Annotated in this window: 50 protein-coding genes (1 of these 50 running past the window's edge); 24 read left to right on the forward strand and 26 right to left on the reverse strand. The window is 40.5% G+C overall.

Going from position 1 to position 57,671, the window contains the following annotated elements; genetic code table 11:
- Positions 1-226 precede the first annotated feature (226 nt).
- A complete protein-coding gene (gene map / locus KUG63_RS09565; protein ID WP_015005819.1) occupies positions 227-1,030 on the forward strand; it encodes a type I methionyl aminopeptidase in 804 nt (267 codons plus the stop codon).
- Positions 1,027-3,663 carry a [protein-PII] uridylyltransferase gene (gene glnD / locus KUG63_RS09570; protein WP_287555007.1) on the forward strand — a complete coding sequence of 879 codons (2,637 nt, stop codon included), beginning with the start codon at positions 1,027-1,029 and terminating at the stop codon, positions 3,661-3,663. The genes map and glnD overlap by 4 nt, the downstream gene beginning before the upstream one ends.
- On the opposite strand, the gene KUG63_RS09575 is transcribed toward glnD, so the two are convergent.
- The 5 genes from KUG63_RS09575 to KUG63_RS09595 are packed head-to-tail and all read right to left on the reverse strand — an operon-like array spanning position 3,656 to position 13,541.
- Positions 3,656-4,348: a TIGR04283 family arsenosugar biosynthesis glycosyltransferase gene (locus KUG63_RS09575; protein ID WP_020932693.1), complete on the reverse strand. Its 693-nt coding sequence runs from the start codon at positions 4,346-4,348 to the stop codon at positions 3,656-3,658. The genes glnD and KUG63_RS09575 overlap by 8 nt on opposite strands.
- Positions 4,349-4,381: 33 nt before the next feature.
- Positions 4,382-5,335 (reverse strand): arsenosugar biosynthesis radical SAM (seleno)protein ArsS, encoded by a 954-nt coding sequence (gene arsS / locus KUG63_RS09580; RefSeq protein ID WP_020932694.1) that lies wholly within the window; start codon positions 5,333-5,335, stop codon positions 4,382-4,384.
- A 2-nt stretch (positions 5,336-5,337) separates the two neighbouring features.
- Positions 5,338-7,479: an FAD-dependent oxidoreductase gene (locus KUG63_RS09585; RefSeq protein WP_287555010.1), complete on the reverse strand. Its 2,142-nt coding sequence runs from the start codon at positions 7,477-7,479 to the stop codon at positions 5,338-5,340.
- Positions 7,472-10,852, reverse strand: a complete 3,381-nt coding sequence (locus KUG63_RS09590) for a UvrD-helicase domain-containing protein (RefSeq protein WP_287555012.1) — start codon at positions 10,850-10,852, stop codon at positions 7,472-7,474. The genes KUG63_RS09585 and KUG63_RS09590 overlap by 8 nt, the downstream gene beginning before the upstream one ends.
- Entirely contained in the window at positions 10,845-13,541 is a 2,697-nt protein-coding gene (locus KUG63_RS09595; RefSeq protein ID WP_015005813.1) for a PD-(D/E)XK nuclease family protein, read from the reverse strand. The genes KUG63_RS09590 and KUG63_RS09595 overlap by 8 nt, the downstream gene beginning before the upstream one ends.
- A gap of 456 nt (positions 13,542-13,997) precedes the next feature.
- On the opposite strand from KUG63_RS09595, the gene KUG63_RS09600 reads away from it, so the two are divergent.
- From KUG63_RS09600 to KUG63_RS09615, 4 genes are all read left to right on the forward strand, one after another.
- Complete coding sequence (locus tag KUG63_RS09600; protein WP_277642100.1) at positions 13,998-15,416, forward strand: diguanylate cyclase; 1,419 nt, start codon at positions 13,998-14,000, stop codon at positions 15,414-15,416.
- Positions 15,417-15,471: 55 nt separating this feature from the next.
- Complete coding sequence (locus KUG63_RS09605) at positions 15,472-15,825, forward strand: DUF4870 family protein (RefSeq protein ID WP_020162102.1); 354 nt, start codon at positions 15,472-15,474, stop codon at positions 15,823-15,825.
- Between the two features lie 168 nt (positions 15,826-15,993).
- On the forward strand, positions 15,994-16,239 hold the full coding sequence (locus KUG63_RS09610; RefSeq protein ID WP_015005810.1) for a GlsB/YeaQ/YmgE family stress response membrane protein: 246 nt from the start codon (positions 15,994-15,996) through the stop codon (positions 16,237-16,239).
- Between the two features lie 80 nt (positions 16,240-16,319).
- Entirely contained in the window at positions 16,320-16,934 is a 615-nt protein-coding gene (locus KUG63_RS09615) for a cation transporter (protein WP_015005809.1), read from the forward strand.
- Positions 16,935-17,109: 175 nt separating this feature from the next.
- On the opposite strand, the gene KUG63_RS09620 is transcribed toward KUG63_RS09615, so the two are convergent.
- Entirely contained in the window at positions 17,110-18,600 is a 1,491-nt protein-coding gene (locus KUG63_RS09620) for a flavin-containing monooxygenase (RefSeq protein WP_020162101.1), read from the reverse strand.
- Positions 18,601-18,784: 184 nt separating this feature from the next.
- Between KUG63_RS09620 and KUG63_RS09625 the strand changes: the two genes are divergently transcribed.
- Positions 18,785-19,681, forward strand: coding sequence for an alpha/beta hydrolase (locus tag KUG63_RS09625; RefSeq protein ID WP_287555014.1), 897 nt, complete (start codon positions 18,785-18,787; stop codon positions 19,679-19,681).
- Between the two features lie 284 nt (positions 19,682-19,965).
- On the forward strand, positions 19,966-21,294 hold the full coding sequence (locus KUG63_RS09630; protein WP_016390781.1) for an LLM class flavin-dependent oxidoreductase: 1,329 nt from the start codon (positions 19,966-19,968) through the stop codon (positions 21,292-21,294).
- Positions 21,295-21,588: 294 nt separating this feature from the next.
- Here the strand turns inward: KUG63_RS09630 and KUG63_RS09635 are convergent, their stop codons facing one another.
- From KUG63_RS09635 to KUG63_RS09660, 6 genes are read right to left on the reverse strand one after another with little or no spacing between them, the layout of a single operon-like run.
- Positions 21,589-23,322: a BatD family protein gene (locus tag KUG63_RS09635; protein ID WP_015005805.1), complete on the reverse strand. Its 1,734-nt coding sequence runs from the start codon at positions 23,320-23,322 to the stop codon at positions 21,589-21,591.
- Positions 23,297-25,042, reverse strand: coding sequence for a VWA domain-containing protein (locus tag KUG63_RS09640; RefSeq protein WP_015005804.1), 1,746 nt, complete (start codon positions 25,040-25,042; stop codon positions 23,297-23,299). The genes KUG63_RS09635 and KUG63_RS09640 overlap by 26 nt, the downstream gene beginning before the upstream one ends.
- Positions 25,039-26,025, reverse strand: a complete 987-nt coding sequence (locus tag KUG63_RS09645) for a vWA domain-containing protein (RefSeq protein WP_015005803.1) — start codon at positions 26,023-26,025, stop codon at positions 25,039-25,041. The genes KUG63_RS09640 and KUG63_RS09645 overlap by 4 nt, the downstream gene beginning before the upstream one ends.
- Positions 26,022-26,486: a DUF4381 domain-containing protein gene (locus KUG63_RS09650; RefSeq protein ID WP_020932701.1), complete on the reverse strand. Its 465-nt coding sequence runs from the start codon at positions 26,484-26,486 to the stop codon at positions 26,022-26,024. Before KUG63_RS09650 ends, KUG63_RS09645 begins: the two co-directional genes overlap by 4 nt.
- Positions 26,486-27,376, reverse strand: coding sequence for a DUF58 domain-containing protein (locus KUG63_RS09655; RefSeq protein ID WP_020932702.1), 891 nt, complete (start codon positions 27,374-27,376; stop codon positions 26,486-26,488). Before KUG63_RS09655 ends, KUG63_RS09650 begins: the two co-directional genes overlap by 1 nt.
- Positions 27,377-28,360, reverse strand: a complete 984-nt coding sequence (locus KUG63_RS09660) for an AAA family ATPase (RefSeq protein ID WP_287555016.1) — start codon at positions 28,358-28,360, stop codon at positions 27,377-27,379.
- A gap of 163 nt (positions 28,361-28,523) precedes the next feature.
- Between KUG63_RS09660 and KUG63_RS09665 the strand changes: the two genes are divergently transcribed.
- Both KUG63_RS09665 and KUG63_RS09670 read left to right on the forward strand, forming a co-directional pair.
- Positions 28,524-29,705 (forward strand): NAD(P)/FAD-dependent oxidoreductase, encoded by a 1,182-nt coding sequence (locus KUG63_RS09665; protein WP_287555018.1) that lies wholly within the window; start codon positions 28,524-28,526, stop codon positions 29,703-29,705.
- A 216-nt stretch (positions 29,706-29,921) separates the two neighbouring features.
- Positions 29,922-30,230, forward strand: a complete 309-nt coding sequence (locus KUG63_RS09670) for a hypothetical protein (RefSeq protein ID WP_015005798.1) — start codon at positions 29,922-29,924, stop codon at positions 30,228-30,230.
- A 266-nt stretch (positions 30,231-30,496) separates the two neighbouring features.
- Here the strand turns inward: KUG63_RS09670 and KUG63_RS09675 are convergent, their stop codons facing one another.
- A complete protein-coding gene (locus KUG63_RS09675; protein WP_015005797.1) occupies positions 30,497-31,588 on the reverse strand; it encodes a peptidoglycan-binding domain-containing protein in 1,092 nt (363 codons plus the stop codon).
- Between the two features lie 251 nt (positions 31,589-31,839).
- Here KUG63_RS09675 and KUG63_RS09680 point away from each other — a divergent pair, with 251 nt between their 5' ends.
- The 7 genes from KUG63_RS09680 (at position 31,840) to KUG63_RS09710 (ending at position 37,300) form a co-directional block, all read left to right on the forward strand.
- Entirely contained in the window at positions 31,840-32,526 is a 687-nt protein-coding gene (locus KUG63_RS09680; RefSeq protein WP_015005796.1) for a class I SAM-dependent methyltransferase, read from the forward strand.
- 25 nt (positions 32,527-32,551) lie between these two features.
- Complete coding sequence (locus KUG63_RS09685) at positions 32,552-33,172, forward strand: LysE family translocator (protein ID WP_015005795.1); 621 nt, start codon at positions 32,552-32,554, stop codon at positions 33,170-33,172.
- Positions 33,173-33,262: 90 nt separating this feature from the next.
- Positions 33,263-34,687, forward strand: coding sequence for a cardiolipin synthase (gene cls / locus KUG63_RS09690; protein ID WP_020932704.1), 1,425 nt, complete (start codon positions 33,263-33,265; stop codon positions 34,685-34,687).
- Between the two features lie 89 nt (positions 34,688-34,776).
- On the forward strand, positions 34,777-35,358 hold the full coding sequence (gene nudK, locus KUG63_RS09695) for a GDP-mannose pyrophosphatase NudK (protein ID WP_016389414.1): 582 nt from the start codon (positions 34,777-34,779) through the stop codon (positions 35,356-35,358).
- A gap of 98 nt (positions 35,359-35,456) precedes the next feature.
- Positions 35,457-36,356, forward strand: a complete 900-nt coding sequence (locus KUG63_RS09700; protein ID WP_287555023.1) for a YdiY family protein — start codon at positions 35,457-35,459, stop codon at positions 36,354-36,356.
- A 128-nt stretch (positions 36,357-36,484) separates the two neighbouring features.
- The gene (locus KUG63_RS09705; RefSeq protein WP_015005791.1) at positions 36,485-36,910 is read left to right on the forward strand and encodes a DUF3010 family protein; all 426 of its coding nucleotides are present in this window, start codon (positions 36,485-36,487) and stop codon (positions 36,908-36,910) included.
- A 48-nt stretch (positions 36,911-36,958) separates the two neighbouring features.
- On the forward strand, positions 36,959-37,300 hold the full coding sequence (locus KUG63_RS09710; protein WP_016389420.1) for a thioredoxin family protein: 342 nt from the start codon (positions 36,959-36,961) through the stop codon (positions 37,298-37,300).
- Positions 37,301-37,486: 186 nt separating this feature from the next.
- Here KUG63_RS09710 and KUG63_RS09715 read toward each other — a convergent pair whose 3' ends face one another.
- Positions 37,487-37,990: a DUF411 domain-containing protein gene (locus KUG63_RS09715; RefSeq protein WP_016389422.1), complete on the reverse strand. Its 504-nt coding sequence runs from the start codon at positions 37,988-37,990 to the stop codon at positions 37,487-37,489.
- A 169-nt stretch (positions 37,991-38,159) separates the two neighbouring features.
- Here KUG63_RS09715 and KUG63_RS09720 point away from each other — a divergent pair, with 169 nt between their 5' ends.
- Positions 38,160-38,879 carry a Crp/Fnr family transcriptional regulator gene (locus KUG63_RS09720; RefSeq protein WP_016389423.1) on the forward strand — a complete coding sequence of 240 codons (720 nt, stop codon included), beginning with the start codon at positions 38,160-38,162 and terminating at the stop codon, positions 38,877-38,879.
- A gap of 64 nt (positions 38,880-38,943) precedes the next feature.
- On the opposite strand, the gene KUG63_RS09725 is transcribed toward KUG63_RS09720, so the two are convergent.
- The 3 genes from KUG63_RS09725 to hcp form a co-directional block, all read right to left on the reverse strand.
- The gene (locus tag KUG63_RS09725) at positions 38,944-39,480 is read right to left on the reverse strand and encodes an aromatic-ring-hydroxylating dioxygenase subunit beta (RefSeq protein ID WP_015005787.1); all 537 of its coding nucleotides are present in this window, start codon (positions 39,478-39,480) and stop codon (positions 38,944-38,946) included.
- A gap of 1 nt (position 39,481) precedes the next feature.
- Positions 39,482-40,810, reverse strand: coding sequence for an aromatic ring-hydroxylating oxygenase subunit alpha (locus tag KUG63_RS09730; protein WP_016389425.1), 1,329 nt, complete (start codon positions 40,808-40,810; stop codon positions 39,482-39,484).
- 285 nt (positions 40,811-41,095) lie between these two features.
- Complete coding sequence (gene hcp, locus KUG63_RS09735) at positions 41,096-42,766, reverse strand: hydroxylamine reductase (protein WP_020162084.1); 1,671 nt, start codon at positions 42,764-42,766, stop codon at positions 41,096-41,098.
- Positions 42,767-42,855: 89 nt separating this feature from the next.
- Here hcp and KUG63_RS09740 point away from each other — a divergent pair, with 89 nt between their 5' ends.
- Entirely contained in the window at positions 42,856-43,524 is a 669-nt protein-coding gene (locus KUG63_RS09740) for a Crp/Fnr family transcriptional regulator (protein WP_287555029.1), read from the forward strand.
- 34 nt (positions 43,525-43,558) lie between these two features.
- Here the strand turns inward: KUG63_RS09740 and KUG63_RS09745 are convergent, their stop codons facing one another.
- The 5 genes from KUG63_RS09745 to KUG63_RS09765 all read right to left on the reverse strand — a co-directional run bounded on the left by KUG63_RS09745 (position 43,559) and on the right by KUG63_RS09765 (position 50,378).
- The gene (locus KUG63_RS09745; RefSeq protein WP_287555032.1) at positions 43,559-44,458 is read right to left on the reverse strand and encodes an NAD(P)-dependent oxidoreductase; all 900 of its coding nucleotides are present in this window, start codon (positions 44,456-44,458) and stop codon (positions 43,559-43,561) included.
- Positions 44,459-44,628: 170 nt separating this feature from the next.
- Positions 44,629-47,721, reverse strand: coding sequence for an efflux RND transporter permease subunit (locus KUG63_RS09750; protein ID WP_287555034.1), 3,093 nt, complete (start codon positions 47,719-47,721; stop codon positions 44,629-44,631).
- Positions 47,714-48,784 (reverse strand): efflux RND transporter periplasmic adaptor subunit, encoded by a 1,071-nt coding sequence (locus KUG63_RS09755; protein ID WP_287555037.1) that lies wholly within the window; start codon positions 48,782-48,784, stop codon positions 47,714-47,716. The genes KUG63_RS09750 and KUG63_RS09755 overlap by 8 nt, the downstream gene beginning before the upstream one ends.
- A gap of 131 nt (positions 48,785-48,915) precedes the next feature.
- Entirely contained in the window at positions 48,916-49,209 is a 294-nt protein-coding gene (locus KUG63_RS09760) for a putative quinol monooxygenase (protein ID WP_287555039.1), read from the reverse strand.
- 281 nt (positions 49,210-49,490) lie between these two features.
- A complete protein-coding gene (locus KUG63_RS09765; protein ID WP_287555042.1) occupies positions 49,491-50,378 on the reverse strand; it encodes a LysR family transcriptional regulator in 888 nt (295 codons plus the stop codon).
- Positions 50,379-50,596: 218 nt separating this feature from the next.
- Here KUG63_RS09765 and KUG63_RS09770 point away from each other — a divergent pair, with 218 nt between their 5' ends.
- The 5 genes from KUG63_RS09770 to KUG63_RS11890 all read left to right on the forward strand — a co-directional run bounded on the left by KUG63_RS09770 (position 50,597) and on the right by KUG63_RS11890 (position 54,376).
- Positions 50,597-51,796 (forward strand): OmpP1/FadL family transporter, encoded by a 1,200-nt coding sequence (locus tag KUG63_RS09770; protein ID WP_413464121.1) that lies wholly within the window; start codon positions 50,597-50,599, stop codon positions 51,794-51,796.
- A gap of 15 nt (positions 51,797-51,811) precedes the next feature.
- Positions 51,812-52,057, forward strand: a complete 246-nt coding sequence (locus KUG63_RS09775) for a hypothetical protein (RefSeq protein WP_287555046.1) — start codon at positions 51,812-51,814, stop codon at positions 52,055-52,057.
- 58 nt (positions 52,058-52,115) lie between these two features.
- Positions 52,116-53,456, forward strand: coding sequence for a porin (locus tag KUG63_RS09780; RefSeq protein WP_287555048.1), 1,341 nt, complete (start codon positions 52,116-52,118; stop codon positions 53,454-53,456).
- 106 nt (positions 53,457-53,562) lie between these two features.
- Positions 53,563-53,868, forward strand: coding sequence for a hypothetical protein (locus tag KUG63_RS09785; RefSeq protein WP_287555051.1), 306 nt, complete (start codon positions 53,563-53,565; stop codon positions 53,866-53,868).
- 148 nt (positions 53,869-54,016) lie between these two features.
- Positions 54,017-54,376, forward strand: coding sequence for a DUF3034 family protein (locus KUG63_RS11890; protein ID WP_413464122.1), 360 nt, complete (start codon positions 54,017-54,019; stop codon positions 54,374-54,376).
- A gap of 468 nt (positions 54,377-54,844) precedes the next feature.
- Here the strand turns inward: KUG63_RS11890 and rfbB are convergent, their stop codons facing one another.
- The 4 genes in view from rfbB to rfbA are tightly spaced (each overlapping or abutting the next) and all read right to left on the reverse strand, a layout consistent with a single transcriptional unit that may run on beyond the window.
- Positions 54,845-55,918, reverse strand: a complete 1,074-nt coding sequence (gene rfbB / locus KUG63_RS09790) for a dTDP-glucose 4,6-dehydratase (protein ID WP_287555052.1) — start codon at positions 55,916-55,918, stop codon at positions 54,845-54,847.
- Positions 55,918-56,802 carry a dTDP-4-dehydrorhamnose reductase gene (gene rfbD, locus KUG63_RS09795; protein ID WP_287555054.1) on the reverse strand — a complete coding sequence of 295 codons (885 nt, stop codon included), beginning with the start codon at positions 56,800-56,802 and terminating at the stop codon, positions 55,918-55,920. Before rfbD ends, rfbB begins: the two co-directional genes overlap by 1 nt.
- Positions 56,795-57,370 (reverse strand): dTDP-4-dehydrorhamnose 3,5-epimerase, encoded by a 576-nt coding sequence (gene rfbC / locus KUG63_RS09800; RefSeq protein ID WP_287555055.1) that lies wholly within the window; start codon positions 57,368-57,370, stop codon positions 56,795-56,797. Before rfbC ends, rfbD begins: the two co-directional genes overlap by 8 nt.
- A protein-coding gene (gene rfbA / locus KUG63_RS09805) for a glucose-1-phosphate thymidylyltransferase RfbA (RefSeq protein ID WP_287555058.1) crosses the window boundary here: on the reverse strand, positions 57,370-57,671 show its 3' end. It continues 583 nt past the right edge of the window; the window shows 302 of its 885 coding nt (coding positions 584-885); its start codon lies beyond the right edge, outside the window; the stop codon is at positions 57,370-57,372. Before rfbA ends, rfbC begins: the two co-directional genes overlap by 1 nt.

Consider the following 57,671-nt stretch of genomic DNA (forward strand, 5'->3'; position numbering starts at 1 on the left):
CCAAACGGTAACCTGATTTAATTCAAGCACCCTACCGGATGTGTTGATGCATGTGATCGTTGTTGCCAAAAGTGGCGACGCTTTATACCATATCTAGAGCTAAACAGCAATTTAAACCTAAAATATTAGTGTTATGCCTAAGCTGTAAAAAAACCTTAAATTCATCTATTAAGCGTTATAATCTGTCACTTGTTTGACATTCTGAAACCACTTTATTTATTAAAATATGAGTATTACTTTAAAAACACCCCCTGAAATTGAAAAAATGCGTGTCGCTGGCCGTTTAGCTGCTGAAGTTCTCGAGATGATCAGGGAATATGTTGTTCCAGGTGTCACTACAGAGGAGCTTAACCAACGTTGTCACGACTTCATGGTTAACACCCAAAAAACAATCCCCGCCCCGCTTAATTACCATGGCTTTCCAAAATCAATCTGCACCTCGGTTAACCAAACTGTTTGCCACGGTATCCCCAACCATAAAAAACTTAAAAAAGGAGATATCGTCAATATTGATATCACCGTTATTAAAGATGAGTTCCATGGTGATACCAGTGAAATGTTCGTTGTTGGTGAACCAAGCATTTTAGCCAAGCGTCTTATCGATACCACACAAAAAGCTTTATACCTAGGCATTAGCATGGTTAAGCCCGGCGCAAGACTTGGTGATATTGGCCATGCTATTCAAAAATTTGCAGAAAGCAGGCGTTACTCTATTGTTCGAGAGTATTGTGGTCATGGTATTGGGCGCGTTTTTCATGAAGAGCCCCAAGTTTTACATTACGGCGAACCTAATACCGGTACCACACTAGAAGAGGGCATGACCTTTACTATAGAACCGATGATTAATGCTGGCAAAAGGAATGTAAAAACACTGGCAGATGATTGGACCGTGGTTACTAAAGACCGCAGCCTATCTGCACAGTTTGAACACACCTTAACGGTCACATCCAATGGGTTTGAAATTTTTACCGTTCGAGATAACGAGGCCATTGAAGCAACCCATATTCCACCAGAGTTATATAAATCATGACATCTCTTCCTACTGAAAATGAACCAGCCGCGCATAAAATTGCTGATATTAAAGCGCTAATTCAAGCCTTTAATAATGAATTACATACACGCGCTAAGTCTGGTGAAACGGTAGAAACACTTCTAAAAGCTCGTAGTGATTTTATCGATCAATTACTTACCAACTATTGGAATGAAATATTAGGTCCCTATTCTAACCAACTGGCCTTAATTGCCACCGGTGGTTATGGCCGCGCGGAACTGCACCCTTTTTCCGATATTGATTTACTCATTATCTTTGATGAATCCGAGCTCGACAATTACAAAACAGAACTCGAATCGTTCTCGACATTCCTATGGGATATTGGTCTTAAGCCGGGTCTAAGTGTACGAACAATTTCAGACTGCCTAGAACAATCTAAGTTAGATATTACGGTTATTACAAACCTTATGGAAGCTCGCCTCATCGCAGGTTCAGAGGCTTTCTTTTCTGACATGCAAGATCAGATCAGTATCGATAATCTTTGGTCGCCGGTTGCATTTTTTCGCGAAAAAGTAGCAGAACAACACAACAGACACTTGAAGTTTGGCAATACCGCTTACAACCTAGAACCTGATATGAAAGAAGGGCCAGGTGGGTTACGAGACATTCAAACGATTCAATGGATTACCCAGCGTTATTTTGGTTCCAATTCACTTGGTGAATTGGTAAATCATGCGTTTCTTACTAAAAATGAGTATCGCTCACTGGTAAAAGGGCAACGCTTTCTTTGGAAAGTCCGTTTCGAATTACACCTTTTAGCGAATCGACCTGAAAACCGCCTGCTATTTGATTATCAAAAAAACCTTGCCTTAGCCTTTGGTTTTGAAGATGGCGATAACAACCTTGCTGTCGAATCATTTATGCAGCTGTACTACCGTACTGTGATGGACCTTGAGCGCATTAATGAACTGGTCTTGCAAATATTTAATGAGGCGTTAGAAAATAAAGTCATGGATGTGACCCCTATCAATGAATCTTTTAGGATCATTAATGATTATATCGAGGTGACGCATCCAGATACCTTTAAAACAACACCTACTGCTCTACTCGATATTATCCTTCAATTACAAAAACATGAAGATGTAAAGGGGATCAGATCAGCAACTATCCGCTTAATACGCGAGTCTTTACACCTGGTTGATGATGAGTTCAGGGCAAACCCTCGGGCTAAACGTTTATTTTTAGATATTCTTCGCCAACCGCATGGCATCACCCATCAATTTCGTCGGATGAATCGCTACGGTTTATTAGCGGCTTATATTCCAGCCTTTGACGATATTATCGGGCGTATGCAGTATGACTTATTTCATGCCTATACCGTTGATCAGCACACCCTATTTATCGTTAGAAACCTAAGACGGTTTGCCTTAGAAAAGCACCGTGACGACCTGCCGCATTGTTTCGATGTCTTTCAAGAAATTCGCAAACCTGAGTTACTTTATTTAGCTGGCTTATTTCATGATATTGCTAAAGGCCGCGGCGGCAACCATGCAGAACTTGGCATGCATGATGCCATCGAATTTTGCCGCCAGCATGGCTACAATTCTTATGACACCAACCTTGTCGGTTGGCTGGTTCAAAACCACCTAATCATGTCAATGACCGCGCAGCGTAAGGATATTAATGACCCCGCTGTTATTCATAAATTTGCCTCTAAAATTGGCAGTCTTGAGTACCTTGATTACCTCTACCTACTAACCGTTGCAGATATTAGAGCAACAAACCCAACGCTGTGGAACGACTGGAAAGGCTCGTTATTAAAAGAACTCTACAACAACACTCAGCAACTTTTACGTCGCGGATTACAAACGGTCACTGATGAATTAAGTGACGAAATCAAAGACATGCAGTATCAGGCTAGACAAGGCCTTAATATCCGTGGCTTAAGTGATGATAAAATTGATCGAGTATGGCGAACAATCAGTAAGGATTATTTTTCACGGTTTTCTGTTGAAGATAGTATTTGGCACACATTGGCCATATCATCTTGTCGTCAAGAAGAGATGCCACTGGTCTTACTACGCCCACAAACACATCGCGGTGGCGCAGAAATTTTTATTTACGTAGATGATCGCGCTGGCACATTTGCTATCTGCACAGCAACGCTCGATCAGCTTGGCCTTAATATTTTAGATGCTCGAATCATTACCACTAATGAAGACCTCGCATTGATTAGTTTCCATGTTTTAGAAGATAACGGCAGCCCTATTCCCGACCTTACTCGTGAACAATCTATCGTCAACGTCTTACGTGCTAATTTAATAGCGCCAGACCAATCAGTTTTATCGGTTGATAGGCATAGGCCTCGCCAATCTCAACACTTCAACATTAAAACGACTATCAGCTTTAAAAGTGATTATCAAAAACGCTACACCATTTTAGAAATACGCACACAAGACCAACCCGGTGTTTTATCCACCATTGGGCAATGCTTTAGTGCCTGTAAAGTTAACGTGCGAAATGCAAAAATTACCACCTTAGGTTCAACCGCTGAAGATATTTTCTATATTACCGATAGCGATAACAAAATGATTGAAGATTCCGAGATCATCGATCAGCTAAAAGAAAGCTTAATTGAAAAACTGACTTCGTCGCAAAACAGTACTACTTGATTCTAATTTGGCGGTACTTCTGCGCCAATACTTTAGGTTCCGCATTAAAAAAATATGCCCACCTTAAAAACCACATTAACAGGACTGTTTTCACGACCCCATTAACCTGCCAACGCCGGCAGGATGTGGTAACAGTTTCTTTAAGGCATATCGGCTTTGAAACTTTTTTTAGTTTTTTGCTTATTGCAATATCTTCCATAAGCTCAATGCACGGGTAGCCGCCTACCTGTTCAAACAAGTGCTTTGAAACAAACATTGCATGGTCCCCTGTTACGATACCGGTCAAACAAGAGCGCCAATTCATCATCGTTTCAATTATTCGAAAAACAATTGCTGTGTCGTCCAACTTGACCTTAAAACGTCCCCAACAAAGAGTTGGCTGTTTCGGTTGCTTTAATAGTTTTTTAATGGCCCTGTCTGCTAGCAGGGTATCTGCATGTAAAAAAAGCAATACCTTTCCACGTGCTACTTGTGCACCTTTATTAAGTTGCACCGCACGTCCTGCTGAAGAGACCACCAGCTGTTCAACAAGGCCTTCTGTGCAGCAGACCGTCTTATCGGTGCTGCCGCCATCTACCACTATAATTTCGACACCTTCCCTTCTAAGCGATTGTAACGATGCCAGCGTTACCGGTAAGGCCGTCTCCTCATTCAGCGTGGGAATAATAATAGATAGCTCAGGCATTAATAACAGCCCCTTCTATAGGATATTTTATAATCACTGCTTCAAGGCGCCACCACAGCTTGAACCACTACCCGCCGTGCAACCATAACAATGATCGGCTACCGTAATGGCTTGTGATTCAAAATCAAGCCCTAAACACTCGCTAATATGCCTCTTTGATTTAAGCTGGCCAGCAGGCAAGCCTAGCATTTGATTAAAATCGCAATCGTACACATAACCTGCCCAATCAACACTTAAAGTACTTTTACACATCACTTGATCAAGGTTAACCGCTTGGTGCGCCGTTTTAAGTACGTTCATATATTCGTCAAACTGACCTGTTGAAATCAGCCAACTACCAAACCGCTTAATGGGCATATTTGTTATCGTGAACAAACGCGTAAACACAATGCCGAAGTGTTCAAATAAATGGTCTTTATAATCCGCTTCAAGAGCCGACTGATCTGGCGGCACTTGAGTACCCTGTGGGTTATATACAAGGTTTAGTTCTAATGCTTCCCCATAACCGAGGGTATTTAGTTTTTTTAACGCAGTGATACTCTTTTCAAAGACCCCCTTACCACGTTGTGCATCTACATTATCACTGGAGTAGCATGGTAGGGAGGCAACAATTTGTACTTTATTAGATGCTAAAAAATCAGCCAAATATTCATAACCCGGTTCTTCAAGAATCGTTAAATTGCAGCGATCAATGACCTCCACTCCTCTATTTCTCGCTTCTATAACGACATATTGAAAACAAGGGTTCATTTCTGGCGCACCGCCGGTCAAATCGAGTGTTTTAATAGCCTGCTGATCTATAAAATTAAAGACTTGATCGATAGTTTCTTTCGCCATTATTTCTTTACGTGTCGGACCTGCATTAACATGACAGTGTAAGCAGGACTGGTTACACAAATACCCCATGTTTACTTGTAACGTGTGAAGTTTAGTTCGTGTTATCGCAGGGAAGTTTGTATCCACTAGCTTAGCTAACGTTGGGTGCATAGTTAACTCCGCCTAGCTAAATGGTAGCGTTTTAAAATTTTTAGCAATTTTGTAGGCTGATGGTTCTTTTTCCAGACCCCCGCTGTATATTTACTTGCTTCAGCCCATGTTGGGTACACATGAATCGTTGCTAATATTTTATTTAAGCCCAACCCATGCTTCATGGCTAAAACAAACTCAGGCAGTATTTCACCAGCATGTTCTCCAACAATGGTAACGCCTAAAATATGATCTTTTCCTGCTGCAGTTAGCACTTTAACAAACCCTTCTGTTTTACCCTCTACAATGGCTCTATCAAGTTCATTAAACTCAAATTTTGTTGTCTCTATTTGCAAGCCCGCCGCTTTTGCTGATTGCTCGTTATAACCCACACTGGCTATTTCTGGCTCTGTAAAGGTCACCCTTGGGATCACCCTTCGGTCTGCTTTAAAACGCCAAAAATCACCAAATAAACTATTCACAACGCTATACCAAGCAAAATGTGCAGCGGTATGGGTAAATTGGTAAGGCCCAGCGACATCTCCACAAGCGTATATGGTGGGCACATGGGTTCTCATGTATTTATCGACCTTTATCGTACCCGATTGTGTTAATTGAACCCCAAGCTCTTGCAAACCTAAACCAGCAACATTGGCCTCTCGTCCAACAGCAAAGAGTACCGCATCAAAAATAAGTTTTAACGGCTTACCTTGTGCCGATTTAAGCGTGGCGACACATTGATTATTGTCCATTGCGAAGGAATCAACCGAATATTGTAGTTTTAATTCAACACCATCGTGTTCCAAATGAGTCATTAACACACCGACTGACTCTTCATCCTCAGACGGCATAATGCGATCGGCGTTATCAATAAGGGTTACCTTGCTGCCTAATCTACTAAAACTCTGACCCAATTCACAACCAATAGGCCCAGCCCCAACAACAAGAAGGTGTTTCGGTTGTTCACGCAATGACCATATTGTGTCCGATGTGTAATAAGGAACTTGATCAACCCCTTCAATCGTTGGTATCCGTGGTTTAGCACCGGTCGCAACAATAATATGTCGGCTGCTAATGATTCGATCGCCAACGGCTATTTCCCAAGGTGATAACACACGCGCTTCAGCTTGCATACACTCAACACCCAATTGAGTGTAACGTTCTACAGAATCATGCGGTTCAATTTGCTTGATAACCGACGATACACGCTCCATAACCTCAGCAAAATCAAATTCTGCCGAAGCACTGTTTATACCATAGTGCTTACTTCTGCTTAATTCTGCTAAAAAACGGCTAGACTTAATCAGTGATTTTGAGGGCACACAACCACTATAGAGGCAATCGCCCCCCATTTTATTTTTTTCAATTAACAAGACTTTCGCGTTTACTGCTGCTGCAAGATAAGCGCTTACTAACCCCGCAGAACCACCACCAATTACAACCAAGTTATAATCAAAAACCTTAGGTTTTTTATAGGACGTTAAAATTTTATAACGTCGAATAATAGTCGGCACGGTTTTGGCGAATAAGGGAAATAGCCCCAGTAACGCAGATGAAATAGCGACTGCTGGTGATAAAACATCTGACAGCTGTTCAACCTTAGTTAATTGCGTACCTGCATTAACAAACAATATTGTGGCTGGCAACATACCTATTTGACTAACCCAAAAATAGGTCCTTAATTTAATAGGTGTCAGCCCCATTAACAGGTTAACAAGCCAAAATGGAAACAGCACAATTAAACGTAATGTAAAAAGGTAAAAAGCCCCTTCTTTTTTGATCCCGGCATTTACATCGGTAAGTTTATCGGAAAATTTTAGCTGCACTGTCTCCTTCAAAATATAACGAGACAATAAAAAAGCTAAACTCGCCCCTATTGTTGATGCAAATGAAACTAATATAACGCCCCAAAACAAACCAAAAATTGCACCCGCCGCCAAGGTCAGAATACTAGCCCCCGGTATAGAAATAGCCGTTGAAATAATATAAAAAACAAAAAACCAAGCGGAAGTTTGCCAGGGGTTTGCAATGTAATAAGCGGCTAATTCATCGTTTTTTTCTTTTAAAACAGTTAAATCGATATATTGATCAAAACCTAGCCAATAAAAACCTACAAATAACAACGCTACAAGGCCTATTAAGCAAGCTTTTCGCGATTTAAACATCCATATATTCCCAGCTTCGCCACCCAGCAAATTCTGGATAATAAAGCCCTAACATAATCGGTCGCGACTCCTTTTTGCTCATCAATTGGGCATAACGTTCAAGTTGAGCCTTATATCGTGTCACTTCAGCGTCCAAAAACTGCTCCTTATCATCGTCATCATGGCGGCTTGTTTTAAAATCAATAATCCAACGTTTACCCTCATCAACAAAGGTTCTGTCTAATCGGTAATGAATGATCGCTTCATCCACTACTCCTGACAGCGATAATTCAAACTGACTATCTTCATGCTGATTATTAAGAACCCATTGACCACGCGAATCTTTCACACAAACATCAAGAACGTGTAAAACACGCTGAGTAGCTTCATCAAGGTGCCGAGGTAAGACGCCAAGCTCTACAAGTTGCTGTTGAACCTTTACTCGCATCATTCCATCATCAACTTTTAAACAGCCTCGCTCACCCATTATTTGCATCCATTGATGACAAACAGTCCCGACCGATGCGGCTAAATCTGAGGCCCAATCATATTCAATGATATTTGTTTGTAGCCGTACCCTATTATCTAAACCATGCTGATAATCCAGCATTGAATAATCTTTTTTATCAACATCGTATATATTTATTTTCTTTAAATAACAATTTGTTAGTGCCTTATTGTCATCTAGTTTGTTATCTGAAAATTTAATAACAACCTCATCTTTAATTGTCGGCCAAAGCAAACCAAGTAAGGTATTACTCGCAGGCGTTTTAGCCTCTTGTGTTTTTTCGTTAAGCGTTAAGCAAAAACTTAAATGTAATTGTTTTTTAGCACGGGTCGCCGCCACATATAACAATCGCTGACTTTCATGAATGGCCTTTTCCTGCTCTACCCTATTTAAATAATTAACAATGGCATCATCCTCGTTCGCCCCCACTTCCTTAAGGGGTGCAATCATTAACTCACTACCCCCCGCTATCTCCGAAGGGCGTTCTAGCCAAGACAACAAACGTGACTCATCTCGCCCTGAGCGTCTATCTAAGCCCGGCAAAATTACATGATCAAACTCCAAACCTTTAGCTTTATGTATCGTCATTATCTGTAATGTATCAGGCGCTTGTGTGTTTGGAGCTGCGTACAGTTTATCAATCTGCTCTTCAAGCTCTGTGATATCAACACTGCCTTTATCAAGCTCTAACATTTGCAAACACTCAAAAAACCGTTCGCAATCGGCCAAATCAGCAGCAGACGATAAACCCTCAGGGCCTAACAACTCAGACCATAAACCACGTATTGAGTCGGTCACACTCATCTGTTCTCGATACGACAGTGCAACCTTAAAATGTGATACCACATGGGCAATACTCCTTTGCCCGTCTTGCGATAATTTCTGTATCCGTTCACTGTGTTGTATTAACTGCCAGACCGTTTCATTCGTTTCGCCTTCTAGTAACAAATGCATATCTACCAAACTTAGAACACACCATGGCGCACGTAATACAGATAACCACGCCAACCGATCTGCCGGGTGTAAATAGGCTCGTGTCAGGGACATTAAATCAATCACTGTTTGTCGTGTATTAAGTGGGTCAATATCACTGGCTTGATAAGCCACAGATGCCTCATTTAACGCGATAACCAACTCACTTAAGCTCTTACGCCCTCGAACCAACACACCGATTGACTCGTTAGGCGATGTTTGTTGAATCTGCTGAATTAAGGCTAATAAGCCTTTACCCTCTTGAACTCTGCTTTCATACGGGTAATATTGAACGCCATTAGTTGCAGCTTGTGCTGTTTTAAATGCTATTGAAGCTTTATAAGAAATGGCACCACTGAATATATTATCACTTGGCGGCATAATCCGGCTAAACGCCTCATTTACCCAGTTAATAACCCCTTCTTGCGAGCGAAAATTAACCGCAATATTAACCGGTTTAATATTCTTAACTTCACCCAAACCATCTTGCTGAGTTTTTAAAAACAGGCCAACCTCAGCCTGACGAAACCGATAAATAGATTGCATCGGGTCACCCACCAAAAATAATGTTCGCCCATCGCCTTCTTGCCAACCTGCCACTAAATCTTTTAATAACATAAATTGAGTTTCAGACGTGTCTTGAAACTCATCAACAAGCATGTGTTGCAGTTGGTAATCTAGCTTTAAACCAACATCGGTCATTCCGCTCGCATCATGAATCGCTCGACTGGCACTTAATGACACTTCACAAAAATCAACACAACCCATCTGTTGAAACACCAATCGTAAATGAGCAACGGCTTGCGGCAAGATCAATAATAAAGCTTGAATAATTTGCCATTGTTGATCGCTATATCCTGGACTTGGCAGGTAACGCAACCAAGCCATCGCTTCGGTTAATTCATCATTTTCTTGTAAGGCCAACAACAACGCTTTGTAGTCATTCTTTTTATCTGTGTACAGAGCCTTTTGATCTTTATTACTGGCTTGACTGACGGGTGGAAAACCCATTTTTGCATCTGCTTGTTTACGCCAAGTTCCCGCACCGGTGAGCAAAAAGTCCCTCAAGATTAACCAATCATTTAATGAATCAGCCGAGGTGTCCAACTCATCAAGGTGTTCAGCCAAGTAACACACAGGTGACGTTTTATCACTTAAATTAGTTGCCGCAAACTGTAGTAAATCTTTTAGAACATCTGCTTGCTGTTGACTCAGGTGCTGCACAATATCAGCCAGTGTTGACTCGACCGTTTGCGTTAAAACGTTTTCTAATGCTTCACGTTTAGCTGCATCAGAGTCACTCATTAAGACGTGGCGTAGCCATTGGTCTCTTGAAGCTAACATCGATGAAATTAAATCTTCAGCTCGTGACAAATGGTTATCCACATGAGTTAACAGTAACCTTATCGCTTCGCCAACACGGTCATTACTGTCAAGTTCTTTTAAACAGTTGCTAGCTGCTTGAGTGTATAGAGAACTGGCATCTTGTTGAATGTTGGGCAAAGAACCAAACTGTGCAGTAATTGGCATTTGCTTCACTAAGTGCGCACACAATGAATCAATGGTTTGCACTCGTAAACGGTTTGGGTTTTGTAACAGATGCCATTGTAAGGCTTCATCACGCTCGAGCACTTTTGCAGCAACTAACCATGTTTGTGCTTCAAACTCATTCTCAGGACAAGGCTTGGTCGCTAGCTTAATCGACTCTATGATACGCAGGTGCATTTCAGCCGCTGCTTTTTTCGTGAAGGTAATCGCTAAAATTTCTTCAGGGTTATTAACAATACTTAGTAAATGCAAAAACCTTAGCGTTAATAAACTGGTTTTTCCCGAACCGGCAGGCGCTTGAACGATAAACGATTGACTAACATCCAGCACCTCTTGTCGTTGAGCAATATCATGCGGTTTACTCATCTTCAGCAGCCCTTTGCGTTATTTGTTCATTAATACGGCATAGACTAGTCAAATCACAATATTGGCAAGCCTTGGCCGTTGGGCTCACACGTGCATTAGCTGTAACAAACTCATCGGACAAACCACCCAACACTGTACGCCAATGATCCATTTGATTATTCCATTGATCATAGTCTGCTTTTACTTTTTTATCCGCTAAGTTTTTTAATGTAGAAAAGTGATCGTCACTATCCGTTAAACCTTGATACTGAGTTTGGCCTTTTTTAAGTTGCGCAAAGCTGATGCTACCTACATTACCTTCACTAAATACACTATACAGTGGTAATTGTGGCTCTTCAGGCCGCAGACCAAACCAACTATTAATACTGCAATCACCTGTTTTATAATCAATAATCGCTAATGAACCATCTGGTAGCTTATCCACACGATCAATAATGGTGTTAAGTTGTAATTCTCCAACGCTTAACAACTGCTTTAATTCCGTTGCAATAACCTCAAACGGCTCTCGTTGGCGATCTATGTTCAGCCATGCCATTAATAATTGCGTGATTCTTTCGGTTTCTAGCTGACCCAGTGCTTTCTTTAAAATAGCGGTCCGTTTACTTTCAGTTTGAACGACAGCCGTCACAATCGCTTTGACCAGCTCATATTGTTCATCAACTGATAAATCACATAAGGCTTTATGCGTTTTAATCTTCGTCCATAGTTCTTCTAAACTTCGATGTACAAGACTACCGCGTAAGCGTGCATCTATTCCTGGCTCAGGCTCTTGTAAAGCGTTCGTTTGCAAACGAAAATGCACATAAGCTTTAAATGGACACGCGGCTTGATCTTTCAATATGCTGACACCACCGCGCACTGTTTCGCTTTTTTCTAGCAATGGCCCGGAAACATCTTCAATCCATTTAAAATTCTTATTACCTACTCGGTGTTCAATTGGATTCACGGGTAGTTGTTGTAATAACTGCTTCTTTGTTATCACAGGGTAACCTTCTATCAGTGAGCTCTTTGCTTGTAGTGTTTCATCCTTAACATGAGAAAAACTAAACACCACTGTTTTTGCTGAGCGAGCCCAGTTTTTTGTGATTATTTTCGCATGTTGATATTGGTGTTCAGCAGATGATTGAACCAAACCTTTATTGCGCTGTTCGGCAAGCGGTAAAAAAGGGCTAGGGTTTGGCGATTGTGGCCATGTTTTATCATCTAAACCACACACCCATAACGCATCAAACGTATGTCCTGATGCCTCCATTAAACCCATTATTTGAATCGCTGCTGTTGGGGTTTCAGGTTGAAAAACACGTTCAAGTAGTATTTTTCGTAATGCATTTAGTGCCGTTTCAAAGGTGATTACACTATACACCTCATCCAAGGTTGAAAAACTTTTCAACACATCGTCCCACACTTGGAATACTTGGTATTCTGTGGAGCTTAATACTCGATCGCCTTGCACCCCCATGGTGGCTAAAAAAGACCTAAACAGCTGTACCCAGTCTGACGGCAGCACACGGTTTGGTTTTGCCTCTAGCAGCTCTATTACCTGATTTAAACACTTAAGCAGTAACGGGCATAAAGACTCATCGTCTTTAGGTGCCTGAAGACTATTGCGTAACTGCTTGACCGAGCAGGACAAGATGCCTTTTTTACGTAGAACAACTTCCAATCGTGCGCGCTGACCCCATTCCTTTTGCCCCGCCGTAATAAAAGAAGAACGAAGCAATAGACACAGTTCACTAAAAGTTATTGGTTGGCTACAAAATTGTAACAACCGAAGGCTTTGTTGAATGGGAGAATAGCTTAATAGAGACTGGCCCAACGACACGTTATATGGTTTTTCAAAAGGTACATCTACTGGGTAAACAACACTGGGATAAAAAACCGTTTTAAAGGCTGACTCAATCGATTCTCGCATGACTTCCAAATCTGGCACGACTATACCGATCTTATTGTCAGGGTTTTCATCCAAACGTTCTCTTGCCCATTGCGCCATTAGCTTCACTTCTTCTTTACGATCAATCGCTTTAAGCACATGCGTCTGGTTTGTAGCGGCCTCTGCAGAAAACTCGCTAAGTTGATGCCCTTTCTCTATTAACAATGCATGCAATGACTGTTGTGTCGGCGTATAAATTTCAAACCCTGAAAAAATAATCTGATTTGGCAATAGCAAACAATCTTGATCTACCAATTCACTAACCGTCTTTATTAACTGCGCACGATCTATCCAAGCTGATTTATTTAATTCATCTTTATACGCATCATGCCATTGGTTAAACGAGGCCATATCAACACCGGTAGAAATATCATTCACTGCGTTTTCAGCGATCATCCATTGCAGGCTAAGTTGTCTGGCTTTACTGGCTGCTTTGGCCGTTGCTGGTACGTTTAATAACTCAGCACCCAAGGTCTGTCGTATAACACGTTCCCAAATAACTAGCGCTTGTTCCTGTGTTAATAGAGTTTTATTCACTAACGAAGCCGATGCCTCATTGCTTTGCAGATCAAACCGTCGTTGCCAGCACTGTAATAACCAAACATCAAACGACATAATCATAGGCGAAGCCCAGACAGCCGCACCTTCATCCACTAGCGCTTGTTCAACCCAACTTGTTAAGTGTCGTGATAAACGCTGATTCACGGTAATCACGACTGCGCCTTGTTTTATTGCTTTAAAAAAATCTGAAAAATTCATTTAACTAGCGTATCAAAATCCATCTATTAAATCAGAACAACAGCCTCATTATGAGGCTACTTAATGAGTCCATTATCATTGAATTCTAATTCTCCCTTAATACGCCTAAAAACTGCCTTAAAAATGATCCATATTAAAAAAACCACAAGTATTTACATTTTCTATTTGCAACCGCCTTAATCCTTGTAGTAGTGTGGGTTCTCAGCAGTATTGTGCCCCTCAAGGAAGCCCTTGGTTGATCTCTTATTTGATGTTTTCCATGATTATTTATTGGCAAGTTTAGGTTGGGCTATTGGACTCTATATCAGGTTATTCTTATGGAAGTCTCAATAAACACCAAAACTTACAGTACACAACTGTTCAAAGTAACTGACCTACAATACGCCACGTTTTTCGGTCTCTATCGTGGTCCACTATTTGCTAGCACTATCGCAATAGATTTTACTGAGGTAAATTATGAATGAACTTAAGTTAGACAATATGCAATCAATGATAGCTGCGGACGAAGTAAGTGCGATTTCATCAGCACTGCTTTCCGAAATATTCCATGGTTTTGAAGAAGCTATTTTAGTTGCCGATACCAATCGACGCCTAGTGTATATGAACTTGGCAGCAGAACGTTTATTTGGTTACTCGAAACAGCAGCTGTATGGAAAAGTGTCCCAAATACTTTATGCCGATGAAAATGATTTTTCAGAACAAGGTCGGCATCGCTATAACCTAGCAAGCGAAAAGCCTACAGAAAACTATAGGATTTTATATCGCCGTTCGGACGGAGAAATTTTCCTTGGCGTAACAACAGGGACCATTATGCATTCTTCTGATGGAGCGGTCATTGGATTTTTAGGCCTTATCCGCCCTGCACGCTCAGCCGACCAATTTTTAGATGCCCTGCAAAAAATTCACAATGTAATCTCTGACCTTAGCTTAAGTTATGAGCAAAAAATAGAATCATTATTGACCATTGGCCTTAATCATTTTGGTCTGGAAACAGCCATAATGTCTCATATTGAAGGCAATGAGTATACGGTTGAAAACTGCGTCGATTTTAATGGTCAATTAAAGCCAAAAACACAATTTGACCTAGAGGGAACTTACTGTGTTCACACATTAAAAGAAAATAAAACTGTTGGCTTTCATTTTGTAGGTAAGAGTCAAATTCAAAACCACCCTTGCTACAAGAATTTCCAATTAGAATCGTACATCGGCACGCCATTAAAACTGGATGGCAAACTCTATGGAACCGTAAATTTCACCAGCTCCTCTCCTGTTGACCCTTTTTGTAAGGACGACTACATCTTGATGCAGTTACTCTCTGATACCTTCAGCTACCTGTTATACAAAAAAATATCAGAAGAAGAATTAGAAGCCTTAGCAAGAATTGACGAGTTAACCAGCCTACCTAACCGACGTGCCACCTTTGAGCGTTTGCATCAACTCATCGATCAATCCAATAGGTTTTTCAAAAAACTCTGTGTACTGTCAATAGACCTTGATCATTTTAAAAGTATTAATGACAAATACGGACATGCCGCAGGCGATCAAGCATTGGTAGAATTTGCACAAATAGCCTCAGGTATAGGCCGAAAAACTGATTTTTGTGGACGAATCGGGGGAGAAGAATTTATCTTTGTGCTAATTGGTGCAAACATAGAACGTGCAGAGGAATTTGGTAACAAACTAAGACACACTTTAGCTTTACACCCCGTCAAGCTAAACAGCGAAGAGTTTATTACGATAACTATCAGTGCCGGCGTTGCCATGTTTGACAACAACGAGTCCATTGAAAGCCTCTTAGCTCGCGCTGACGAGGCTATGTACAACGCCAAACAACAAGGTCGAGATCGCGTAATGATTGCACCACCCTCACCTTAGTATAAGGGTAACTAAGTTGAACCTGTGAGCCACAAAACTAATATGGACAAAAGTTATGAATAAACCAATCGCACAACTAGGGCCAAGCACAGATCGAACCGCTAAAACTATCTACATTCTGTATCTGGTAGGGCTTGTTTTTGGTATCACTAGCATCATTGGCATCGTCATGGCCTACCTTAACCAAAACGACTCACCGGAATGGTTAAAAAGCCATTATCGGTTCCAGATTAGGACCTTTTGGATTGGTATTCTCTTTATCCTAGTCGGCACTCTACTAGCCTCCGTTCTAATCGGTTACTTAGTACTAATGTTTTCTGTGGTATGGCTGATTATTCGCTGCATAAAAGGCCTAAAATTAATAGAGCAACAACAAGAGTACCCAAACCCAACAACATGGTTGTTTTAAACTCGTTCAAATAAATATAATGAACTTGCTTATTTTAAAAACGACATGGCCTAAAGAATGTCTACCTACCAAATAAAGCCGGTGACGGATTGATATTTTCATTCGCCAACTAATATCCCGTATGCTAGGGTAAACTTATATAAACGTTATATATTAAGAGATAAAACAATGGACATTTTAATTTTTTTAGCCATTGGTGGCATTGCTGGTTGGTTGGCGGGCACACTGATGAAAGGTAACGGTTTTGGTTTATTAGGCAATATTGTCGTTGGTGTTATTGGCGCTGTCTTTGGTGGGTTTGTCTTTGGTTTGTTAGGTATTTCTGCGGGTGGTTTGATTGGTTCAATCATCACCGCAACTGTGGGCGCTGTATTACTGCTTTTTATTGTCGGCTCAATCAAAAAAAGAGCATAAATAATACCGGTGACTTTATGCCCACACTCAATGTTCATAATTCAATTCTACCCATGACATTCGCTCTTTAAGGTAACCATATGGGATCATGTTGCGACAATAGCTGCACACTAGATGCAAAAGAAGGTAGACAGCGTAGCACGCTAATTAAGGTGCTCTGGATAAATGCCATTATGTTCGTGGTAATAGTAGCTGCTGCCTTTTATGGTCAATCTACAGCGTTAATGTCTGACAGTTTAGATAACCTAGGCGACGCACTAACCTATGCTCTGAGTTTATTTGCAGTATCTAAAGGACCCGAACTAAAAGCCCGCATTGCACTTTTCAAAGGTGGGCTAATCTTTATTGCCGCGAGTGTTGTTATCGCCCAGATAATATATCGACTAGTAACGCCCACCCTGCCAGTTTACGAAGTAATGAGTATTTTTAGTATTGCCGGCCTACTGGCCAATGGCTTATGCCTTTTACTACTTTGGCAACATCGGCACGAGGATATAAATATGAGCTCTGTGTTTGAGTGCTCACGAAATGATATCGCATCTAACTTATCTGTTCTTTTAGCAGCCCTTGGCGTGTGGTTTTTTAATTCTGGGATTCCCGATATTATCATTGCCTCTTTCTTGGCCATTATTTTATTAAGATCGTCTGCACATGTTATAAAAGGTGCCTTGGCTGAATTATCAAACCCCACATAAAGGTTGTTTTAACTGGCCTATTTATACAAAAATAGCTAACCGTCCCTAAAGTCTAGCCCTCAAAAAAGAGCCTCATCTCAACGACTAAGGCTCAAAACAGTTTAACAAGTATTATTTAAGTATCGGCTAAAGGTTGTGAAACCTTATAGAACAGACAGCTGTCTCCACTTAATAGCTACGCTTTTTTCAAATGATAATTATTAAAGTCTGGTTGACTCATTTCTTTTGCATAACGTTGTGGTGACCACGGCCACAATAATGGCACACCGTTATCATCTAAATACCAACTTTGGCAACCTGTCGTCCAAATGGTGCCCGGGAGCGCTTCATGAACTGTTTTATAAAAATCATCAACAGCTTCTTGTTTAGGCTCAATATAATCAAAAACACCTTCCATATATTTTTGAATACATTTCATGATATAGCTGCTTTGCGTCTCGGCAATGGCAATTAATGAATAGTTCCCTATAGGGCTATTGGGGCCATTTAACATAAAAAAATTGGGGAAATTTGGAATAGTAATCGCACGAAAAGCACGCGGGCCGCTTTCCCATGCCTCGGATAATGTTGTGTTATTCGTGCCTTGCATGGTCATCGGGCGCATAAAAGCAAAACCATCAAACCCTGTCGCTTGTACGATAAGATCAAGCTCATGCAAGACGCCATCTTTAGTACGGATACCTTTTGCTTCAATTTTATCGATGCCTTCTGTCACTAAGTCAACGTTCGGTTTTTGAATGGCTGGATAAAAGCTGGTGGACATCACAAGGCGCTTACAGCCAGGTTCATAATTAGGCGTTAACTTAGCGCGCAACACAGGGTCTTTCACATGATTTAAATTCCATTCGCACAACTTATTGAGTATTGAACGATTCCAACCAGGCTTAACCGTTGCAACACCGACTGTTCTTTCTTGCATAAACTTATAAAGCCGGTAAAGAGACTTCCCAAGAACAGGAAACCGTTTAACCGAACGAATCCACAGTTTAGAATAAGCCTTATCAGGAATCGGGAAAATCCATTGCGGCGTACGTTGAAATAAAGTCAACTTTTTAGCAACCTTAGATAAAGGATCGATCATTTGGGTGCCTGTTGACCCCCCGCCAATCACACCAATCCTTTTACCTGATAACTCAACGTCATGATTCCAGCGTGCCGTATGAAAAACATCGCCTTCGAAGTCCTCAATACCTTCAAATTTAGGTTCGTTGATCTTATGTAACACCCCAGTTGCCGCCACAATAAAGTCAGCGGTATCTGTTTTTCCACTGGCCGTTTCAACATGCCATTGCCCATCTTTGTGCTGGGTATTGGTTATTTCTTCATTAAAGGTTGTGTAACTTGCCAATTGGTACTTTTCAAAAACTCGCTCAAAATAGGCTTGAATTTCTGAACCCGGGGGAAAACGCCGCGTCCAATGTGGGTTAGGCTCGAAGCTGTACGTATAAAAATAAGATGGTATATCACATGCAATTCCAGGATAGGTGTTTTCACGCCAGGTGCCACCTATAGTGCTACGTTTTTCATAAATACTAAAATTTGTTAGCCCCGCCTTTAGTAAGTTAATGCCCATTAAGATACCCGACATACCGGCACCCATAATAATCACCCGTGGTTCCTTAACGCCTCCATCCTTTAACGCTTTAATTGTTTTTATCGTTGACATGCCTAGCCCTTAGTTATTGTTTTAATTCTTATATTACAAATTCTAACACTCATTATAAAAACTTTTTTAGCTAATGATATTAAATATTAGCAAAAAGTTATACGCTTACTAAAATGATGAAGAATATCTGATGAATACTACGTAGTGGTTTATGGTTTACTATCAATAAATAAAGGAGGCAATAATGGCAAGCATACGAAGTCAGTTATTAGCGAAGGTTTTGCGAATGACCATTAAAAGGAAATTCACAGCCAGTCGTAATTTGGTTCAAGAACGCGATAACATGGACAAGTTAGCAGTCATGAGCGTCAAACCGGAACGAGGGCGAGTGACTACCTTAGGGGGTGTTCCCGGCGAATGGCATGAAGCGCAATTAGGCAGTAAAGAAACGACTATTTTATATTTGCATGGTGGTGGCTACGTGGTTGGATCGCCTACCAGCCATAGAGGCTTGGCAGCCATGTTAGCTAATTTAGCTCAAGCAAGGGTATTTGTTTTAGATTACCGTTTAGCACCAGAAGCCCCCTTCCCAGCTGCACTGGACGATGCAGTGTCTGCATATAAAGCCTTGTTAGATGACAGCAAAGATCCGAAAAAAATTGTTATTGCAGGTGATTCAGCCGGTGGAGGGCTTACTATTTCACTGATGCTTGCCTTAAAAGAGCAGTCCATCCCATTACCGGCTACAGGTATCTGCCTGTCTCCTTGGGTCGACTTAAGCTTTTCTGGTGACTCGATGCAAACGAATGCCAAGGCAGATGCAATTTTATGTAAGGAATCCTTAACATGGTTAGCTGATCAATACCTTGGTGATGTAGCCGCGGATGACCGACGAGTTTCACCTCTTTTTGCCGAGCTAAACGGACTCCCTCCCCTATTAATTCAAGTTGGCAGTGATGAGGTATTACTGGACGATGCCGTCCGTTTGAACAAATTTGCAAAAAAAGCAGGTGTCGATACAACGCTTGAAGTTTGGCATGGCCAAGTTCATGTCTGGCAGTTAATGTCCAGATTGATTCCAGAAGCGCACCAAGCCATTCATTCGATAGGGACTTTTATCAAAACCCATATAGATGATTAAAGGGCTAATTATTAACGTAACGTCATTAATAAAACGACTCAACTATGTGCCATTTAAACGAGCTACGAGTAATTAATGACAGACATTTATATAGCTTTTGTATGGACTATTCCCACTTTTATGGTTTATATATAGGGCAGTTCAAACGTTAGATTCAACGCATATAAAAATATAATAACAATAAAAAATTTTCTCAGAACACCAATAAAAGCTCGAAGTAGCTTAATTGGAAAGAACCTCCAAACCTAAAATAAAAACTTAATACTACAAAGAATGAGGCAACGATGAGTACAAAAAAACAGTTACACTTTGGGGCTTTTATGCGCCCAGCCAGCATCCATAGTTGCAGTTGGCGCTACCCTGATGCATTTTCAGATGCAAACTTTAACTTTAAACACCATATTCGTTTTGCACAAACCCTAGAGAAAGGGCTTTTTGATGCCATCTTTATGGCGGACCACGTTTCATTGTTAAACATGCCCGATGAGGCATTAAAACGAAGTGCAACTGTTGTATCCCTTGAACCTCTAACCCTACTGCCTGCGCTTGCTGCCGTTACAGAACATATAGGCCTAATTGCTACCGCATCCACAACCTACAACCAGCCTTACCATATTGCACGAAAATTCGCTTCACTAGACCACATCAGTGAAGGACGAGCTGGCTGGAATGTTGTGACCTCTTCTAATCCGTTAGAAGCCCTTAATTTTGGTTTACCAGAAGCAGTAGAACACGACGAGCGCTATAAACGCGGACGAGAGTGTTATGAGGTGGTAACCAAACTATGGGATAGCTGGGAAGATGACGCTATTCTTAGAAACACTGAAACGGGCATATTTGCAGACCTTGATAAATTGCACCCACCTAAACATAAAGGTGAGTTTTATGCTGTTGAAGGTGCTTTAAATGTAGCACGTCCGGTTCAGGGTTGGCCTCTTATAGTCCAAGCTGGTGCCTCTGAAGCAGGACGCCAGTTTGCCTCAGAAGTAGCAGAAATGGTCTTTTCAGCCGCTAGTACACTAAGTACCGCACAAGAATATTATGCCGATATAAAATCACGCGCTAAAGCCTACGGAAGAAACCCAGATCACCTTAAAGTTTTCCCTGGTTGCTTTGTTATTATTGGTGATACCTTAGAGGAAGCAAAAAATAAAAAACGTCAACTAGATAGCATGGTTGACCCTAGCACAGGCATGGGCTCTTTATCCATTTTGTTAGGATGTGATGCTAGCAAGTTTGATCTTGATGGCCCTCTTCCTGAAATACCCGAAACCAACGCAGTTAAATCTGGTCGTCAAAAACTTGTTGATATGGCAAAAGAAGACAATATGACTGTACGCGAATTAGCCCAATATGTTGGCGGCTCTTATGGCTGTTTAGAAATGTTAGGAACCGTCTCAATGATAGCGGACCAAATGGAAGAGTGGCTAAATTCTAATGCCTGTGATGGTTTTAATATCATGTTTCCTTACCTACCTCAGGGCATAGATGATTTTGTTGATAAACTAGTCCCAGAACTACAAAGACGTGGCGTCTATCGAACCAGCTACGAAGGTAATACCTTACGTGAAAACCTTGGCTTACCAAGACCAAAAAATCAGTACTGTGATTGAATCTTTCATCCAACGTTAATACCTTGTTAAGCCGTTAAATTTAGACTGATGAGTCAACAATATAAAGGCCCCGTCTGGGGCCTTTTTTATAGCAGATAATTTAATTAGAGCCGCAGTCTGGTTAAGCTGCAAAAGTGGTTAAGTTGTAAGTAATTTAACTTTATACACGCTCATTTAAACTTAGCCTTGCCTTAATTCAGTCAACAAATTTTCTAAATTTTAACAATAAATAAATATAATATATTACATTACAAAAATCTTTTAACTATATGATAAATATTTAATTTATTAGACCTATAGTTTATGAAGCGGTTCTAAACCCTCGGCTTTTTTATCTCTTTTTTGCAAGCGCTGACTATGTTCATTAACCAAGCCTGCCAAATCCTCACCTTTCCATTCAATATCATTGTTTGAATACAGCGCCTGATTAAGCTGTTCAATTTCTGCTTGTAATTCTTTGCTGCAATACCGGCTTATTTGATCAAGTTCTTTGCTGTTAAATTGTACAAAGCCCCAAGTTATTAACGCCTTTTTTGACTCTTTAGGATCATTCGCTTTACAGGCTTGTTGCAGGTCTTTAATCGCTTTTTTCACTGAGCTATTTTCTTCGTCTATTGAAGAGCTTGAAGAACGTCTAAACCGTCCCTTTATAACCACCCACACAAGAGTAATTAACCAAGCTATTGCAAATATAATAGCTAACCATTTCCAATAATGCTCTGTGGTATTAACCGTTGCTGCCTGATCAAGCCTGTCTATCTCAGTAACTAATTTTTGATTAGGCTCTGTGGCTATAACCTGCGGTATTTCGACCGATTCAAGCGCAACGGCAGTAATGGTCATTTCTGGAATAACGGCTGTTTCAATACGCCCTGTTATTGTATTGAACCAAGGCACCTCTATAGCGGGTAATGTATAGTCCCCAGCCTTAGCAGGAATAATAGCTGCTTTTTGTTCTCTCAACGCTATAACGCCGTCTTCTTCGCTTTGGATTCTTAACAAGGGCTGATCTGGATACACTTTAAGCTGCGAAGACGCTGTATCAGTATTTAACTCTGGTAGTTGACTGGCCGTTACACCTCTCGCCAACATTGTTAACGTTCTAGTTAACGGCTCCCCTACTGTTACGCTTAACTCGTCGTTTGACCAAGTTTGTTGTAAATGAACACTTTTGGCAGCCAACCAATGCTCACCTGTAAAGCTTGCTGGCGCAGGTTGCACATCAACATTAACTGCTTTTGATTGAACCCGTTTAGTTTTTGTACGTTGAGTATTAAACAGACTGCCATTCCATGACCGACCGGCACCGGTAACCACTTGTGCTGTTAATACCGTGGGTGGAATTGTTAATGGCCCGCTTTGTTGAGGAAAAATGGCATATTTACGTTCGAAAACCGAATAATTAACCCCATTTAACTGCTTGTTATACTGCTTATCTTCACCTATTTTTTCAACGATGGCATTGTCGATTGTTGGTTCAGAAAGTGATGCTTTTGAAATTTGCACACGCTGGAATAAACGTACGGTATACAATAATTGAGACTGAACATAAGGCTGCTCTGGCGAAACCTCTACTTGTAAATATAGGTCATCATCAATGTCCACTTTATCGCTTGTGCTGTTTGCTAAAACCGTAATGCTCAGCGCTTTTGATACATCATCACCAAATGATATAGCCGGAATTTGTTGTGGACCGGTCTGTTTTGCCATGACATCTAAGGTCCAAGAAATAGACTTTGTTGATCGGCCATTAACCCAAGAAGATTGACTGCTTTTTTGTTGATTTAACACCTCAAACTTATCATCCAATGGGCTAAAGTCCGGATCATCATCAGGCGACTCCTCCATACTAAAAATTAACTTAAAAGATTCGTTAATACTGACTGGATTTCTATCAACAGAGACATTTATATCAAGCGCAATACTATGCGTGCTAACTAGAAAAACTGATATTAAAACAAAGTATTTCAACAGGTTATTTTTCATCATTGCTGCCTTTTTCTTAACGTTGTAGCTGTCGTTGACCATATTGATACTTAAATTTTCGTTTTAATAATGCCGCAGGGTCATCTTGAATACGTTTTAACCATTGCTCAGCCGCTTGTTGTTCTTCATTAGAAAGCTCTGCCGTTGCCGCTTGCTGCTGCTCACCCACCTCTTTACTGTCGTTCGGCCTGCTTTCCTCCTCGGTATTTTCTGCAGACGATTCCTGATTAGCTGACGTTGATGACTCAGCAGCCTGATCTTGCGCTGCCTCTTTAGACTCGTTGGACGAATCGTCCTTATTATCGGCTGGTTGTGTATTGGATAGCTGATCTGCTTGTTCGGCGTTTTTAGAGTTACCCTCTCCCTCTTGCTGTTTGTCTTGACCTTGATCACCTTTAGGCTGTGATTTGTTTTGAGCCTCTTCAATCAGTTTCAAATTATGTAGTGCATCTTCATTATCAGGGTTTAATTTTAACGATTGCTCATACGCCTGTTTTGCTTCATTTAATTGACCCGATTTTGCTAGGCTATTGCCTTTGTTATACAGACTCTCTGCTGTTTCAATTCCTTCAAGTTGCTCTACAGCTTGTTGGTACTCACCTGCTTTATATTGAGCCGCTGCTTTCCACTCTGGTGAGGTGAATTTTTCTGCTGCTTGCTGAAACTTTTTTTCTTCAAATAGCTGTTTTGCTTGCTGATTTTTATTCAACCAAAGCGCGTCCCATTCCACCGCATAACTGTTTTCGGCCAGTGGCATAATAATAAAAACCAACCCTATTAGTAGCCCTTTCCTAAAACCAAAGGCAGCCAATGGCAAGACCAACAATAGCAACCAAACGCCCCTATCATTCCATTGCTCAATCAGTCCATTATTATCATTAGCAAGTTCATCTAACACCGGCCGTTCTAGGCTAGATAACATTGCTTTAATATCACTATCATCAGCCGTCATTGTTCCGTAGTGCCCGCCTGAACGGCTCGCTAACGATGCAAGTTCTTTAGCGTTTAATTTGGCAATAATAATATTCCCTTGATTATCTTTTAAGAAACCACCACCAGCTTGTTTAACCGGGCCACCAGCAGCTGTTCCAACCCCCAAAATAGAGACAACATAATCGCCCAGCTCTTTTTCTAATGTTTTTGCCGGTTGCTTAATACCATCGGTTATAAGAAAAATATTACCCTGCTTTTGACCGGCTTGTTGTAAAAGATTAACGGCCAACGTTAAAGCCGCTTGTGTATCTTTACCTTGCCGTGGCATTAAACTGCTTTCTAAGGCATTCAGCTGGTTCTCAATCGTTGCCACATCGCTAGTTAATGGCGTAACGGTAAACGCATCTGCTGAATACACCACCAAGGCCGTCAGTCCGTCTTTTCTTTGTCTTAAAATATCTGCAATTTTATAGCGGGCACGCACTAAACGGCTGGGTTTTATATCAGTCGCATTCATGGTTTGCGAAAGGTCTAAGGCAATAACCAACGCCGCATCATTACGAAATGCAGGTGTTTCTAAGCGTTCCCATGTTGGGCCTGCCAGTGCAACAATTGATAATAAAACGGCCATTGATAAAGCCCCGACTACCCAATAACTTTTAGACGATTGTTTATCTTCTAAAATAAACGGCAATAAGGCTGCATCACACACATCGGCCCATTCACCTTTAGCCAGTGTGTTTTTAACCGATACAAACATTAAAGCCAGCGCCGGAATCAACGCCAATAAAAAATAAGGTCTTATAAAATGAAAGTCTGCCCAGTTCATATAAGCCTCAAACGAATCACAGTAATAATGCCCAATAACAATAAACTTAGCGCTAATGGCCAAGGGTATAGTTCACTCATGGGGCGATAAAATTGCTTATTTTTCTCAACAGGTTCTAGTTGATCTAACAGCTCATATATCTGCTCTAGCTCTTCTTTGCTGCGCGCACGAAAATATTGACCATTTGTTGCCTCTGCAATGGCCGTAAGGGTTTTTTCATCAAGATCACGTGATGGATTAACTTTACGGTTACCAAAAAAACTGCGTACCAACATTTCATCTGCACCAATCCCAATGGTATAAATTTTAAGTTGCTGGTCAGCTGCCAATTTTGCAGCTTGAAGGGGGGTAATTTCACCCGCTGTATTCGCTCCATCTGTTAGCAGAACTAGCACTCGACTGTTTGCTTGCTCATCCTTCAAATGTTTAACAGCTAAACCAATTGCATCCCCAATAGAGGTTGCCGGCTCATCATCAGTAATACCAATAAATGCTTCGTCTAATAACGTTGCAACTGTCTTACGGTCAAAGGTTAAAGGTGTTTGCAAATAGGCTGTAGTGCCAAACAATATTAACCCTAACCGATCGCCGATGCGTCGCTCAATAAAGTCTGTTGCCACATATTTGGTAGCTGTTAAGCGATCCACACGGGTGTTTTCAATAACAAAATCTTCCTCTTTCATACTGCCAGATACATCTACCGCCAGCATTAAGTCACGTCCACTCACTGCTTGTTCAATAGGCTCACCCAGCCATTGTGGTCGAGCAGACGCCAACACTAATAACACCCACGCGATAACAGCCAACCACAAAAGCCAAGGCTGTTTTGCTGAGCTATACCGTGCCTTAGCCTCACCAAAATCTTCTATAAAAGGGATTTTTAGGGCCGCTTGTGTATCTGCTGTATAAGCCGGCAAAAGCCAGCGGTATAGCAATGGCAACGGTAATAATAAAAATAATTGAGGCCACTCGATATGAATCATTGGTGTTGCCTCTTTAACCAACATTCACACAATTCAATTAAGTCATCTATTTCTATGTCTTCTGGCGCTGTCTGCCGATAAGGCGCTTCAGATAAATAACGTCCTATACCGGTACTAAATGGCGTACCGTCTACCGATTGATCTAGATACTCCAACCAGTCTTTACCCGTTAAACCTGCCGTCTTATTGCGCGGATTCACACTGATAGAAACACGACGCAGACACATAGATAATTGTTTAAGTGTGTTTAATTCATCGTTGTATTTGGATTGCTTTATATCAACCAATAAGGCTGATGCTGCTTTAATCGCCGTACGACGTGTTAATTTTTTATACAACCACCAAGCACAAACCAAAGCCACAACAACAACCAGTAAAACAAGCCACCAACCTAAAGCAGGTGGCCACCAGCTAACCTCAGCGGGTAAATGAATGTCTTTTAAGGGCAGTGCTTCATTCATTAACTTAACACCTCATATGGATCATCAACGGTGCTACATTCAAGCAGTGAAATTCGCCATTTTTTACACAATGTTGTTAACTGTTGTTGCCTGTTTTTAAAATGTTGTTGATAGGCTAATACCCGCTGGTTATCGCCAGTATCCAGTACTGTTTCCTGTTTACCATTAGTAAAACGATAGCACCCTCTGCTTGGCAAATAGCTTTCTAGCGGATCATAAATATGTACTAATTGAAGTTCGCAGTGTTTAGCTAATTTAGATAACTGTTTTTCAACATGATTATTTAAGCCACGAAAATCACTAACAATATATACCAAGCTACCAGGTCTGGCATGTTGCATTAAGCGGTTAAGAATTTGCTCTAACGAGAAAGACTCTGTTATCGATAATGTAGGTTTAACCAACGCATTTAAAAAATGTAAAACAGCTGAGCGGCCATTGGCTGGCTTTAACTCTTGGCAACCGTGCTGATTAAAAACCTGACCGCCTACTCTATCGCCATTTAACTGAGCAGCCCACGCTACTAAGGCAGCCACTTTAGACGCTTGTACCGATTTGAACACACCGCGTGTTGCAAAATTCATAGTGGGTCGTAAATCAACAGAAATAAAAATGGGTCGTTCACGTTCTTCACGAAATATTTTGCTGTGTGTTTTATTCGTACGAGCAGTCACTCGCCAGTCAATACTACGGATATCATCCCCTGCTTGATACAAACGCACTTCATCAAACTCCATTCCACGGCCTTTAAAACGTGACACATACCCGCCATTTTGGGCCGACTGTATACGATGCCGACGAGTTTTTAACAGCCCCGCCTTTTTCGCTAAATCGACCATGGGTTTTAACTGAACAGAAACCCGTTCGTTTTGTAAAACAGCCTGCTTCATTTAAGGCACAGCAACTCTATTAATTAATTCTTTAATAAACCTATCGGCTGTAATGCCCTCTGCTTCGGCTTCATAAGACATAATTAAACGATGTCGTAATACATCGTAGGCAATATTTTGAATATCTTCCGGGGTAACAAAATCACGTTGATTCAACCACGCTTTGGCTCTAGAACAACGGTCAAGCGCAATGCTCGCTCTTGGACTAGCCCCGTATTGAACCCAAGCAGCTAGATCATCACCATAAGCAGCCGGTTCACGTGTTGCTAATATCAATTGCAACAGATAATCTTCCAGTTCGTCACTCATATACACGTCTAATATTTCCTGACGTGCTGCAAATAACTGTTGCTGTGTTATCGGCTCGCTTGTTGCTTTTTTAGTATCACCGCCTTTTTCCTCGCGGCGGGCTAAATGTAAAATCTCTTTTTCATGTACTGCCTTAGGGTAATCTATTTTTACATGCAGTAAAAACCGGTCTAGTTGTGCCTCAGGCAAAGGATAAGTGCCTTCTTGTTCCAATGGGTTTTGCGTAGCCATTACCATAAATAAACTGGGCAATTGATAACTGGCACCACCAACAGTAATTTGTCGTTCTGCCATAGCTTCTAATAAAGCGGCTTGAACTTTTGCAGGCGCACGGTTTATTTCATCCGCTAATACTAGATTATGAAATAAAGGCCCTTTTTGAAACTCAAACGTACCCTTCTGTGGTCGATAAATATCCGTACCGGTTAAATCTGAGGGCAATAAATCTGGTGTAAACTGAACCCGGTGAAAGTCTGCTTCAATCCCTTTACTCAACACATTAATGGCACGCGTTTTAGCAAGCCCAGGAGCCCCTTCAACTAATATATGGCCATCTGCTAACAAGGCAACTAACATTCTTTCTACTAATACGTCTTGGCCAATAATCTGCTTGCTGATCGTCTCTTTAAGTTGCTGAATAGCCGCTTTAGAATCGCGTAAACTACTTTCTACCATGGTTTATTTATCCTTTTTAATGCTGAGTTTTATACAATAGTGCGTTTACCGGACCCAATATTTATTTCTAATCCGTTATAAACATTGGGGGCAACCATCTCATGATTCAACCACCAACATTACAAATGTTCTCCATTTTAACTAAACCTTTCTATTCGCATCGATGAATAAACCCATCGATGTTCTTATTATTGGTGCTAGCGCTTCTGGTTTAATGTGTGCAATAGAAGCCGGCAAACGTGGCCGCAATGTGGTGGTATTAGACCATGCAAATAAGGCGGGTAGAAAAATACTCATGTCCGGTGGTGGGCGCTGTAACTTCACCAATATGGATATCAGTGCAGATAATTATATTTCCCATAATCCGCACTTTTGTAAATCAGCACTTAGTCGATACACACAATGGGATTTTATTGCGCTTGTGTGCGACTACAACATCCCCTATCACGAACGTAGCCACGGGCAATTATTTTGTGATGATAGTGCTAAAGACATTCTCAATATGTTGCTATCAGAATGTGCTCATGCAGGGGTAGACATTCGCCTTAATTGCAGTATAGAAAACATTCACAAAGAAAATGACCGCTATATCATCAACACATCTCTAGACGATTACAGTGCAGAATCGGTCGTTATTGCCACCGGTGGTTTATCCATCCCTAAAATGGGCGCAACAGGCTTTGGTTATAACATAGCCAAACGTTTTGGGCATACTGTTCACCCAACGACTGCAGGGCTAGTACCGTTTACCCTACAACCGGACGATAAAGCTTGGCTAGCCGAGCTTTCTGGCATTGCCATAGAGTGCGTGGTGAGTAATGAGCGCAACAGCTTTAGAGAAAATATCCTACTAACCCATCGTGGTTTAAGCGGCCCAGCCATTTTACAAATATCATCGTACTGGCACGCTGGCGAAACGCTCAGCATTAATCTACTGCCCGATGTAGACATAGAAACACTTCTAAAAACAAAGCAACAAACACAAGCAAAAACACATTTAAAAACCATATTGGCTGAACATTTACCGAAACGATTTATCGCCGCCTTACTTGATGAACAACTCCTAAACCAACCGCTGCAATCCATCTCGCACGATCGCTTTAAAACTATTAGCAAGCAACTACACCAATGGCAAATAAAACCCAACAGCACCGAAGGCTATAGAACCGCAGAGGTAACACTGGGTGGCGTTAATTGTGATGAGTTATCTTCAAAAACCATGGAATCAAATTACTCAACAGGGTTATATTTTGTGGGCGAAGTAGTCGATGTTACCGGCTGGCTGGGCGGTTATAACTTTCAGTGGGCTTGGTCTTCAGGTTGGTGTGCAGGGCAAGTGGTTTAAAACCACTTCTTATTTTGATTAGTTTATTTTAAACATTGATCCCTTTGAGTAAACACCCTAAACTCTGAGTTAAGGGTATTTGGTGCACATGGTAATACCCATATTTATGTCTTTAATATCAAAATACATGGAAGTACTATCCGCATAGAGCAAGTAATACGCGGATAATTGGTTTTGCTTATTAACACTGTTAGGTGAATCAAAAAGGAGAAAAGAATGGAACTCGAAGTAACTTGGAAACGAGCAGCAAAAGTATGGTGGGCGTATCTCTGGAGAAATATCATTGCAATCATAGTTGCAATGATAATTGGGGGTGTCATCGGCTTTATTATTGGATTCATACTAGCAATTGTGGGAGTTTCTAGTCAAACCATACAATTTATTACAACACTAATCGGCATGATAATAGGACTACTAATTTCTATCGTACCAGTCAAGATGATTTTGGCTAAAGATTATGGGGAGTTTAGGTTGGTGCTCTTACAAACCAACCCAGCAGAGCAATCACTTAACAAGGCAAATTAACTCGGGCTGCCAAAAGCTGCGCCGCTTCGCTCTGCATCTTTTGGCATCTGCTTATTGGCTTCGTTAGCTTTTCAGGAGAGTTATGAGTAACTTTAAATGTACTGTGGAAATATTAAGCTCTTTGTATCACTTATAGCTATAACTACAGTATTAATAAGGGAGATATAAACGGTTTACAGACAAACCCCATATAGCCTGATCCATTGATTTTAGAAAGGTATAAAAAAACCCGCCGTAGCGGGTTTTTTATCGTTAATATTACATTGTTATTTTACAGATACACCTAACGCCTTTACTGTTTCAACATTCAGATACTTATCGACGGGTAGTTTATTAGCTGATTGAAATGCATTAACTGCAGCGATTGTTTCTGCACCAATCACGCCATCAATTCTGCCAGGGTTGAAGCCTTTTGCTTTTAACGCAGATTGAATTTTTGAAATACGACCTTGAGTCATGTTGGTTTCACATAAGATAGAGCGCCATTGCATAAAGCCATCGATAACTAACTCTTGGTGAGTAACTGTTTTATATGTCGCAGGAATGGCGATTCGTTTTTCAGTTGCTGGTGAAGCTAGTTTACGTACTTTAATCGTTTTAAACTGTGCAGGAATGGTAACTTCACGAGTTGTTGCAGGTGTTTTAACAACTTGTCTAGTTACTGTTTTAAACGTAGCAGGCGTTTTTGTTAAACATACCTTTTGTCCTGTTCGTGAAGAAGTAGGATGCTTTTTATTATGAATCTCATGCCAAGTGAACGTTGCAGCAGTCACTTGATTTGTTTTTGTTAGCGTATCGTATTTTGCAGGTATTGCTGTACGTAATTCTGATGCTGGTTTAACCACTTCTTGGACCGAGGCAGTTTTATACTGAGCAGGAATCTCAACCGTTTTAGTGGTGGCTGGTGTTGCAAGTACACTCTTGCTGACTGTTTTATATTCTGCAGGTACTTCAACTAAGCACATAATCTCACCGGTGGCAGAATCAATACGCTGGATTGGGCCAGTGCCTTTCTTCCAGATGATGTGTGCAGGCTTAACAAGTACTTTTTCTGATACAGTTTTAAAGATAGCAGGTACTTGAATGATTTTGCTTGACGCTTCACTAACAAGAACGGTTTTTTCAACGGTACGGTAGGTTGTTGGAATTGTTTTAACTGTTTCAGATGCCTCTGCTGTTAAAACTTGCTCTGTCAAATTTTCAAACTTAGCTGGTAGTGTATGTTCATGGAAGCACATACCAGGCGTTGCAGAGTCAAGATCAGCACCGTATTTTTTTGCTAATGCTAAAAGCTCGCTACTAGCTGGTGTTGAATTGTTGCTGTGGTCTAATCTCCAAACAAGCTGTTCGTCACTCATTTTTATTTTATCAGACTCTGTACCGTATACGGCCGGTACAGCAACAAGTTTGCTTGAAGCTGGGCTGACCTCAACGGTCTCTGTGGCCCACTCATATTAATATGCGGGAATCAACGTATAGCAAATTCTTCAATTATTCCCCCGTTCAAACCACCCTGCTTCTAATACCTATTGACAGTGTTATGTAACACAGCACAATGTTAGCTCTCCTATGAGAATATAAATGATGTGAAACGCTACCCCTTTTCAATATGGATGATAACTTTTCTGACAAACATATCATTAATTCGTGGTTACAAAATGCAAAACCATGGGTTGTTGCTATTCGTGATAATGAAATAGCAAGCAGAACGCTGCTTACAAATAAGGCAATCACCGACACTATTTTACAAAAAAAGCCTAAAACTGTATTAGATATTGGCTGTGGCGAGGGTTGGTTAGCTAGAAGGCTAAGTGATTCGGGTATTACCACCCTTGGAATAGATGTTGTGCCCGGCCTTGTTGATGAGGCTAACAGACTGGGCGGCGGTATCTTTAAGCTAATACCTTATGAGCAGTTAAGCCAACGTGTTATTAAAGAAAAATTTGATGTGGCTGTTTGTAACTTTTCATTATTAGGTAATGAATCTGTTAATCATGTTTTTAACTGCATACCACATGTTCTAAATGAGCAAGGTTATTTTATTATTCAAACTATCCACCCTATTAACGGCTGCGGACATGTTAAATACCAGGATGGGTGGCGAAAAGGCACTTGGGCTGGCTTTAATCAGCAGTTTACAAACCCACCACCTTGGTACTTTAGAACATTAGAAACATGGAAAGCCCTGTTTAAGCTTAATAAGCTTGAGCTTATTGAAATACTTGAGCCTGTAAACTCACATATAAAAGAAGCCGTTTCTATCATCTTTATTAGTCAGTTGGCGGCTAATAAATAACCAGCACAATCAATAGGCAAAAAGAATGAGCATTATTGAGATTATTACTCTATTCGGCATGATGGTTGCGCTGGCAGCTTTACCCAGTGCAAGTGTTGCTTTAGTTGTTACGCGCTCAGCCACATTTGGTGTAGCCAACGGTGTTGCTGTAACTGCCGGCATCATTCTGGGTGATTTGATATTTATTCTACTGGCTATTGTTGGTTTGTCGGTTGTGGCTGACACCTTGGGTAGCTTATTTATGGTTATTAAATACCTCGGAGCCGCTTACCTACTTTGGTTAGGTTATACGCTCATCACGTCCAACGGTGCTAGCTCAATATCAGTTGATAAAAGCGTTAAACAACAAAATTTATTCGCTAGTTTCGCTGCAGGCTTAATATTAACTTTGGGCGATATTAAAGCCATTATTTTTTACGCTAGTTTCTTACCTGTATTCGTTAATCTGTCTACCGTTCAAACCCCAGATATTCTAATTTTAATTTCTATTATGATTATTAGCCTGGCTAGTGTAAAAATTCTATATGCGTTTTCAGCCGCTAAAATAGTTGCTGTTGCATCCGCTAATAAGTTTGATAACGTGGTTAGAAAAACAGCCGGTAGTTTTATGTTAGCCGCTGGGGGCTACCTAATTTTTAAAGATTAGTAAGCATCGGCAAGTTGATTTGTGACTTTAAAAAATCAGCGTAGACTAATCAGTCTCGGCTAATTTTCATCGCCTCTCGTTAAGAAAAATATGATTACTTTTTGGCTAACTCTAAACTGGCTGATCCAACTGCTACTAATTATGTTGTCGGTTTCAACGGCTTTACATGCACTGATGAATAAAAACGATCCTAGGTCATCACTACTTTGGATTATTACCTGCTTTTCTCTTCCATTTGTTGGCCCTATTCTCTACCTTGTTTTAGGAATAAACCGCGCTCACAATAAAGTTTTATCACTAGGCGCAGTTGCTGATACCTCACTTAGCACTACTCCCAAACCTATTACCTCTGTTGATAAAAAAAGCAGACCTTTATCACCTCATCAACGTCTTAGTTTGGCTGTTACCGGACTACCCTTAAGCGAAGGCAACCAAATACAGATTCTTAGTCAGGGTGAGAATGCTTACCCAGCGATGTTAAAAAGTATTCATGAAGCAACTGAGTGGGTTTATTTATCCATGTACATTTTTGAGTCTAACGGTGTTGGTGAACAGTTTATCGATGCACTGGCTGATGCTGTGGAACGTGGTGTTGATGTTCGTGTGTTACTTGATGGTGTAGGTTCTTGGTACAGTCTCGGTCAAACTAGAAAGGCTCTAGTTGCTCGTGGTGTAACGACACTTACCTTTTTACCCATAGGAAAAATGTTACCGCGCTTTACACTTAACCTGCGTAACCACCGCAAAATTTTATTATGTGACGGAAAACATGCGTTTACGGGCGGAATGAATATCCGCCAATGTCATTTAGTACAAACGTGCCAGCCTAACAGGGCAACTAAAGATTTTATGTTTAGCTTGAAAGGCCCTGTTGTACAACAAATCGGTCAAATATTTGAGAATGACTGGTTTTACGCCTGTGGTGAAAAGCTACCAAGCAAGTACTATGACATTAACACATACGGACAATCATCCTGTCGCGCTATCAGCGATGGTCCGGGCATTAATATAAATGTATTAACAAAAGTAATGATTAGCGCTCTTAACAGTGCTCAATCGAGTATTACACTGGTGACACCCTATTTTTTACCGCCTAATGGGCTGATTATTGCTTTACAGTCTGCTGCACTTAGAGGTGTAGATGTTTCAATATTATTGCCGGTCCATAATAACCAACCTTATATACATTGGGCGATGCGAAATAACATGCGCCATTTTCTAGCCTATGGCGTAAAAATTTATTATCAGCCCAGCCCTTTTGTGCATTCAAAACTGTTACTAATAGACGATCATTATTGCCAAATTGGATCGGCTAATATTGACTCTCGTAGTTTGCGATTAAATTTTGAACTTAATGTCGAAATATTTGATGCTGATTTTGCTCAATCAATGGCCAAAATTATAAACAACGATAAACAACAAGCCATTGAAATAACGCCCCAAAAACTCAATAAACGCTCTTTTGTAATAAAAGCTTGGGATGCCTTTTGGTGGCTTTTTACCCCTTATTTATAAACCCACAGCTTACCTACTCGGCAAGAACACCTTGCGACATTGCAATATAATGAGTAACAGCCAAATAAATATCTATACCCCTCGATATTATGATTCAGAGTATTAAAAATTTAAGTAAAAAATTACTATCCGATAACTGGTATACATTGAATAAATATACCTTCGATTTCCAAAAAGAAAACGGTCAATGGGAGCAACATCAGCGTGAGGTTTATGACCGAGGTAATGGTGCTACGGTACTGCTCTATAGTGCAGCAAAACAGAGCGTTATTCTTACTAGACAGTTTCGTTTACCCAGTTATTTAAATGGCAATAATGACGGCCTTCTCATTGAAACCTGTGCAGGTTTGTTAGACGGCGACGAACCAGAAATATGTATAAAAAAAGAAATTGAGGAAGAAACTGGATACAGTGTTAAAACGGTTAAGAAAATTTTTCAAGCCTATATGTCCCCAGGCGCAGTGACTGAAATACTGCATTTTTTTATTGCTGAATACACACCGCAAATGAAAATAAGTGAAGGCGGAGGACTCGCGCATGAACAAGAAAACATTGAAGTCTTAGAGCTTAATTTTGAAGCGGCATATCAAATGATCGCAACAGGCGATATCGTTGATGCCAAAACTATTATGCTTCTCCAATACGCAAAACTAAATCAACTTTGTTTATAATAATCGGTTTGCAATAAACACACGTGGCCATAGCGCCCCCTATCAAGCAAAACTATTCTTGTTTAACCTGTTTTTCTACCCTATCTAATTATTATTTTATGAAGCCTTTTATCTTTCTGCTGAGCTTAGCTTTTTTCCAATCCGCAATCGCTACTGAAATTAAATTACTCAATGGAGACACCTTGAACGGTGATGTTATTAAAACAGAAAATGGACAAGTCACCCTTTCTCACCCTATTTTAGGCTTAGTAACTATCCCTTCGTCCAACATTAAACCAGCTGTAGTGAGCGAAGAAAAAATAGTCGATAAAAAAGATAACGGCCTATTAGGTACCGGCTTTTTTAAAGACTGGAAAAGATCCGCTGAACTAGGGATTAATGGCAATGAAGGTAATACACAAGATATGGATATTCATATTGGTGTGAATGGGGATTTTTCAAACACAACAAGACGTTGGTCGGTATCCAGTGTATATAACAATGGTAGCGATGATAATGAAACGACAAAAAGTGATTTTTTTGCTCAATTTACAAGAGATTTTCTTAACCCATCAAACCCCCACTTTTCTTTTATAAAGGGTCGATATGACTGGGATGAGTTCGAAGATTGGGATCACCAAATTGACCTATCGGCCGGTGTAGGTAGCCAATTAATAAAAAAAGACGCTTGGTCACTTATTGGTAGAACAGGCCTAGGTGTGAGTAAAGAGTTTGGTGGTGACAATGATGGCTGGACACCAGAAGCACTTTTGGGGCTTGAAAGTTTTTGGGCTATTAGTAAACATCATTCGGTAGAGTTTAAAAACAGCCTATACCCAAATTTGGATAAATTAGGCGAGTTTAGAAATTTAACAGAACTCAATTGGAAAATTGGCCTAGCAGATATTAATAATTTGAATCTAAAAGTAGGGTTTGTTAATGACTATGACTCATTAGCGAACGGTGAGAGTCAAGAAAATGATTTTCAATATCGTCTTTTATTAGCCTTTGATATCTAAACATACCACCTTACCTATAACGCCAATCAACGTGATATGAATCGCCTGCAACGTATGTATCTAACAAGATCATACAAGCTAAAAATGCTAATCTGTCACACATTATTTCAAACAACTAAAAATTATTTATGAAAATTTGTGGTGTAGAACTCTCTGCTAATGATGCTGTTATTTGTTTCCTTCAATTTGAACAGCAAACGTTTAATTTACCCGATTGTCGAGTCCGTAAAGTAAGTTTGCCAAAGGGGCATTCTACTGATGACTTACGACACTTCCAAAAAACTTTTGCTAAATTGATGGCCGACTATGGCATTAACAAGGTGGCCATTAAAGAGCGTGCTTTAAAAGGCAAATTTGCCGGTGGCCCCATTGGTTTTAAATTAGAAGCAACTATTCAGTTGATTGATACACTTGATGTAATAATGCTATCTCAAAAAGAAATTAAGTTAGCTCTATCTGAAAACCGTTTACCAATAAGTTTTTCTGATACTGGATTAAAAGTGTTTCAAGAAACCGCCTTTACCACCGCTTATGCCGCGCATGTTTTGGCATAAGGTGTAGAATTAAACTTTTCGACTAACTCGTTAAAAAAGGCCATCATTATGCAAGCTAGTCAAATAGGGTTTAACCCTCTATACGCTGAAGATAACCCGATTTTAGAAGACATTAGCCAACTGACCGGCTATGCCTTTTTAGAATTTGGAGCCCCATGGTGCGAGCATTGCAAAGCGGCACAATCTGCCATTGAGCAAACCTTAAAACCGCTTCAATTTGCGCACGTTAAGGTTTATGACGGTAAAGGTTTGGCTTTAGGCCGCGCCTTTAAAGTTAGACGCTGGCCTACGTTAATTTTATTAAAAGATGGTGTGGAATTAGCTCGCGTGGTTCGCCCAACGTCTACTGCGCAGGTGAATGCATTACTCTCATCAATGTCTGCTGGCTAAAGTTTTAATTTAAGCTATATATCTGTACTGCGTTAATCATTCAATTAAAACTGATAGCCAACTTCTTTTACATGATCTGCTCTTTTACCGTACACCTGTGTCCAATTAACGCCCATGTATGGCGCTAGGTGAGCATAAGGCAACAAATAAGCACAGCAGCACCTAATGGACGTGAATACATTGAAACTAACTATTTGCACGAATACGTGCATAAACTTGTGAGCCACCATCTTTTTTCAGCAATAAAACATCATAATCGTCACGTCGATCACCCATTTCCATTCCCGGACTTCCAATCGGCATTCCAGGAACAGCAAGACCTAATGCATTAGCAGGTTTTTCAGCTAAAAAACGTTGTATTACCTGCGCTGGAATATGCCCTTCAAAAACATAACCTTCTTTTGATACCGCCGTATGACAAGACTGGTACTGCGGGGCAACTCCCCATTTTGATTTAAGTTCATTTAAATCTAGCGGGTGATGCGTTGTCGATATAAAACCATGTTGCTTTGCGTGGCTTACCCAACCATCACAACATTGACAGGTGGGACTTTTAAAAACATCTAATTGAACCAAGGACGATAGCTCTTCATTGGCATTATTTTTTTGTGTTTGCTGCTCGGTTTCTAAGCAAGCTGTTAGCCCCAATAAAAATGCTAACGGCAAAAGTAGCCTTACTATATTAAACATATTTTCTTTCCTTGTTCTAACCTGAAGTATTTTTGATGTGTGTGATAACCTTATTGTAAACAAATTGTTAATAGATAGAGATTAAAAGATAAGCAAGCTATATTATCAATTGCTAATAGATTAAGAGTGTGATGAAATTCACCGTCAAATTGTAAAACAGTATACTTTTATGCCTGAAGATTGTAAGGATTGCTCATTAGCAAACACCTGTATACCCAGCGCCTTTGCTGAGCATAATATTCATAAACTCGATAAAATTGTATCGCCCACTAAGCAATACCCTCGGCATCGAAATATATACCATCAAGGTAGCAACTTTCAGGCCTTATATATTGTTAAATCGGGTGCGTTAAAAACCTATATTACTAACTCTAAGGGGGATGAAAATATTACAGGTTTTTACATGCCTGGAGATATCGTGGGTCTTGAAAGTATTTCAAAAAGGCGCTACCTAAACACCGCCAAAACACTCACAGACAGTAGACTTTGCAGGGTAAATTATCAGGAGCTGGCCGAATTAAGAAAATATACACCCGCTTTGTCTGACTGGGCTATCAACCTATTTAGTTTGTCGTTGGCTTCTGGCCAAGACTTTTTTAATTGTCTGTCTCAACACACTGCTGTTGCGAGATTAGCGACTTTTCTATTAACCTTATCCAAACGTACCAGCCGATCTGATCAGTACCAATTAGACTTTCAATTACCGATGTCTCGTCAAGATATTGGAAGCTACTTGGGACTTGCCAACGAAACAACCAGCCGTGCCTTTACTAAACTGGTTGATAAAAACTGTATTCATAAAATGAATAAAGAGATTCACATTGTAGATTTAGAGGCTTTGCAAGAATGTTCTAACCTTACTATGGAGCATTCCAAAAAAAGTTATTAAAAAAACCACCAGCCTATATTAACTAGGCTGGTGGTTGGTAAAGTTGAATTAAACGGGCGGCTTACTAAAAGAAACAGTGAATATTTTTGTCAAGCACAACACGTTGATCTAAGGTAATCACCCTTGATGCTAGTTTCCAGTTACCCTTTTCTTTTCTTAATTTATCCATCCGAATACCGTAATGTGTTGCTTGGTCCCTTTGCATACGACTACGAAATAAAATAAAGGCAGAACGCACATCAATTTCGTCGTCGGCCTCAGACCATTGAGCATCTATATTACTGATAATACGACGATTACGAACCCTAGGGTCCTCAGCCCATACAATGCCTGTCGCCATTCTTGCCACACGCATACTCAACATGCCGTAGTCATCATTATATAAATATGTTGTTTGGGAATTGCCCAATACCTTGTTGTCACGGCGATAGCGCACTTCTTGAGTTGGTAGCTGGTAGCTAATATCTTTACATAGCATATTTCCAAGCCAATCATCAAATCGCTCTTCATCCAAGGCTCTTGCTTCTTGTACTAAAAAACGCTCAACTTCAAAGTGAGTAGATTGATCAACGCTTTGTCCTGCTTGTTGTTTATTGCTCATTTTAGCCCCCTACTTTTTTTTGCTCTAATTGAGCCGTCGTTGACAATTCACTCCAAGGTTTACCTTCCATAAACTCTGCCCATCGACGATACATGCCTCGTTGAGGTGCTTCGTTAACCCATCCTTTACTAACCAAACCGGGTAACTCAGGATCAAGGTATTCATGCCCTTTTCCCATACCAAGATAAAGCGTCCCTTGACGTGTAGAATAGCCACGATTAGTTTGTGTGCATTGCTCCATATTCTCACCATCATCACTTTCAAGAATACCCGCTGTACCAAAGGTCAGCATATTATCGGTATGTATCATTTGTTTAAGCTGATCGGGCATTTCTTTTTCAACTAAGGTCCATGTCAGCACCTCAATACTATGCGGGCCACGTGGTTGCCACATTTTGAAAGTATTTGTGCCGTATAAAAATGAACAATTAGGAAAAATTGCAGCATCCCAGTGCCCACGGTAAAACTTCTCACGGTGCTCACCCATTTTTTCTCTAATCAGTGGCGATCTGTCATCCAACCATTTTTGATAGGCTTCAAAAACAGGGCCGCCATGAAGCGCAGCCGCGCCTTCCCAAATAACACCGAACCCATGACCTTCAGGTACGGTAACTTGCAACCCGGATGTTTCAGCATCATAAACGGCATTACCTTTGGCAATGGCTAATGGGCCACCTGCTATTTCTAACGCGGACGCATGTGCCCAACCGACATGGTAGCCATCCCCAATAAAGTTCTCTGTTGGGTTTTTCCAGTTGCAATCTAGAATAGATTTCATCGGAGGGCCGATTAGCTCACAGCCACCGGGCACGTCCATAAATGAATCCATATACCAAGCCATTCCACCTAAGTAATCTTTTAGTGATGGCGCTTCATCATCAAATGTACCAAAGACAAAGCCTTTATAACTCTCTACCCTTATTTTCTTAAGGTGTAAGGCATCCTTATCAATTTCATTATGATAGGCCTGTTTTTCTAAAGGTACATCAACAAGGTTACCATCCATACCAAACACCCAGCCATGGTATGGGCAGGTAAATGATTTAGCATTACCACCATCTGAAAAACAAACGGCATTACCACGATGTGTACATGAGTTTACAAATGCTTTAATACTGCCGTCTTTCTGGCGTGCAACAACAACAGAGTCCTCACCCATCATTGTCGACTGATAATCACCCTCATCGGGAATGATTGATTCATGTGTTAAAAACAACCAACATCGAGCAAAAATTTCTTCCATCTCTTTTTGGTAAATGTCCTCATCCCAAAATATCGCACGATCTTGAATCGCACCGTCTTGTTGGATTAATTTATTAACTGGCTTCATCTTATCTCCTGTGAAATGATCTAACTTTTATTATCATGTCGAAAAACGTGACTCTATCTGCTACGCCTATTAATTAAACTGACCCTAATCAATTTTTTATTTTGGCTTTCTCGCCAAGCCTTGTTTTAGAGCACTATTTTCTTATTAAATGATCTAGATCAGATTCACCGCTGGTGATTTTTTCTTATACAAGCCATCTCGATTCATCAGTGACATCAATGGTTATTAATATAAAAAAGAGCGCTCTAGGCGCTCTTTTTTAATCAGAATGTTATTAGTTAAATATTAAGCGGCTTGTTGAGCCAATGCTTTTGCTAAATCTTCTGAGGCCACACCATTCGGTTTAATATCAAACGTTTCTACAAGAATATTAAGAAGATTGGGGGTGATAAAACCGGGCAATGTTGGCCCTAGGTGAATGCCTTTTATACCCAATGATAACAAGCTCAGTAAAACCGCAACCGCTTTTTGTTCAAACCATGAAACCATATAAGATAGTGGTAAATCATTAACGCCACAGTCAAACTCTTTAGCCAATGCCAAGGCAATTTGAATAGCCGAGTATGTGTCATTACATTGGCCAACATCTAATAAACGAGGGATACCACCGATATCGCCTAAGTCCTGATCATTGAAACGGTATTTACCACAGCCTAATGTTAAAACAACGGTATCATCGGGTGTTTGCTCAACCAGCTCTGTGTAGTAATTACGACCGGGGGCCGCACCGTCACAACCACCGACTACAAAGAAATGACTAATATCGCCGCTTTTAACCGCTTCAACCACTTTGTCTGCAACACTCAATACGGTATGACGACCAAAGCCAACCATCACTGATTTTTCTTCTTCATCTTCGGTAAAACCTTCGGCTGCTTTAGCCGCTTCAATCGCCAAGGTAAAATCACCATGTTCCAGATGTGGTACCCCAGGCCAACCGACCGGTCCAGCAGTAAAAATTCTATCTTTATAAGAATCTTGTGGCTCAATTAAACAGTTTGATGTCATGATGATGGCACCTGGAAAGGCAGCAAATTCCACATGTTGGTTTTGCCAAGCCGTGCCATAATTACCAATTAAGTGAGGATATGCTTTTAGCTTTGGATAGGCATGAGCAGGCAACATTTCTCCATGAGTGTAAATATTAATACCCGTATCTTTGGTTTGTTCAAGCAAGTCATAAAGGTCTTGCATATCATGCCCACTGACTAAAATGGCTTTCCCTTTAACCGCCGTTGTTCTTGCTGCACCCGCTTCTTGAGCACCAAATTGACCGGTATTAGCCGCATCCAGTAATTCCATTACTTTTAGGTTAATAGCCCCTACTTCTAGACAACCTCCGAGTAGAAGCTCTGCATCAGTTGGTTCGTTCGCTAACAAATCTAACGCTTTTTCAATGCGCTCAAAAACTTCTTCATTTTGGTAACCTAAAACATGCGCATGGTAGCAATATGCCGCTACACCTTTAAGGCCATAAAGCATCATGGCACGTAAACCAACAATATCTTCTCCAACAATGTCTAAGTCTTTATCAATCGCTGCGTGTTCAACCTGCAACAACAAACCTGCTTTAACCGTCGCTGGCTCCCACACTGCTGGCCCTTCTGGCGTTTCAATAGGTACATTTTGTTCTACGGCGGCATGTTCATACGCTTCCCTAAGACGATCTCGTATTTGTTTAGCTTCAGCAATGAGCTCAACAAAACGATCTGCATTAAAGTTAACATTGGTTAAGGTCGTAAATAACCCATATAAAATAAAAACATCTGCTTCATTGTCTGTGTGGCCTAACTCACGAGCCAACTTTGCATATTGCGCAATGCCTTTAACGCTGTAGGTCATTAAATCCTGTAAATCAGCGGTAGTAGCATCTTTACCGCAAACCCCTTGTGCTGTTTGGCAGCCAATACCATTTTTCTTTGAATGTGCTGTTTGTTCGCATTGATAACAAAACATGTTAGTCTCCTTTGTCTTTTACATGTGTGGCGAATTCTAGGTAGCGCTCCTTCCGTTGTAATTGACCTACATCAAGAAACCAAAAATACATGACTTCACTACGCCAACATTTATTATTTGCCAGCTTTAATGAGCAACAATTTAGTCAAATTGAAACGGCGACTAGCGCGCTTTCACTCAACGATGGGAACCATTTATTTCACCAGCAAGACCCAGCCAAGTACTTTTATTATTTACAGGCCGGCGAGATTAAACTGTATCGCCTCTCTACCAATGGTGAGGAAAAAGTCATCGAACTAATTCGTCCAGGACAAACATTTGCTGAAGCAGTAATGTTTATGAACTTTCAACATTATCCAGTGCATGCGCAAGCGATTAGTGACAGCGAACTGATACAAATTAAAATGAGTACGTTTCTTAAACTACTCGATCAGTCACCCGCCACTTGTTTGAAAATACTGGCTAAAATGAGTCAACGCTTACATGGAAGTATTCAGGAGATTGATCAGCTAACCTTACAAAATGCTACCATGCGTGTTGTTCAATTTATGCTCCAAGGCATCACTAACGATGCCCTATCCCCTTATAAAATACAATGGACAGCACCAAAGGCAACCCTAGCGTCACGCCTATCCGTACGGCCTGAAACCTTTTCTAGAATTTTAAAACAATTAACACGCGATGGCCTGATTGAGGTACAAGGCAAAACGATTACTATTCTAAATTTAGAGGCTTTACGTCTGCATATAAACATTTAACCTGCTTATATAGCTTATATAAAAGAGTCTTTTCTTAGCGGCTTTTCATCGTTGCATAAAACTCATCTCTTGCCATATCAACCAAAGCAAACAGGTCAGCATCTTGCCAACCCTCTTTCATTGCCTTATCCATATAGCTCAACAACTCTTCAGCAAGCGGTAGTTTTAAACTGACATCTTCGGCACTTTGCTTAACCGCTTGTAGGTCTTTATGGCCTAGTTTTAAGGTTCCACGTCCTTGGTCAAAACGCTCGTTTTCAGCCATCGGCAGCATAAAGTCAATAACATGCCTCGGCGCAACGCAATCTGCCAATACATCAAGAACCATTTTAGCCTTAAGCCCATGTGCTTCGGCCAAAGCAATGGCTTCTGATATGCCTGTTATGGTAGAAACAAAGGTCAACTGGTGACACAATTTTAGTAATTGCCCATTACCCGACCCACCTAAATAGTGAATTTTATTTGCAAATGAGGAGAGGATCGGCCGCACTCGCTGATAGCTTGGCTCTTCTCCACCGACCATCATGGCCAAGGTACCAGCATCAGCCCAAGGCGTTGAACCACTAACAGGAGCATCTAAAAAAACTTTACCTTTAGCACTGGCCAGTTTTGCTAACTGCCGACACTGCCCGCTGGGCGTTGTGCCTAAATCAACAATAATGCCTCCCTCATCCATGCCATCTAACAAACCACCTTCTTCACAGATCAACTTTTCCATGATATCGGCATGAGACACACTGACAAACACGAGGTTTTTATCGCTGCCTAACGGCACACCTTGTTCAAGTGCTGTTGCTCCTTTCTCAACCATCGCGTTAACAGCTTGAGCGGATAAGTCATGAACCTTAACGCTATGGCCAGCCTGTATAATTCTAGAAACAATAGCTTGCCCCATTGCACCAAGCCCGACAAACCCAATTTTCAATGCCCTCAAATTAACTACCTCTTTATAAATATATTACTGACAAAATGACAGAATCAGCGCGATTATATATGTCTGATTTTGTATTCTTTATGTCTAATTACAAAACGTTTTAGTTTCATAGTTAAAGCTGGCGTTGCGCATTTAAGATAATAGTTAACTGTCTATATTATAAGGACTCATTAGGCCTGTGTTCTTTCAACCTTAAAAAAAGCAACATACATAGATGGGAAAACAAACAGTGTTAGCAAAGTTGCCACCCATAGGCCATTCATCATCGTAATCGCCATTGGTCCCCAAAAATAGTCGCTTACAAGAGGTATCATTGCAAGAATAGCTGCTAATGCCGTTAATATAATAGGCCGAGCACGGCGTACAGTCGATTCCAAAACAGCATCCCAAGCTGAATAACCCGCAGCCAAATCTTGATCAATTTGATCCATTAATATAATCGTATTTCGAATAATAATCCCAACCAAGGCGAGCATCCCTAGACGAGCAACTAGGCCAAATGATAAATCTAACAGCAATAATATTGAGACGACACCAATCAAGCCTAATGGCACAGTCATCAGCACTAAAGCCATTTTTTTCATGCTATTTAGCTGGAGCATTAATAAGGTTAAAATAGCCACCAGCATAAACGGTAATGTCTGGGCCAGCATCCCATCAACCTCCTGAGAAATATCTACTTCACCAAATACTTCAATGTGATAACCACTGGGCAAGGTTTCACGAAGTTTATCCACCTTCGGTTGCAGCTCTTTCACCACATCAAAATTTAGCACGTCCTTTTCTAACAAAGATTGAACAATCACAGAGCGATAACCGCTATAGCGCCAGATAACACCATCTTCCAGTGTTAGGTTAATCTCTGCTAGCTCTGACAGTGCTACTGTAGTGCCATTACCTATTGGAACCTGTAAATATTTAATCTTATCTAAGTTGTACCGATTGCCTGACTGGTTACGAAGTACAACATCAATATGGTCATTGCCCTCTCGATACTGGGTAACAGGTAAGCCATCTAACATGGCACGAAGTGTTTTACTTAATTTAGCTGGGGTGGTTCCACTAGCAGCAACAAGGGAAAGGTCTAGCTTAATATCCACTGACATCGTTTTTTCTCGACGATTATCATGCACATCACGTGTTGCTGGATGGTCATTCACAATCTCTTTTAATTGTTCGGCAATGGTGTCTAACTGATCGGGTTGATTACCTGTAATTAAGTACTGCAAGGGGTAGCTAAAGGGTAAACCATACATAAGGCTGTATACCCGAGTACGTAAATTAGGTTGATGCGTAGCAAAATAATCACTTAATAGTTTCTTTATCTCTTCACGTGCATTTAGGTTTTTGGCAATAACAACAATTTTGCTGTAATTAGCATTAGGTTGTTCTACAAACATATCATTCTGTACGCGCAAAGAGTCTCCCCCTACATAAGTAATATAGCTTTTAACTCCCGTTTGCTGATCGAGCAAGTTTTCAACTTTTTTAATTTGGCTTTCCATGTATTTATAATTCGTACCTTCTGGATACCATACATCTACTAATGCTTCAGGTCGGTCATTTCCTGGAAAAAACTCCATTTTAACGCTCTGCATACCAACAATTGTAAGAACGAATAATGAAGTGGTAAAACCCAGTACCGTTTTTTTATGTGTCATGCACCAGACAATCAGAGCCCGAAATTTATTGTAATAAGCAGTTTGATACATCCCGTCATTATCTGCATTGCTTTTTTTGCTTTGCTGTCCTTGTTTGTGCTCCGCTTTTAATAACTTAAACGATAAATATGGCGTTAACAAAACGGCTACTAACCATGAGGTTACCAACGAAGCAGTAATCACCACAAAAAGACTTCCTAATATCTCTCTGGGTGAGGCATTAACAATAAAAACAGGTAGAAAACCGACCGACGCAATTAATGTCCCACTTAGCATAGGCATGGCTGTTGATGTATACGTGAAAGTAGCTGCTTTTAATCGGTCCCAGCCTTGCTCAAGTTTTACGTGCACTAATTCGACAACAATCATCGCATCATCCACCAGCAAACCCAGTGAAATAACTAACGCACCTAAAGAGACTCTTGTTAATGGAATATCCCATACGTACATCAAAACAAAAACAACCCCTAATACAACAGGAATAGCTAACGCTACAATAAATCCTGTACGAAAACCGAGTGAAAAATAGCAAACAATCAAAACTATTATAATTGCCAGCACCAGCTTGAGAACAAACCGGTTAATTTGCTCCTGAACTGATTGGGGTTGATCAGCTACCAATGAGACATTTATTCCTACCGGTAATTGCTCAGAAAACTTCGTCATGGTTTGCTTAACGTCATCAGATAAGCTTAATAATTGATACCCTTCACGCATCGTTATGCCTAAGCCGATAGAGGGCATCCCATTAACCCGCATTCTAAAAATGGGGGGATCATCGTAACCTCGATGAATGTTAGCAATGTCTTCTAAGTAAATAACGCTGCCATCTGTTAAGCCAATAGGCATTTTTTTAACGTCATCAAGGGAGCTAAAACGATCATTTAGACGAAGTCGATAATAAGATTGCCTTCCTTCGATACGTCCTCTGTTTTGAACCGCATTATGTTCGTTTAATAAAATACCTATTTGCAGTGGATCTAAACCGAGTGCAGACATACGCTTATCGTCCAGCTCTACAAATATTTTTTCATTTTGAACACTATATAGAATAGCCTTTTCTACCGATTCAATACGCACTAATGCATTACGTGCTTTCTCGGCATAATCTTTAATATCTGCAAACGAATAGTCTTCACTATTAAAGCTATACACCATTGAAAAAATATCACCAAACTCATCATTAAAGAATGGACCTTGTACGCCTTCGGGTAAGCGGTGAGTGATATCACTGATTTTTTTTCGTATATCATACGCGCGATCCTTCATCTCAGTCGCCGCGTTCGGCATAAAGTCGTCGATATTTACAACCAACCATGCCTCACCTGGTTTACTAAATGAGCTTACATTTTTAAGCCAAGGCACTTCAAGTAATTTAGTTTCAATTGGGTCGGTTACGAACTGAGACATTTCCTCTGCTGACGACCCTGGCCATTTAACACTAACAACAACAGTTTTTATTGCAAAAGCAGGCAAATCACGTTGCCCTAGTTTGAAAAAAGCAAACGTTCCGGTTATTAACGTAATAATCATCAGGTAAATAAGAAACTGAGAGTGTTCTATCCCCCATCGTGCAAGGTTCATTGGCTCTTTATCACTCATTGGCTAAAACTCTAACCGTACTACCATCTTCAATTTTATTAGCGCCAGCAATGACCACCCATTGACCGTTCTTTAAGCCATTAACGATGCTCACATGGTCTGCAAGCGGCTCACCCAATATGACCTCTTGAGCATGCACTTGCTTTGTTGTTGCATCAACGATCATGACGACCTTTTGGCCATCTTTCATAACAATAGCGGACGTTGGCAATAGCCCCATACGCTTCTCTTTTATCGCAAATAAAGCATGCCCAGTCATGCCCAGTTTTACCCCATTCGGTTGTTCCTTAAAGCTCAGCTTTACTTTATAAGAAGGGGAGTTAAAATTTGAAATAGGGCTAATTTCACGTACTGATGCAGCATACTTTTTATCATCATATGCCCAAAGTGTAACGCTCACTGACTGACCAATTGATAGTTGATTAACTTCTTTCTCTGCCACTGCCGTAACAAACTCCCAATCACCTTGCCAAGCTAACATTGCAATAGCTGCCCCGGGTGCAACAACATCACCGACTTCTGAGCTTAATGAAACGACAACACCATCTGCCGGTGCTAGTACTTGAGTGTAACCATGTTGATTCTTACGTTGGGCATATTCCGCTTTTATCACTTTTAATTCAGCATAGGCGGCTCTTTCAATATTAATGGCTTTATCAAGTTCAGATTGCCCAATAAACTTTTTTTGACGTAATTCTTTAGCTCGAGCCAAATCACGCTGAGCTCTTTGCAAATCAGCTTCTGCTGCTTTTTTCTTATTTAAATAACTTTCATTGCTCAGCACATAATCTTTAGCATCTAGTACTGCGATTGGATCACCTTTTTGCACCTCATCACCAACGTCAACTAGGCGCTCAATCAAACGACCTTCTACCTGAAATGACAATTGAGTCTGATACCGAGCTTGAACACGGCCAGGGTAATCCATGATACGAGTGGCTGGTTGATATGAAAAAGTAGTCACATCAACAAGCCTATTTAGTGGTTGATTATTCGTTACATCACCACAAGCACTAAGAATAATGGATAAAGTAGCCACCAGAACAACAGGTAAAGTATGCATAAATTTTTATTATTATAAAATTTGGGGGCTGCTGGACAGCCCCTCTCGATTTTAATACCTAGAAAAGGTATCAAATATAATTTAGCTGAACTGAACGTTATTTACATCCAGTCTATTATTTTTTAAAAAGCTTATATACCTAATGTTAAAAGAAACTTAGAAACAGGTGGCGCTGCTAGTAGAGCACCCAGCTTGTCTAAATCGCCTCGTTCTGCACGCCAAGCAATGTAACTTTCATGGTCTACACGTGTATCCCACTTTTCGAGTAATACGATATTTAATGGGTCATCATCATTGCATGTCACTACAATACTCTGGCAACCTTTATAACTACGTGTATCGGGTAAAATTGCTTCCAGTGTATTTAAAAGTGCTTCACGGTTTTCTTCACTTACTTGTAACTCTAAGGTAACGTCTATAGCCATTTTTTTCTCCTATTTTAATTTTCATTATTTGTTTGGTATCAAGAGTCAGTTTGATTTGACACCAAAAATACTAACAGAAAAGTGATCCATGAATCAGGGTTCGAACCTACTCCTAATTACAATCTATCTAATAGACCACTTAGTTGTTCATAGTCACTAAACCATGTATATCTGAAAAGTTAATAATTTTTTAATAAATGCCAGATTAACAGCCTATAGTGCTGCGCTTTTTTGTTTCAAAAAAACATCATTGCTAAATAATACTACTTTTACCTGCCTCATCAACCTAATTTTAAGTTTTTACTGATAAAATCACTGAATAACTGAATTTTCAATTGCCTGTATTGCCTTTCCTGATACACCAAGTATACACCGGCTAAGCCTAAATCATACCCTGGTAATAGCTCAACTAACCGTCCCTCTTTGAGTTCTTCAGCAACCATAAAGTGGGTCAACACCGAGATGCCTGCGCCTGCTAATAATAAGTTTTTAACAGCTTGCGCATTATTTGTCTTTATATTGCCTTTAACTGTCACCTTCTCAGTTTGTTTCTTATGTTTAAACACCCACTCCGTTGGGTTTGATAATAATGTACAAATAACCCATTGATGGTTTTCTAATTCTTTAGGTGTCGAAACAGGGCTATATTTCTTTATATAAGATGGACTCGCCAATAATACCATTCTTGAATCTGTGATCTTTTTAGCAACCAAATTCGAATCCTTAAGCCACCCAACTCGAATACTGACATCAATCGCTTCTTCAAGCATATCAACCACTTGGTCTTGCAACATAAAGTCAATTTTAATGTGTGGATATAAACGCATAAATTCTACGATTAACGGTGCAATATAAGTATTGCCAATGCTGTTAGTAGCCGCCACCTTTAAGGAACCCTTAGGTTGATTCTGAAGAACACTGATTTCATTTTCCATGAATTGTGTTTCGTCAATTATTCGTTGGCAACTTTGAAAGTAGATTTTTCCAACTTCAGTTAAGTTAAGCTGCCGAGTTGTTCGATTTAACAACCTTGCACCTACTTGTTTTTCCAATAGGTTAATGTGCCGACTAACCGCTGATTTCGCCATTTTAAGTTCTTTAGCTGCTTCAGTAAAACTGCCTAAATCAGCGACACGATGAAAAATTATCATTCGATTAAGGTTTTGCATGAGTTATTGTTCTATAAAAGAGAACAGTTTATTTCATTATTGGCATATTGTTAAACTTTATAGAAATTAATATTATGTCAACAACAGTAACCCTCCCGCCTTTTTTTTAAATAATCATGCCACGTAATTTAAAACCCTTAATCTGGGTTGCTCTCCTTCTTTCGATTCAGTCTGCGCACGCAATCAATGGGTATTTTGCCATTGCTTACGGCGCCAAAATGACGGGCATGGCTGGTGCAGCGATTGCCTTTCCTGAAGACACTTTAACAGGTGCTGTGAACCCTGCCGGTATGTCTCAAGTAGAGGGGTTAGATATTGGCGCTCGTTTTCTCTATTTACCTCGTGATGCAGAATTTGACTGCCGAGGTATCGGTGCTTGTGATGAGCTGGTTCGCGATGACAGCCAACGCGATTACTGGATCGTTCCGAACTTTGGTTGGAATAAACGATTAAATGACAAAAGCACACTAGGAGTAACTGTCTTCGGTAATGGCGGCATTAACACGGCTTATAGAAAGCGTCTATTTACTGAAACAGCTGAACGCGTTTTTGGAGCACCAAGCATAACGACAAACGGCCATTTAGGTGTGGATTTTGCGCAGCTCATTATCGCCACCACCTACACTTATGAAGTCTCTCCAGATAACTATATTGGAGTGTCTCCTTTATTTGGTATTCAGAAATTTAGTGCGCAAGGTTTAGATTTCTTCCAAGGCATATCGTCAGACACAGGCAGCCTAACAGACAGAGGGGACGAAGTATCCTATGGATTGGGCATTAAATTGGGATGGTTCTATAAACCTAACGATACTTACCAATTTGGCGCCTACTATGCACCTAAAATGCAAATGACCAAAATGAAAAAGTATTCTGGCCTACTTGCTAACAATGGTGAGTTTGATATTCCTTCCAATTATGGGGTGGGTTTGGCTATCAATTTTTCAAAGCAACTATCTATTGCTTTAGATGTGACACGCATTAACTACAAAGACATTGAGGCTTTATCTAATCCAGTCCCTACAGCTTCAGAACTAAACCCTATGGCCGGCTTCTCCGAAGACAGGTTACTTGGTGCAAAAAACAGCGTTGGTTTTGGTTGGAAAAGTATTACCGCTTATTCATTAGGTGTTCGCTACATTTTTGACGACAAAATAACCCTTCGAGCTGGTGCAAACGTGGGTGAAGAACAAATTCCTAGACAATCAGGGCTACTAAACCCTATTACGCCAGCTATGCCGGCTAAACACTTAACTGCTGGGTTTAGCTACAAAAACAGTAAGCATTCAGAGTGGTCATTTGCTGTTATGCACGCTTTTCGTAATGAATTAACCGCCCAAAACACAGCCTTTTTAGGGGCAGATGTTAAGTTTGGCATTGCTGAGACGACCTTAGATATTAATTACAGCTATAGCTACTAATTAAGCTATTAAAAAATGACACGTTTTATTACACCTATAAAAACTGCTCCCTATATTAATCATGCTGGGTATGACAAACACCGTGCTAATAAAGCCATTGGAAATCATCATGTGGATCCCATTTCGTTTGGCGTGCCATTTATCGCCACCCCCAATCTTATTCAACGTTTTGAGTTAAATATCGAGCTGAACCAGCCCGACCCATCATGCTTTTATGTTGGCTACTCAACAAGTTATACCGATTACCCAAGCCTAACCTGACTGTTTTTTTGTAAAACCAAAAGTTCCTATGCTAAAAATAAAAATAATATTACTATCTGTGTTTACACTAATCAGCCTACCTTCTTTTGCTGACTCCTCACAAGCCTATGCTAATGCCGTGTTGGATGCACTTCAGCAAAAAGGTTTGCTAAGCCAAGATGAAGTGGCAAACATAAAGCAACAAGCCAACCAGGCACAATTAAAAGCCAATATAGCTACAAAAAACACTGTTAAATCTCTCCCCAACCAACTTGTTGCTGCTACAAAAGGAAGCCTTAACAAGGCCAGCCCAACGATTAATCTTTGGGGTAAATTACAGCCCCGCTATACTTTTGTACCATCAAAAAATGGCCTACAAGGAACAAATAGCTTTACCTTAAGACGTGCACGGCTTGGTTTAAGTGGATTTTTGGCAGACAACGTTGCCTACCGTTTTCAATATGATGCTGCGAATGAAGTCCAAGGACTCTCGAATGCACAAAAACTACTGGATGCATGGGTTAGTTTTAAGCATTTTGACGACTCCCTTGGCAGCATTACCTTTGGACAGCAATTTGCCCCTGGTTATACAAGACGGCCTCATACTTCCGCCAGCGTTGAGCGTAAGTTTAGTGAATATTTATCACCTGGCGACACAGGTCGAGTTCGTGGAATTTCCATTAGAAAAGGTGATATGGGCCTACCTGAAAGCAACTCAAAAGGTTTTTTTGGTAATCGCTTACATTATGGAGTGGGATTATTTAACAGCCCTGACTTATCACTCAATAACGACAATAACGATTTAATGTTCTCAACAGCCATTTCTTTGAGACCCACTGGTATATCACCTAGCGATGATGAATATCAATTTAAAGATAGGCCCCTCGCATACAGTCTTGGTATTGCCTACAGCTCCTCTTTAGACTCTGCCACGCTAGATACCAAATTTCAACCCAGTGGGGTTGAGTTAGACAATCAATGGCTTGGAGCACATATCGACGTTCAGGCACACCATTGGTGGTTATGGGCATCTTGGGCGCAATTTAAATCTGATGCTCAAGATGGTTTAGCTTTAAATGCACAAGGCGAGAACACAAACAGCTTAAGCTCAGATGCCTTTACTTTAGGTCTTAGTCGCGCTTATTTACTGAATTCTGAGCACATGGGGTGGGCATGGGCTTTACAGTACCAACATGTGAATAATGAACACCCCTCAAGGACAAGGTTCTTTAGACCATTAACCGGTCAATCATCTGATGAATTAGCACGTGGCATGAATCAAGGCAGCGTCTACCAAACTATGTTCACTTGGCAGTTTGATGAAAATGTTAGGCTTATTAATGAGCTCTCATACTATCAACCAAGTGATGACGGCTTTAGCTACCCTGCTTTTATTAGCCAGCTTCAAGTTGCTTTTTAAAAAAACTTCAAAACTTAATACCTAAAACGTCTAAATGCCTCTTAAATCGCTGACCCTATTTATCGTTATTTTATCGTGCAACAACTTATATGCCGCTCCCCCTTTCATGAACTTTGAAGGCGTTGGTGGTGGAGGTATTGTACCGGGCGCCTACAGAGTTAACCCTCCAAAAAATGGCGATACCTTTGGTAAACCGGCTATTTCAAATTGGGATCTTATTGGTATCAATGAAAACAATGACAACCTTTATAGCAATGCAATTACAATCTCATTCCTTGATCGCTATGAAATGGGTTACGCATTAGAACAGGTTGATTTTAGACGAATTCGATCCAGTATTTTAAACGCGACCACGCTGGATGTTAAACCGGCACCATTTATATGCACAACCTACATTACAAAACTGTTTTAGCCCATGAAACAGCTAAACGACCCGCCTTTGCTATTACTGCTGAGCTAAAGTATAACGAAACAATTGATGAACAAAATAAAAACATATGCCATGCTTTAGACGCACTTGGTTTAGATGATAACCTTGGCATAGATATCAATTTCTCAGTATCCAACACAAAACCAGTTTATTAGGTTACCCTGTTGTCTTTAATGGAAATATTCGCCTCACTAAAGGACATTATCTTGGGCTTTTAGGTTTCTCTAAAAGCTACACAGCTAATGCTGAGGTATCCATTGCCATTATTCCAACGCAGACTTTCGGATATGGTTTTGAATTTCGACAACAAAATGATTCACTCAAACCCGTAACAGCCGATTTAGACATGAAAGAGGATGCGTTTTGGGATATATTCATTTCCTGGATGCCCAATAAGAAACTATCATTTGCAGCCGCTTATACTCGTTTTGGTAATATCGTTAATAAGGATGTTGATTTTTTTGTATTCAATGCAAAATACGACTTTTAAATTAACTCATGTCAATTAAATAATCGGTACTTATATATTAAGCCACCGGCAAACTTTTTCACCTACTCCAAATAGGTTTATCACGCCTTGAGCCACCTACCTTAGACTTCCTAATAGGGTACCCCATAAAACCAAGATACTGGCCGACATAGCAGTGTCTTGAAAATAGAAGAGCATCTAGGCTATTTACAGCCGGTAAGCTGCCCTATATTACAGGTTTAAAGTGCAGCTGATAACATTACCTATTGACCCTGTCTTGAATTACCAAAAGACCTACCTCAAATGGACTGGCTATAAACGTTAGACGCAATGTTGGGCACGATAATCAGCTCACCGCTAAAGAAAATTTAATAAATGCTGTGATAGTGACTTTAGTAAACGCCAACTAAAAAACATTAAAACCATCTGCTAGCTAAACACTCTCTCTTAAGAAAAGTAGCATCCATTGTCCAGCAGCAGTTATTCAGATCATGATGATCCAACGATACCCAAACGTTCCCGCTTATAGCTACCGTCTTGCACATGCTCGCACCATAGCTGGTTCTCAAGATACCATTTAACTGTTTTACGAAGCCCACTTTGAAAAGTTTCTTGAGGGGACCAACCTAATTCTCTTTCAATTTTACTGGCATCAATAGCATATCGAACGTCATGGCCTGCTCGATCAGTTACAAAAGTAATAAGGTCTTGATAGCTTGCAACGCCCATCGGTTTATTCAGTGCTAGCTCTTCCAATAGCACACAAATTGATCGCACCACTTCTATATTCTGCATCTCATTATGCCCACCAATATTGTATGTTTCATTTAATACGCCTTGGGTGGCAACCAGTACTAACGCACGGGCATGATCTTCAACATACAACCAATCTCGAATCTGTTTTCCTTCCCCATACACGGGTAAAGGCTTACCGGCTAACGCATTCAATATAACCAATGGAATCAGTTTTTCAGGAAAATGATAAGGGCCGTAATTATTTGAGCAATTAGTAATCAGCGCTGGAAAATCAAAGGTACGCTGCCATGCTCTCACTAAATGATCAGAACTCGCTTTACTGGCTGAATAAGGCGAACTAGGGGCATAAGGCGTTTGCTCGGTGAACAAGTCATCAGTCCCTTCTAAGTCACCGTATACTTCATCTGTTGAGATATGATGAAAACGAAAACCCGCCTTTTTAGCACCTTCTAATGACGACCAGTAATGCCTCGCTTGTTCTAATAAATTATATGTACCTACAATATTCGTTTGAATAAACTCACCGGGCCCATCAATGGAGCGATCAACATGCGACTCCGCCGCAAGGTGCATCACAATATCTGGCTGATGTTGATTCAATACACGTTTTATTTCAACTGCATCACAAATATCAACGTGCTCAAAGCTGTACCGATCACTCTCGCTCACCGATTTAAGTGACTCTAAATTCCCTGCATAGGTTAGTTTATCGAGATTAATAACATTAAACTCGGTGTCGTTAATTAAATGTCGAATAACAGCCGAACCTATGAACCCCGCACCGCCTGTTACTAATATCGTTTTCATCAATGGTTATCCTCTAAAACCTTTAAGCAACGCTGTAATGCCTCTTTCCAATAAGGAATTTGAATGCCGTATGCTTGTTTAATTTTTGCTTTATTTAATACGCTGTAATGGGGGCGTTTTGCTGGCGTTGGGTAGTCTTTTGTTTCAATCGGTAAAACTCGGCAGCTTACACCACTTAACTCAAAAATCGTTATCGCAAAATCATACCAACTACAAACCCCTTCGTTACTATAATGATACAACTCTGTTTTAAAGGTATTGTTATTAAAGCCATCGCTTTGAGTTATTTGTATAATAGCTTGCGCTAAATCTGCAGCATAAGTTGGCGTGCCCACTTGGTCATAAATTACATTTAATTCATCACGTTGAGATGCCAACTTGAGCATTGTTTTAACAAAGTTATTACCAAATGCTGAATACACCCAACTGGTACGAATAATAAGCGCATTATTCGGCATCAGTGATTCGATCGCCTGCTCACCGCGTAATTTACTAAAACCATACTCTCCTTGAGGAGCCACCTTATCGCTTTCAATATAAGGTTTAAAGTTTTCGCCAGCAAACACATAATCGGTTGAAATATGAATCAGCCTTGCGTGCCGACTTGCTACCATCTTAGCCAACTTGTTAACCGCCATGTGGTTAATTTGATCAGCCAATTCAGGTTCTGCCTCCGCTTGGTCGACAGCTGTATACGCCGCACAATTTATAATTAAGTCAAACTCTTTTCCTGCAAAAAAAGCATCAATACTCGCGCAGTCATTAAGATTTAATTCCTCACGGTTTGGAAATAAATACAAATAGCCTGAATCACTTCCAACTAAACCACGTATTGACTGCCCCAGCTGGCCACTGCCACCAGTCACTATTATTGTTTTAGTCATAGTAATTTATTGAGTAATTAAAACACTCAGGTAACTGAGTAAACAAAGGTTGTTTAGTGTCTTTATCCGATAGCATCAACTGCTCGCTAGATAAGCGCCAATCAATGTTTAACTGTGGATCATCAAATGCTAAACCACGGTCACAATCAGGTGAATAGTAATTATCAACTTTATAAGCAAAGGTTGCTGTATCGCTGAGCACCACAAAACCATGCGCAAAACCTCTAGGAACAAACATTTGTCGTTTATTTTCCCCAGACAGCTCAACGGCAACATGTTGCCCAAAGGTAGGGCTGCCCACGCGAATATCAACCGCCACATCCAACACGCTACCGTCTATCACTCTTACTAATTTACTTTGTGCATGGGGTGCTAATTGAAAGTGCAAACCCCTTAATACCCCTTTTGAAGATTTTGATTCATTATCTTGCACAAAATTAACAGTGTAACCAACCGCCTCTTCAAACAAGTCCTGCCGAAACGTTTCCATGAAATAACCCCGCTCATCTCCATGTAAACGTGGTTCTACAACAATCACATCGGGGATAAATTGTTTAATAAACTCCATCAGTCTTCCGCTTCTTCTGCACAGCGAAGTAAGTACTGACCGTACTGATTTTTAGCCAATGGCTGGGCCAAAGCCACCAGCTGCTCTTTGTTAATATAGCCTTGTTCAAATGCAATTTCCTCAAGACACGCCACCTTCAAGCCTTGACGTTTTTCTATAATCTCAATGAATTGCGCAGCCTCCAGCAAGCTTTCATGAGTACCGGTATCTAACCAAGCGTAACCTCGCCCCATTAACTCAACTTTAAGGCGTTCTTCTTCCAAATAAAGCTGGTTAACCGATGTAATTTCCAATTCACCGC

Origin of the sequence: Cycloclasticus sp. (assembly GCF_019090545.1) — a bacterium.
GTDB classification, from domain to species: domain Bacteria; phylum Pseudomonadota; class Gammaproteobacteria; order Methylococcales; family Cycloclasticaceae; genus Cycloclasticus; species Cycloclasticus pugetii.

What these genes read in the sequence shown, in the direction of transcription:
- map (WP_015005819.1), top strand. Translation starts at nt 227, where the DNA reads ATGAGTATTACTTTAAAAACACCCCCTGAAATTGAAAAAATGCGTGTC.
- glnD (WP_287555007.1), top strand. Translation starts at nt 1,027, where the DNA reads ATGACATCTCTTCCTACTGAAAATGAACCAGCCGCGCATAAAATTGCT.
- KUG63_RS09575 (WP_020932693.1), bottom strand. Translation starts at nt 4,348, where the DNA reads ATGCCTGAGCTATCTATTATTATTCCCACGCTGAATGAGGAGACGGCC.
- arsS (WP_020932694.1), bottom strand. Translation starts at nt 5,335, where the DNA reads ATGCACCCAACGTTAGCTAAGCTAGTGGATACAAACTTCCCTGCGATA.
- KUG63_RS09585 (WP_287555010.1), bottom strand. Translation starts at nt 7,479, where the DNA reads ATGTTTAAATCGCGAAAAGCTTGCTTAATAGGCCTTGTAGCGTTGTTA.
- KUG63_RS09590 (WP_287555012.1), bottom strand. Translation starts at nt 10,852, where the DNA reads ATGAGTAAACCGCATGATATTGCTCAACGACAAGAGGTGCTGGATGTT.
- KUG63_RS09595 (WP_015005813.1), bottom strand. Translation starts at nt 13,541, where the DNA reads ATGAATTTTTCAGATTTTTTTAAAGCAATAAAACAAGGCGCAGTCGTG.
- KUG63_RS09600 (WP_277642100.1), top strand. Translation starts at nt 13,998, where the DNA reads ATGAATGAACTTAAGTTAGACAATATGCAATCAATGATAGCTGCGGAC.
- KUG63_RS09605 (WP_020162102.1), top strand. Translation starts at nt 15,472, where the DNA reads ATGAATAAACCAATCGCACAACTAGGGCCAAGCACAGATCGAACCGCT.
- KUG63_RS09610 (WP_015005810.1), top strand. Translation starts at nt 15,994, where the DNA reads ATGGACATTTTAATTTTTTTAGCCATTGGTGGCATTGCTGGTTGGTTG.
- KUG63_RS09615 (WP_015005809.1), top strand. Translation starts at nt 16,320, where the DNA reads ATGGGATCATGTTGCGACAATAGCTGCACACTAGATGCAAAAGAAGGT.
- KUG63_RS09620 (WP_020162101.1), bottom strand. Translation starts at nt 18,600, where the DNA reads ATGTCAACGATAAAAACAATTAAAGCGTTAAAGGATGGAGGCGTTAAG.
- KUG63_RS09625 (WP_287555014.1), top strand. Translation starts at nt 18,785, where the DNA reads ATGGCAAGCATACGAAGTCAGTTATTAGCGAAGGTTTTGCGAATGACC.
- KUG63_RS09630 (WP_016390781.1), top strand. Translation starts at nt 19,966, where the DNA reads ATGAGTACAAAAAAACAGTTACACTTTGGGGCTTTTATGCGCCCAGCC.
- KUG63_RS09635 (WP_015005805.1), bottom strand. Translation starts at nt 23,322, where the DNA reads ATGGTCAACGACAGCTACAACGTTAAGAAAAAGGCAGCAATGATGAAA.
- KUG63_RS09640 (WP_015005804.1), bottom strand. Translation starts at nt 25,042, where the DNA reads ATGAACTGGGCAGACTTTCATTTTATAAGACCTTATTTTTTATTGGCG.
- KUG63_RS09645 (WP_015005803.1), bottom strand. Translation starts at nt 26,025, where the DNA reads ATGATTCATATCGAGTGGCCTCAATTATTTTTATTATTACCGTTGCCA.
- KUG63_RS09650 (WP_020932701.1), bottom strand. Translation starts at nt 26,486, where the DNA reads ATGAATGAAGCACTGCCCTTAAAAGACATTCATTTACCCGCTGAGGTT.
- KUG63_RS09655 (WP_020932702.1), bottom strand. Translation starts at nt 27,376, where the DNA reads ATGAAGCAGGCTGTTTTACAAAACGAACGGGTTTCTGTTCAGTTAAAA.
- KUG63_RS09660 (WP_287555016.1), bottom strand. Translation starts at nt 28,360, where the DNA reads ATGGTAGAAAGTAGTTTACGCGATTCTAAAGCGGCTATTCAGCAACTT.
- KUG63_RS09665 (WP_287555018.1), top strand. Translation starts at nt 28,524, where the DNA reads ATGAATAAACCCATCGATGTTCTTATTATTGGTGCTAGCGCTTCTGGT.
- KUG63_RS09670 (WP_015005798.1), top strand. Translation starts at nt 29,922, where the DNA reads ATGGAACTCGAAGTAACTTGGAAACGAGCAGCAAAAGTATGGTGGGCG.
- KUG63_RS09675 (WP_015005797.1), bottom strand. Translation starts at nt 31,588, where the DNA reads ATGAGTGACGAACAGCTTGTTTGGAGATTAGACCACAGCAACAATTCA.
- KUG63_RS09680 (WP_015005796.1), top strand. Translation starts at nt 31,840, where the DNA reads ATGGATGATAACTTTTCTGACAAACATATCATTAATTCGTGGTTACAA.
- KUG63_RS09685 (WP_015005795.1), top strand. Translation starts at nt 32,552, where the DNA reads ATGAGCATTATTGAGATTATTACTCTATTCGGCATGATGGTTGCGCTG.
- cls (WP_020932704.1), top strand. Translation starts at nt 33,263, where the DNA reads ATGATTACTTTTTGGCTAACTCTAAACTGGCTGATCCAACTGCTACTA.
- nudK (WP_016389414.1), top strand. Translation starts at nt 34,777, where the DNA reads ATGATTCAGAGTATTAAAAATTTAAGTAAAAAATTACTATCCGATAAC.
- KUG63_RS09700 (WP_287555023.1), top strand. Translation starts at nt 35,457, where the DNA reads ATGAAGCCTTTTATCTTTCTGCTGAGCTTAGCTTTTTTCCAATCCGCA.
- KUG63_RS09705 (WP_015005791.1), top strand. Translation starts at nt 36,485, where the DNA reads ATGAAAATTTGTGGTGTAGAACTCTCTGCTAATGATGCTGTTATTTGT.
- KUG63_RS09710 (WP_016389420.1), top strand. Translation starts at nt 36,959, where the DNA reads ATGCAAGCTAGTCAAATAGGGTTTAACCCTCTATACGCTGAAGATAAC.
- KUG63_RS09715 (WP_016389422.1), bottom strand. Translation starts at nt 37,990, where the DNA reads ATGTTTAATATAGTAAGGCTACTTTTGCCGTTAGCATTTTTATTGGGG.
- KUG63_RS09720 (WP_016389423.1), top strand. Translation starts at nt 38,160, where the DNA reads ATGCCTGAAGATTGTAAGGATTGCTCATTAGCAAACACCTGTATACCC.
- KUG63_RS09725 (WP_015005787.1), bottom strand. Translation starts at nt 39,480, where the DNA reads ATGAGCAATAAACAACAAGCAGGACAAAGCGTTGATCAATCTACTCAC.
- KUG63_RS09730 (WP_016389425.1), bottom strand. Translation starts at nt 40,810, where the DNA reads ATGAAGCCAGTTAATAAATTAATCCAACAAGACGGTGCGATTCAAGAT.
- hcp (WP_020162084.1), bottom strand. Translation starts at nt 42,766, where the DNA reads ATGTTTTGTTATCAATGCGAACAAACAGCACATTCAAAGAAAAATGGT.
- KUG63_RS09740 (WP_287555029.1), top strand. Translation starts at nt 42,856, where the DNA reads ATGACTTCACTACGCCAACATTTATTATTTGCCAGCTTTAATGAGCAA.
- KUG63_RS09750 (WP_287555034.1), bottom strand. Translation starts at nt 47,721, where the DNA reads ATGAGTGATAAAGAGCCAATGAACCTTGCACGATGGGGGATAGAACAC.
- KUG63_RS09755 (WP_287555037.1), bottom strand. Translation starts at nt 48,784, where the DNA reads ATGCATACTTTACCTGTTGTTCTGGTGGCTACTTTATCCATTATTCTT.
- KUG63_RS09760 (WP_287555039.1), bottom strand. Translation starts at nt 49,209, where the DNA reads ATGGCTATAGACGTTACCTTAGAGTTACAAGTAAGTGAAGAAAACCGT.
- KUG63_RS09765 (WP_287555042.1), bottom strand. Translation starts at nt 50,378, where the DNA reads ATGCAAAACCTTAATCGAATGATAATTTTTCATCGTGTCGCTGATTTA.
- KUG63_RS09770 (WP_413464121.1), top strand. Translation starts at nt 50,597, where the DNA reads ATGACGGGCATGGCTGGTGCAGCGATTGCCTTTCCTGAAGACACTTTA.
- KUG63_RS09775 (WP_287555046.1), top strand. Translation starts at nt 51,812, where the DNA reads ATGACACGTTTTATTACACCTATAAAAACTGCTCCCTATATTAATCAT.
- KUG63_RS09785 (WP_287555051.1), top strand. Translation starts at nt 53,563, where the DNA reads ATGAACTTTGAAGGCGTTGGTGGTGGAGGTATTGTACCGGGCGCCTAC.
- rfbB (WP_287555052.1), bottom strand. Translation starts at nt 55,918, where the DNA reads ATGAAAACGATATTAGTAACAGGCGGTGCGGGGTTCATAGGTTCGGCT.
- rfbD (WP_287555054.1), bottom strand. Translation starts at nt 56,802, where the DNA reads ATGACTAAAACAATAATAGTGACTGGTGGCAGTGGCCAGCTGGGGCAG.
- rfbC (WP_287555055.1), bottom strand. Translation starts at nt 57,370, where the DNA reads ATGGAGTTTATTAAACAATTTATCCCCGATGTGATTGTTGTAGAACCA.